At 72.8% G+C, this 44,642-nt stretch carries 36 protein-coding genes and 2 pseudogenes; 29 read left to right on the forward strand and 9 right to left on the reverse strand.

Annotated features, from left to right (window positions below; genetic code table 11):
- Nucleotides 1–373 precede the first annotated feature (373 nt).
- The 12 genes from E6J59_12195 (at nt 374) to tsaE (ending at nt 12,810) form a co-directional block, all read left to right on the forward strand.
- A complete protein-coding gene (locus E6J59_12195; GenBank protein ID TMB19251.1) occupies nt 374–577 on the forward strand; it encodes a hypothetical protein in 204 nt (67 codons plus the stop codon).
- A gap of 228 nt (nt 578–805) precedes the next feature.
- The gene (locus E6J59_12200) at nt 806–1,936 is read left to right on the forward strand and encodes a hypothetical protein (protein TMB19252.1); all 1,131 of its coding nucleotides are present in this window, start codon (nt 806–808) and stop codon (nt 1,934–1,936) included.
- An 11-nt stretch (nt 1,937–1,947) separates the two neighbouring features.
- Nucleotides 1,948–2,583: a response regulator transcription factor gene (locus tag E6J59_12205; protein TMB19253.1), complete on the forward strand. Its 636-nt coding sequence runs from the start codon at nt 1,948–1,950 to the stop codon at nt 2,581–2,583.
- A gap of 16 nt (nt 2,584–2,599) precedes the next feature.
- The gene (gene tilS, locus E6J59_12210; protein ID TMB19254.1) at nt 2,600–3,997 is read left to right on the forward strand and encodes a tRNA lysidine(34) synthetase TilS; all 1,398 of its coding nucleotides are present in this window, start codon (nt 2,600–2,602) and stop codon (nt 3,995–3,997) included.
- A 190-nt stretch (nt 3,998–4,187) separates the two neighbouring features.
- A complete protein-coding gene (locus E6J59_12215) occupies nt 4,188–6,038 on the forward strand; it encodes an ATP-dependent metallopeptidase FtsH/Yme1/Tma family protein (GenBank protein TMB19255.1) in 1,851 nt (616 codons plus the stop codon).
- A gap of 43 nt (nt 6,039–6,081) precedes the next feature.
- Nucleotides 6,082–6,909 (forward strand): dihydropteroate synthase, encoded by an 828-nt coding sequence (gene folP / locus E6J59_12220; GenBank protein TMB19284.1) that lies wholly within the window; start codon nt 6,082–6,084, stop codon nt 6,907–6,909.
- Complete coding sequence (locus E6J59_12225) at nt 6,906–7,658, forward strand: TIGR00159 family protein (protein ID TMB19285.1); 753 nt, start codon at nt 6,906–6,908, stop codon at nt 7,656–7,658. The genes folP and E6J59_12225 overlap by 4 nt, the downstream gene beginning before the upstream one ends.
- Nucleotides 7,658–8,701: a hypothetical protein gene (locus E6J59_12230; protein ID TMB19256.1), complete on the forward strand. Its 1,044-nt coding sequence runs from the start codon at nt 7,658–7,660 to the stop codon at nt 8,699–8,701. Before E6J59_12225 ends, E6J59_12230 begins: the two co-directional genes overlap by 1 nt.
- Complete coding sequence (locus E6J59_12235) at nt 8,701–10,086, forward strand: phosphoglucosamine mutase (protein ID TMB19257.1); 1,386 nt, start codon at nt 8,701–8,703, stop codon at nt 10,084–10,086. Before E6J59_12230 ends, E6J59_12235 begins: the two co-directional genes overlap by 1 nt.
- Nucleotides 10,087–10,794 carry a pyridoxine 5'-phosphate synthase gene (gene pdxJ, locus E6J59_12240; GenBank protein ID TMB19258.1) on the forward strand — a complete coding sequence of 236 codons (708 nt, stop codon included), beginning with the start codon at nt 10,087–10,089 and terminating at the stop codon, nt 10,792–10,794.
- Nucleotides 10,791–12,359 carry an NAD(P)H-hydrate dehydratase gene (locus E6J59_12245; protein ID TMB19259.1) on the forward strand — a complete coding sequence of 523 codons (1,569 nt, stop codon included), beginning with the start codon at nt 10,791–10,793 and terminating at the stop codon, nt 12,357–12,359. The genes pdxJ and E6J59_12245 overlap by 4 nt, the downstream gene beginning before the upstream one ends.
- Nucleotides 12,346–12,810 (forward strand): tRNA (adenosine(37)-N6)-threonylcarbamoyltransferase complex ATPase subunit type 1 TsaE, encoded by a 465-nt coding sequence (gene tsaE, locus E6J59_12250; protein TMB19260.1) that lies wholly within the window; start codon nt 12,346–12,348, stop codon nt 12,808–12,810. Before E6J59_12245 ends, tsaE begins: the two co-directional genes overlap by 14 nt.
- Here tsaE and E6J59_12255 read toward each other — a convergent pair.
- Nucleotides 12,799–13,845, reverse strand: coding sequence for an MBL fold metallo-hydrolase (locus E6J59_12255; GenBank protein ID TMB19261.1), 1,047 nt, complete (start codon nt 13,843–13,845; stop codon nt 12,799–12,801). The genes tsaE and E6J59_12255 overlap by 12 nt on opposite strands.
- Before the next feature lie 308 nt (nt 13,846–14,153).
- Here E6J59_12255 and E6J59_12260 point away from each other — a divergent pair, with 308 nt between their 5' ends.
- From E6J59_12260 to E6J59_12325, 14 genes are all read left to right on the forward strand, one after another.
- The gene (locus tag E6J59_12260; GenBank protein TMB19262.1) at nt 14,154–15,380 is read left to right on the forward strand and encodes an aspartate kinase; all 1,227 of its coding nucleotides are present in this window, start codon (nt 14,154–14,156) and stop codon (nt 15,378–15,380) included.
- The gene (locus tag E6J59_12265; protein ID TMB19263.1) at nt 15,377–16,993 is read left to right on the forward strand and encodes a citramalate synthase; all 1,617 of its coding nucleotides are present in this window, start codon (nt 15,377–15,379) and stop codon (nt 16,991–16,993) included. The genes E6J59_12260 and E6J59_12265 overlap by 4 nt, the downstream gene beginning before the upstream one ends.
- A 28-nt stretch (nt 16,994–17,021) precedes the next feature.
- Nucleotides 17,022–18,146: a cysteine desulfurase gene (locus E6J59_12270; GenBank protein TMB19264.1), complete on the forward strand. Its 1,125-nt coding sequence runs from the start codon at nt 17,022–17,024 to the stop codon at nt 18,144–18,146.
- Nucleotides 18,147–18,177: 31 nt separating this feature from the next.
- Nucleotides 18,178–19,230, forward strand: a complete 1,053-nt coding sequence (gene mnmA / locus E6J59_12275; protein ID TMB19286.1) for a tRNA 2-thiouridine(34) synthase MnmA — start codon at nt 18,178–18,180, stop codon at nt 19,228–19,230.
- Nucleotides 19,231–19,240: 10 nt separating this feature from the next.
- Nucleotides 19,241–20,551: a tRNA (N(6)-L-threonylcarbamoyladenosine(37)-C(2))-methylthiotransferase MtaB gene (gene mtaB / locus E6J59_12280; GenBank protein TMB19265.1), complete on the forward strand. Its 1,311-nt coding sequence runs from the start codon at nt 19,241–19,243 to the stop codon at nt 20,549–20,551.
- Nucleotides 20,548–21,240 (forward strand): ribonuclease III, encoded by a 693-nt coding sequence (gene rnc / locus E6J59_12285; protein ID TMB19266.1) that lies wholly within the window; start codon nt 20,548–20,550, stop codon nt 21,238–21,240. The genes mtaB and rnc overlap by 4 nt, the downstream gene beginning before the upstream one ends.
- A complete protein-coding gene (locus E6J59_12290) occupies nt 21,237–23,435 on the forward strand; it encodes a hypothetical protein (GenBank protein ID TMB19267.1) in 2,199 nt (732 codons plus the stop codon). Before rnc ends, E6J59_12290 begins: the two co-directional genes overlap by 4 nt.
- Nucleotides 23,432–24,316, forward strand: a complete 885-nt coding sequence (locus E6J59_12295; GenBank protein ID TMB19268.1) for a GTPase Era — start codon at nt 23,432–23,434, stop codon at nt 24,314–24,316. The genes E6J59_12290 and E6J59_12295 overlap by 4 nt, the downstream gene beginning before the upstream one ends.
- Nucleotides 24,316–25,761, forward strand: a complete 1,446-nt coding sequence (der, locus tag E6J59_12300) for a ribosome biogenesis GTPase Der (GenBank protein ID TMB19269.1) — start codon at nt 24,316–24,318, stop codon at nt 25,759–25,761. Before E6J59_12295 ends, der begins: the two co-directional genes overlap by 1 nt.
- Before the next feature lie 55 nt (nt 25,762–25,816).
- Nucleotides 25,817–29,071 carry a hypothetical protein gene (locus tag E6J59_12305; GenBank protein ID TMB19270.1) on the forward strand — a complete coding sequence of 1,085 codons (3,255 nt, stop codon included), beginning with the start codon at nt 25,817–25,819 and terminating at the stop codon, nt 29,069–29,071.
- Entirely contained in the window at nt 29,056–30,324 is a 1,269-nt protein-coding gene (locus E6J59_12310; protein TMB19271.1) for a tetratricopeptide repeat protein, read from the forward strand. Before E6J59_12305 ends, E6J59_12310 begins: the two co-directional genes overlap by 16 nt.
- A gap of 126 nt (nt 30,325–30,450) precedes the next feature.
- The gene (gene guaB, locus E6J59_12315) at nt 30,451–31,926 is read left to right on the forward strand and encodes an IMP dehydrogenase (protein ID TMB19272.1); all 1,476 of its coding nucleotides are present in this window, start codon (nt 30,451–30,453) and stop codon (nt 31,924–31,926) included.
- Nucleotides 31,927–32,034: 108 nt separating this feature from the next.
- The gene (gene guaA, locus E6J59_12320; GenBank protein ID TMB19273.1) at nt 32,035–33,489 is read left to right on the forward strand and encodes a glutamine-hydrolyzing GMP synthase; all 1,455 of its coding nucleotides are present in this window, start codon (nt 32,035–32,037) and stop codon (nt 33,487–33,489) included.
- Between the two features lie 137 nt (nt 33,490–33,626).
- Nucleotides 33,627–34,088 carry a periplasmic heavy metal sensor gene (locus E6J59_12325; GenBank protein ID TMB19274.1) on the forward strand — a complete coding sequence of 154 codons (462 nt, stop codon included), beginning with the start codon at nt 33,627–33,629 and terminating at the stop codon, nt 34,086–34,088.
- 52 nt (nt 34,089–34,140) lie between these two features.
- On the opposite strand, the gene E6J59_12330 is transcribed toward E6J59_12325, so the two are convergent.
- From E6J59_12330 to E6J59_12350, 5 genes are all read right to left on the reverse strand, one after another.
- Nucleotides 34,141–35,331 carry an FtsX-like permease family protein gene (locus E6J59_12330; protein ID TMB19275.1) on the reverse strand — a complete coding sequence of 397 codons (1,191 nt, stop codon included), beginning with the start codon at nt 35,329–35,331 and terminating at the stop codon, nt 34,141–34,143.
- 256 nt (nt 35,332–35,587) lie between these two features.
- Nucleotides 35,588–36,292 (reverse strand): ABC transporter ATP-binding protein, encoded by a 705-nt coding sequence (locus E6J59_12335; GenBank protein TMB19276.1) that lies wholly within the window; start codon nt 36,290–36,292, stop codon nt 35,588–35,590.
- 1 nt (nt 36,293) lies between these two features.
- Complete coding sequence (locus tag E6J59_12340) at nt 36,294–37,958, reverse strand: efflux RND transporter periplasmic adaptor subunit (protein ID TMB19277.1); 1,665 nt, start codon at nt 37,956–37,958, stop codon at nt 36,294–36,296.
- Nucleotides 37,959–37,965: 7 nt separating this feature from the next.
- On the reverse strand, nt 37,966–39,843 hold the full coding sequence (locus E6J59_12345; protein TMB19278.1) for a hypothetical protein: 1,878 nt from the start codon (nt 39,841–39,843) through the stop codon (nt 37,966–37,968).
- A 67-nt stretch (nt 39,844–39,910) separates the two neighbouring features.
- A complete protein-coding gene (locus E6J59_12350) occupies nt 39,911–40,414 on the reverse strand; it encodes a hypothetical protein (protein ID TMB19279.1) in 504 nt (167 codons plus the stop codon).
- Nucleotides 40,415–40,869: 455 nt separating this feature from the next.
- Between E6J59_12350 and E6J59_12355 the strand changes: the two genes are divergently transcribed.
- Together E6J59_12355 and E6J59_12360 are read left to right on the forward strand one after the other, a co-directional pair.
- Nucleotides 40,870–41,955, forward strand: a complete 1,086-nt coding sequence (locus tag E6J59_12355) for a hypothetical protein (protein TMB19280.1) — start codon at nt 40,870–40,872, stop codon at nt 41,953–41,955.
- A complete protein-coding gene (locus E6J59_12360) occupies nt 41,466–42,752 on the forward strand; it encodes an adenylate/guanylate cyclase domain-containing protein (protein ID TMB19281.1) in 1,287 nt (428 codons plus the stop codon). Before E6J59_12355 ends, E6J59_12360 begins: the two co-directional genes overlap by 490 nt.
- On the opposite strand, the gene E6J59_12365 is transcribed toward E6J59_12360, so the two are convergent.
- From E6J59_12365 to E6J59_12375, 3 genes and pseudogenes are all read right to left on the reverse strand, one after another.
- Nucleotides 42,731–42,952, reverse strand: coding sequence for a hypothetical protein (locus E6J59_12365; GenBank protein TMB19282.1), 222 nt, complete (start codon nt 42,950–42,952; stop codon nt 42,731–42,733). The two genes, E6J59_12360 and E6J59_12365, sit on opposite strands and share 22 nt — an antisense overlap.
- Nucleotides 42,919–43,196 (reverse strand): annotated as a pseudogene (locus E6J59_12370) (hypothetical protein). Before E6J59_12370 ends, E6J59_12365 begins: the two are co-directional and overlap by 34 nt.
- Nucleotides 43,197–43,212: 16 nt before the next feature.
- Nucleotides 43,213–43,543, reverse strand: a pseudogene (locus tag E6J59_12375) (hypothetical protein).
- 876 nt (nt 43,544–44,419) lie between these two features.
- Between E6J59_12375 and E6J59_12380 the strand changes: the two are divergent.
- Nucleotides 44,420–44,642, forward strand: a 223-nt coding sequence (locus tag E6J59_12380) for a hypothetical protein (protein ID TMB19283.1), incomplete at its 3' end; no start/stop codon positions are given.

Genomic DNA, 44,642 nt, shown 5'->3' on the forward strand with positions numbered 1-44,642 from the left:
CCCTTGGGGGAGTCCTGCGGCCTCTCCGACGGCCTCTCCGGGGGCGTCCCCGTGAAAACCCATGAGCATCCATCTGAGCTCATCTGCGCCGACCGCCCGCGGTCAGCGGCGGGAGCGAGCTCGTGTTCGCGCGGCCACGGGGCGGTCGCCGCGCCATCAAGGCCGGTGTCAGTGTCAGTTGGCACCGTCCGCGCGCCGCCACTCGATTCGGTCTTCGCCGCTGCCACGCCGCCGCCCGCCGTGCCGCACGCGCTCACCCGGGCCAGGTGTGCCAGAAGCGGCGTCGGCCGTGTCCCGGGGCGGCACGGGGTGGCACACGAAAGGCGGTGAATCGAGGCGCCATGGGGCTGGCACGGTCCGTGGTTGAGCGGGCATGGACCTCGGACTCAGACTTGCCGGAAGCCGCACGGTCATCTTCCGATGCGGCTGCTTCTTCGCGCGGGGAGACGACATGGGCGTGCCCGGCTGGCGCCTCTGCGCGCAGCACGTGGATCAGCGGCCGATGGTCGCCGGCGCCTTCGGCGAGGACGAGGGCGAGTGCGTCATAGCATGGCGGCTCAGCCTTCAGCGGGTTTGACTCCCCAACCCTGGCTCCGGAGATTCGCACCGCGGACGGGGACGCCAATGTGGATGCGTCGGCAGTTGCGGAGACTGGCACCCACCGCGCCCGCCATCGGCGCCGAGCGCGTCCGAGACCGGCCGGACCCGGTAGCATCCCTTCAGACTGCCGGGTCAGCGTCTTCCTCGTGAGGGTGTACCCGGCCTTTGCTTGACCTGGCCGGGCCCCCCGACGACACTTCATCCGATGCCCGCGTCCGAGGAGGCTCGCCCCATGACTGAGGACATGCTCGACGTCGAGCGCAAGGTCGCTCGCTGCCGGATCCTGTTGTCGCTGTTCGCCATGGCGGCGGTCTGCATCGATCCGATGGGCCCGATCCTGGTCCGCGACCTCGGCCTGGCGGGCGGGCCCGTACGGGTCGACCCGTATGCGCTCGCCGTGTTCGCCACGCACCTGGGCTACAGCCTCGCGGTCTTCAGCGCGCTCACGATCGGCCTGGTGCCCCAGGGGATCGTCGCCATCACCACCTGGGCCGATGTCCTCTTCGGCACGGCGATCGCGCTCTTCACCCACGGGACGTCGAGCCCCTTCTACGTCTTCTTCGCCTTCGCGGTGATCGCGGCCGGGGTGCGGGGCGGGTTCCGCTTCGGGATGTTGGTCACCGCGGTCAGCGTCTGGCTCTATCTGAGCTTGATCCTCGTCTCCGCCCCGGGCACCACCCAGTTCCACGCCTCCGTCCTGAGCGCGGCCTACCTGGCGATCGTGGGCTACCTGGTCGCGTACCTCGGGCGGCTCCGCATGAACCTCGAGGGGAAGATCGACGCGCTCGAGCGCGCCAAGGAGCGGGACGAGATCGCGCGCGCCCTCCATGACGGCTGCGTGCAGACGCTCGCCGGCACCAACCTGACCCTCGGCAGCTGCCAGGAGCTCGTGCGGCGCGGGCAGGCCGAGGAGGCGCTCGCGACCCTCGCCGAGCTGCAGACGAGCATCACGCGCGAGTACGACGGGCTCCGCACCTACATCCGAGAGCTGGCCCATCACGAGACGGGGCCCACGTCCCGCGAGTTCGATACGCGCTTTTCGGTGAGCGCGCGGTTCGCAGGCACCGGGGCGCTGGTCGAGCACGTGCTCCTGATCCTCCTCGAGGGCGTGCGCAACGTGCGGCGGCATGCCTTCGCACGCTCGGCCTCGATCGAGGCCCGTGTCGTCGACTCGGAGATCCATATCTGCCTCGACGACGACGGCCTCGGCTTCGCCGACGACGCGCCCGCGCCGTGGTCGATCTCGTCGCGCGTCGAGCAGCTCGGCGGGCAGGTCGAGGTGGCACGCAACAGTCAGGTGGGCGCGCACCTTGCCATCGCGCTGCGCGCGGTGTGAAGAGGGAGGCCGTGGAGACCCCGCTGCGCATCGCGATCGCCGACGACCACGCCCTCTTCCGCCAGGGCCTCAGGTCGCAGCTCCGCCTCCAGGCCGGGCTCGTGGTGGTGGGCGAAGTGGACCGCGCCGACGAGCTCGCGGCCATGATCGCCGCCACGCCGTGCGACATCCTGCTCCTCGATCTGCAGATGGAGCGCAGCGCGCTGATCGACATCAAGGCCCTCGCCGAGCGCGTGAGCGTGATCGTGGTCACGGCCAGCGAGCGCGCCGAGGACGCGCTCGCCGCTCTCCGCTCGGGCGCGCGCGCCGTGGTCTTCAAGCGCTTCGCCATCGAGACGCTGATGGACGCCATCGCCGCGGTGGTCGACGGCAACGTGTGGATGCCCCCCGCGCTCCAGAAGTACCTGGCGGCACGCCTGAACGAGCCACCCGAGGAACCGCTCACCCCGCGCGAGGTCGAGATCGTGCGCCACGTCGCCATGGGGCTGCGCAACGCGGAGGTGGCCGCGCGCCTCGCGATCAGCGAGGTGACGGTGAAGACGCACCTGAACAACATCTTCCAGAAGCTCGGCCTGCGCGGCCGCACCGCGCTCGCCCTGTACGCGATCCGCATGGGCATCATCGGCGTGCCGGAGGGCAGCCCGTAGGCGCGAGGAGGGGCGCATGCCCGCTCGGGTGGAGACATCCGTGCTCGCGCGCCGGCTGGCGGCGGCGCTCGCCGCGCCCGGCGGCCCGAGGGCGGGCGAGCACCTCCTGGTCGCGGTCTCGGGCGGGCCCGACTCGACGGCGCTCCTGGCGGCACTGGCCGAGCTGGCGCCCGGGCACGGGCTCCGCCTGACGGCCGCCCACGTGGACCACGGGCTCCGCGGCGTGGAGGGCGCGGCCGAGGCCGACGCGGTCGCGGCGCTGGCGGCACGCCTCGGCGTTCCCTTCGTCGGGCAGAGCGTCGCGGTCCCCGCTGGTCCCGACCTCGAGGCGCGCGCACGGCGGGCGCGCTACCGAGCGCTCGCCCGGGTCGCGGCGGAGGTCGGGGCGGGCCGCATCGTCACCGGCCACACCCAGGACGACCAGGTGGAGACCGTGCTGCTGCGCCTGCTGCGCGGCGCGGGACGGCGGGGCCTCGGCGCCATGCGCCCGGCACGCGGTCGGCTGCTGCGCCCGCTGCTCGCCGCGACGCGCGCCGACGTGCGCCGCTTCCTCGGTGAGCGCGGCCTCGGCTTCGCGGTCGATCGCACCAACGCGGACCTGCGCCACGCGCGCAATCGCGTGCGCCGGCTCCTGGTCCCGCTGCTGCGCGCCGAGTTCAACCCGCGCCTCGGCCCGGCGCTCGCTGCGCTCGCGGAACGCCTGCGCGACGAGGACGACTTCCTCGCCGTGGCGGCGGCCGGGCGCGCACGGGGCCTGATCGCGGGCGAGCATCTCCGTACCGCGGTCGCCGAGGAGCCGCCGGCGCTCGCCCGCCGCATCGTGCAGAGCTGGCTCGAGCGCGGCGCGCGGCGCGGCGTGGGGGCGGTGCACGTGGCGCGGGTGCTCGGGCTCGCCGCCGGGGCCGAGCGGGGCGCGGTCGCCATCCCGGGACCCGCGCGCGTCGTGCGCGAGGGCGACGTGCTGGCGCGCCGGCCCGGGCGCGCGGCCGCGCCGTCCTCCTTCACGCTCGAGATCGCCCCTGGACGAACGGTCGCCCACGGCGCTGGCCGCTGGCGCGTGACGCTGTCGGCGCCGCGGGCCCGCGGCGCGGGCGAGGTGCGGGCCGCGGGCGTGGCGCATGCGCTCTTCGACGCTGAGGCGCTGCCGGGCGGCCTCGTGCTGCGCTCGCCCGCGCGCGGCGACCGCATCCGGCTGCTCGCGGGCGGGACGCGCAAGCTCCAGGACATCCTCGTCGATGCCAAGGTGCCGCGCGAGGCCCGCGCGCTGGTGCCCGTGCTCGCCGCCGGCGCCGAGATACTGTGGGTGGCGGGCCTGGTGCGCGGCGCGGGCGCCCCGGTCGGGCCCGCCACGACGCGGATCGTCGAAGCCGTCTTCGAGCGCGACGCACCGCCAGGCGCGCCGGAGCGGAAATAGTCCGGCGCTTCTCGCACCAGTGGAGTAAAGCCGAGCGAGGCTTTGCCGAGCGAGGCGCGGGGTCTGGGGCCATCGGAGCCGCGTGCTCGCGCCACGCGCGAGCACGCGGCGGACGGGGCCCCAGATACGTTAGATTGCTGCTCCTGGGACCGTGTGTTATTTTCAGCCAGAGTCATCGCCCGGTGCGCATTTGAACAATCCAGTCTCTCGCAATCTCGGCCTGTGGCTGCTGCTCGTGCTTCTGGGGCTGCTCCTCTGGTCGGTGGTGAACAAACAGCAGCCGCGCGAGCCGGAGGTGAGCTTCAGTCGCTTCCTGCAGGCGGTGGACGACGGCAGGGTGTACGACGTCGTCATCAAGGGGCAGGACATCCACGGCCACTACAAGGCCGAGCGGGGCGGGCCCGGCGACGGCTTCAAGACCTACGCCCCCAAGGACACCGATCTGGTGAAGACGCTCCACGACAAGGGCGTCGAGATCGACGTCAAGCCGGAGGACAACGAGCCCTGGTACCTGGTTGCGATGGTGAACTGGGCGCCCATGCTCCTGCTGGTGGGCGTGTGGGTCTTCTTCATGCGCCAGATGCAGGTGGGGGGCGGCAAGGCGATGTCCTTCGGGAAGAGCCGCGCCAAGCTGCTCTCCGAGAACACGCACAAGGTCACGTTCAACGACGTGGCGGGGATCGACGAGGCCAAGGAGGAGCTCGAAGAGATCATCGCCTTCCTGAAGGACCCGAAGAAGTTCACCAAGCTGGGCGGCCGCATCCCGAAGGGCGTGCTGCTGGTGGGCGCGCCCGGTACCGGCAAGACGCTCCTCGCCCGCGCCATCGCCGGCGAGGCGGGCGTGCCGTTCTTCTCCATCTCGGGCTCCGACTTCGTCGAGATGTTCGTCGGCGTCGGCGCCTCCCGCGTGCGCGACCTCTTCGTGCAGGGGAAGAAGAACGCCCCCTGCATCATCTTCATCGACGAGATCGACGCCGTCGGCCGCCACCGCGGGGCGGGCCTCGGCGGCGGCCACGACGAGCGCGAGCAGACGCTGAACCAGCTGCTCGTCGAGATGGACGGCTTCGAGACCAACGAGGGCGTCATTTTGATCGCCGCCACCAACCGGCCCGACGTCCTCGACCCGGCGCTCCTGCGTCCCGGCCGCTTCGACCGGCGCGTGGTCGTGCCGCGCCCCGACGTGAAGGGCCGGGAAGGTATCCTGAAAGTTCACACCCGCCGGGTGCCGATCGGCGAGGACGTCAACATCGAGCTGCTCGCGCGCCAGACGCCGGGCTTCGCCGGCGCGGACCTCGAAAATCTGGTCAACGAGGCGGCGCTCCTCGCCGCGCGCAAGAACAAGGACCGGGTCGCCATGAACGACTTCGAGATCGCCAAGGACAAAGTCATGATGGGTGCCGAGCGGCGCTCCATGATCATCAGCCTCGAGGAGCGGCGCATCACCGCCTACCACGAGTCCGGCCACGCCCTGGTCGCGAAGCTCGTGCCGGGCGCCGATCCGGTGCACAAGGTGACCATCATCCCGCGCGGCATGGCACTCGGCCTGACGCAGCAGGTCCCGCTCGACGACCGGCACACCTACTCGAAGGACCATCTCCTCGGCGAGCTCGCCGTCTTCTTCGGCGGGCGGGCGGCGGAGGAGCTGGCCCTCGGCAGCATGACCACCGGGGCGGGCAACGACATCGAGCGCGCCACCGAGCTGGCGCGCAAGATGGTGTGCGAGTGGGGCATGAGCGACAAGCTCGGCCCGATGACCTTCGGCAAGAAGGAGGAGGAGATCTTCCTCGGCCGCGACTTCACGCAGAAGGTCGACTACTCGGAGCAGACCGCCATCCATATCGACGCCGAGGTGCGCCGCATCCTGCTCGAGGCCTACGAGCGCGCCAAGCTCTTCCTGCGCCGTAACCTCGAGGTGCTCCACAAGATGGCCGAGACGCTCCTCGAGCGCGAGTCGATCGACGGCGCGGAGATCGACGAGATCCTGCGCCAGTTCGGAAGCGTGAACGGTGGCCTCCGGGACGCGGCGGCCGCCACGGCCTGAGAGCCCGCCCGTCCGCCCGGCCGCCGAGCGCGGCCCGCCCGCGCTGCGCACGCGCTCGGGGGCCCTGGTCCTCGACCGCACGGCGCTCGTCGGCATCCTGAACGCCACCCCGGACTCCTTCTCCGACCCGGGCCTGCACCTGGATCCCGAGCGGGCGGCGGCGGCGGCGGCGGAGATGGTGGCCCAGGGGGCGGCCATGCTGGACGTGGGGGCGGAATCGACCCGGCCGGGGGCCGCGCCCGTGCCGGCGGACGAGGAGCGGCGCCGGCTCCTCCCCGTGCTGCGCGCCGTGCGCACCGCGGTGCGGGTCCCGATCTCGGTCGACACCTCGAAGGCCGCGATCGCCCGCCTGGCCCTCGACCAGGGGGCGGACGTCGTGAACGACGTCTCCGCCGGGCGCTTCGACCCGGCGCTGCTGCCCCTGTGCGCCGAGCGAGGGGTCCCGGTGGTCCTCATGCACATGCAGGGCGTCCCCGCCACCATGCAGGACGCTCCGTGTTACGCGGACGTCGTGGCGGAGGTGGCCGACTTCCTGGCCGAGCGCATCCGCGCCGCCCGGGCTGCCGGGGTGGCGGCCGACGCGATCGTGGTCGACCCCGGCATCGGCTTCGGGAAGACGATGGCGCACAACTGCGCGTTGCTCGCGCGGCTCGACCTTGTCGCGTCCCTCGGCTATCCCGTACTGGTGGGCGTGTCGCGCAAGGGCTTCATCGGCCAGCTCCTCGGCGGGCGGCCGACCGAGGAGCGGCTCCTCGGCACCGCGGCCGCGGTCGCGCTCGCGGTGGCGAAGGGCGCGCGGCTGGTGCGCGTGCACGACGTGGGGGCGATGCGCGACGTGGTGCGCGTCGCCGAGGCGGTGGCGGGCGGCTGATGGAGATCCTCACCGGCTTTCGCTGGCAGGACGCCGTCGACATCCTGCTCCTCGCCGTCGTCATCTACTCGGGCATCAACCTGATCCGGGGCACGCGCGCGGTGCCCATGCTGATCGGGCTCGGGGTGCTCTACGGCGTCTACTTCGCCTCCGGGCGGCTCGAGATCTACACCATCAACGTGCTCCTCCAGAACCTGCTCGGCTGGTCGCTCATCCTCGTCTTCATCGTCTTCCAGAACGACATCCGGCGCGCCCTGACCCAGGTGGGCACGGGCCCGCTCTTCTCCTCCGGCGACCGCATCGCGCAGAGCCAGGCGGTCGAGGAGCTGGTGAAGGGCGTCACCTCCATGGCCTCGCGGCGGGTCGGGGCGCTCATCGTGCTGCAGAACGAGGTCGGGCTGAACGAGTACATCGACGTCGGCACGCGCCTCGATGCGCAGGTCTCGAAGGAGCTGGTGTCGAGCATCTTCATGCCCGGCTCGCCGATCCACGATGGCGCCCTCATCATCCAGCAGGGGCGCATCACCGCGGCGGGCTGCTTCCTGCCGCTCACCACCAACCCCACCGTGTCGAAGACGCTCGGCACCCGCCACCGCGCCGCCATCGGGCTCACCGAGGAGACCGACGCGCTCGCGATCGTCGTCTCCGAGGAGGACGGCATGGTGTCGCTCGTGCGCGAGGGCAAGATCACGCGCGACGTCGACGCGGCCACGCTGCGCACGACGCTCCAGCGTCTCCTGGTGGGCTGATGCGGCTGCGCGTCCTCCGCTCCCAGCCCCCGGCCACAGCGGTCGACGCGACGCCCGGACCGGCTGGCCCGACTCCGCCGTGGCGGCGCTGGCTCCGTCTCCCCGGCTGGCGCGACGTGCGCGCCGCGCTCAGCCGCAACCGCGGACTCAAGCTCGTGTCGCTGCTGCTCGCCTTCTTCCTCTGGTTCTCGATCAACGTGAGCGAGCGGGACGCCGAGGGGTCGCTCGAGATCCCGCTGCGCGTCCACCAGCCGGCGGGCTACGTGGTGACCAACGCGCCCACGAAACCGATCGCCGTGACCGTGCGCGGGCCGCGCACCATCCTCGACGGGGTGGAGGAGCGCCGCATCCACTTCGCGCTCGACCTGGCCACCGCCGCGCCCGGCGACGTCCGCCAGGAACTCAACGCCGACATGATCCGGCCACCGCTGCCCCGGCGGCTCAAGATCGTCCGCATCGAGCCGGGCCGCGTCAAGGTCCGCCTCGAGCGCCTCGTGCGCCGGACGGTCCCCGTCCGTGCCGAGCTGGCGGGCCTGCCGCCGCTCGGCTATACGGCCGAGGCGAGCGTCACCCCGGGCGAGGTCGACGCGAGCGGCCCGGCGAACAAGGTGGAAGAGCTGAAGGAGATCAAGACGGAGCCCGTCGAGCTGCGCGGCGCTCCGGAGCCCCGCTCGCGCACCGTCCTCCTCTCCTGGGCCGGCGACTTCGTGAGCTTCACGCCCGACCGGGTCACGGTCGCGGTCACCTTCCGGCCGACCATGATGTCGCGCAAGTTCGATCACGTCGAGGTCGGGGTGCGTGGTGTCGGCGAGGGGCTGCGCGCGAAGCTCGTCCCGGCGCGCATCGACTTCACCGTGCAGGGGCCGCAGAGCGTGCTCAGCAACTACGCGCTCGACGCCGGCAGCGTGTACGTCGACGCGGCCGGGCTCGAGCCCGGAAGCTACCGCGTGGCGCCGAAGATCGAGCTGCCGCAGTCGATCGAGGTGACGCGGCGCGAGCCCGAGGTGCAGACGCTCGAGCTCACGGCGAAGGGAGCGCGTTGATGGCCGGCGACGGACGGCGGCTCTTCGGGACCGACGGCGTCCGCGGCACGGCGAACGTCGAGCCGATGACCTCGGAGACCGCGCTCCGCCTGGGCCGCGCGCTCGCCCACGTGAGCAAGCGCTCGCACCGCCGCCACAAGATCCTGATCGGCAAGGACACCCGCCTCTCCGGCTACATGCTCGAGACCGCCATGTCCTCGGGCATCTGCTCGATGGGCGTCGACGTGCTGCTGGTGGGCCCCATGCCGACACCGGGAATCGCCTTCCTGACCCGGACGCTGCGCGCCGACGCGGGGGTCGTCATCTCCGCTTCGCACAACCCGTTCCAGGACAACGGGATCAAGTTCTTCAGCCAGGCCGGCTTCAAGCTGCCCGATGAGCTGGAGGAGGAGATCGAGCACCTGGTGCTGGGCGACGCGATCGACGCGCTCCGCCCGACCGCGACCGAGATCGGCAAGGCCTTCCGCATCGACGACGCCGTCGGCCGCTACAACGTGTTCGTGAAGAGCACCTTCCCGCGCCACCTGACGCTCGACGGCTTGCGCATCGCCATCGACTGCGGGCACGGGGCGGCCTACAAGGTCGGCCCCGAGGTGCTGGAGGAACTGGGCGCGGATGTGGTGAGCCTCGGCGTCGATCCCGACGGCTCGAACATCAACCAGGGCTGCGGCGCGCTCCACCCCGAGGCGCTCCAGGCGGCCGTCCGCCGCTCCGGCGCGCACGTCGGCGTCGCGCTCGACGGCGACGCGGACCGCGCCATCTTCGTCGACGAGCAGGGCGAGGTGGTGGACGGGGACGCCGTCATGGCGATCCTCGCCGAGGACCTCCGCGGCCGGGGCGAGCTCAGGCGGTCGACGCTGGTCGCCACCGTGATGAGCAACCTCGGGCTCCACCTCGCCATGCGCGAGCGCGGCATCGAGGTCGTCACCACGCCCGTCGGCGACCGCTACGTGGTCGAGGAGATGGTGCGCGGCGGCTACAACCTGGGCGGCGAGCAATCGGGCCACATCGTCTTCCTCCATCACAACACGACCGGCGACGGGCTCATCACGGCGCTCGCGCTCCTGGCGCTCCTGGTCGAGAAGGGGCGGCCGTTCTCCGAGCTGCGCCGCATCATGCGCCGGCTGCCGCAGGTGCTGCTCAACGTGCGCGTGGCGGCGCGGCGCGACGTCGCCAGCGTGCCGCCGCTGGCCGCTGCGATCGCCAGGGCCGAGCGCGTCCTGGGGCAGCGCGGCCGCGTGCTGGTGCGCTACTCGGGGACGGAGCCCGTGCTGCGTATCATGGTCGAGGGCGAGCGCGACGGGGAGATCCGGGACCTCGCCGAGTCGATCGCGGCGGCCGCGCGCGGCGCGCTCGGCGAGCCGGCCGCCGCCGCGGACACGTAGTTGCGGCTCGGGGTCAACGTCGATCACGTCGCGACCCTTCGCCAGGCGCGCGGCGTCGACTACCCCGACCCGGTCGAGGCGGCGCTCGCCGCCGAGGCCGCGGGCGCCGACGGCATCACGGTCCACCTGCGCGAGGACCGCCGCCACGTTCAGGAGCGCGACGTGGAGGAGCTGCGCCGCCGGCTCCGCGTCAAGCTGAACCTGGAGATGGCCGTGACCGACGCCATGGTCGACTTCGCGCTCCGCGTGCGGCCCGCCGACGCCTGCTTCGTCCCGGAGCGGCGCGAGGAGCTCACGACCGAGGGCGGCCTCGACGTGGTGGCGCACGCGGCGCGCGTCGGGGCGGCGGCCCGGCGCCTCGCCGCGGCCGGCATCCGCGTGAGCTTCTTCGTCGATCCCGAGGCGGTGGCGATCGCCGCCAGCCGCCAGGCGGGCGCGCACGCGGTCGAGCTGCACACCGGGGACTACGCCAACGCCGCCGACGACGCGCGGCGGGCGGGCGAGCTCGCCCGCCTGCGGGCCGCGGCCGCCGAAGCGGCGCGCCGCGGCCTCGAGGTGCACGCCGGGCACGGGCTCACGCTCGCGAACGTCGCAGCGATCGCCGCCATTCCCGCGGTCGTCGAGCTGAACATCGGCCATTCGATCGTGGCGCGCGCGGTGCTCGTCGGCATGGCGGCCGCGGTGCGCGAAATGAAGGCCCTCCTGTGATCGCGGTCACGGCCGAGGAGATGCGCGCCCTCGACCGCTGGACGATCGAGCACGGCACGCCCGGGCACGTGCTCATGGAGCGGGCGGGGGCGGGGGCGGCGCGCGTGCTCGGCGAGCGGCTCCGCCGCCCGCGCGGCCCGGTGGTCGTGGTGTGCGGCCGGGGCAACAACGGCGGCGACGGCTTCGTCCTCGCGCGTCACCTGCGCCGCCGGCACATCCCGGTCGAGGTCTGGCTCGCGGCGCGTCCCGAGGAGGTGCGGGGCGACGCTGCGCGCATGCTGGCCGGGTGGCGGCGGGCGCGCGGCCGCATCCACCCGCTCGCCACGGCGGCCGACGTGGATGCGCTCGCGCGCCGGCTCGCGGCCGCTGCCGCCGTCGTCGACGCCCTCTTCGGCACCGGGCTCAACGCGCCGGTCGCGGGCGTGGCGGGGGCGGCGATCGAGGCGATCAACGCGTGCGGCGCGCCGGTGCTGGCGGTCGACATCGCCTCCGGGCTCTCGGCGGACACCGGCCGGCCGCTCGGCGCGGCCGTGCGCGCCACGGTGACCGCCACCTTCGGCCACCCGAAGGTCGGCCAGCTCCTGTATCCTGGCGTCGAGCACACCGGGCTCCTCGCCGTGGTCGACATCGGCATCCCGGCCGAGGCGCTGGCCGCGGTCGCGCCGCGCGTCACCCTGCTCGAGAACCACGAGGTGGGCGCGCTCCTCCCGCCGCGCCGGCGCGACGCGCACAAGGGCGACTTCGGCCACGTGCTCGTGGTCGCCGGCTCGCGCGGCAAGACCGGCGCGGCGCTCCTCGCGGCCGGCGGGGCGGCCCGCGCCGGCGCGGGGCTCACGACGCTCGCCGTCCCGGCCACGCTCCAGCCCGTGCTGGAGGCGCAGGTGCGCGAGGCAATGACCGCGGCGCTGCCCGACACGAGCGACGGCGCCGCCCTCGACGCGCTCCTCGCCGGGCGCGCCGCCGTGGTGTGCGGGCCGGGGCTCGGCCAGGCGGCGGAGACGCGCGCGCTGGTCGCGCACGTGATCCGGCGCTCGTCCGCGCCGCTCGTGCTCGACGCCGATGGCCTCAACGCCGTCGCCGGCACCGGGCTCCTGCGCGCGCGGGCGGGGCCGACCGTCGTCACGCCGCACCCGGGCGAGATGGCGCGCCTCCTCGGCGCCGACACGGCCCGCGTGCAGGCCGACCGCCTCGGCGCCGCGCGCGCCTTCGCGTGCGCCGAGCGGGTGGTCGTCGTGCTGAAGGGGGCGCGCACGATCGTGGCCGCGCCCGACGGCGCCGGCGCCATCTGCCCGGCGGGCAACCCCGGCATGGCGAGCGGCGGGACGGGGGACGTGCTGGCCGGCGTCATCGGCGGGCTCATGGCCCAGGGCCTCGCGCCCTACGCGGCCGCGTCGCTCGGCGTGTTCGCGCACGGCGCGAGCGGCGACGCGGTGGCCGCCCGGCAGGGCGAGGTCGGGCTCCTCGCGGGCGACCTCCTCGCCGAGCTGCCGGCGACGCTCGCGCGCCTGCAGACGGCCGCGCGGCCCGAGGCGCCGGGCGGGCGAGGCTACCGTGCGGGCGCATGAGACGACGACGCGCTCGCCGGAGGAGACCGAGGCGCTCGGCGAGGTGCTCGGCCGCGCCGCCCGGGGCGGCGAGCTGATCGGGCTCGTCGGCGAGCTGGGCGCGGGCAAGACCTGCCTGGTGCGCGGCCTCGCGCGCGGCCTCGACATCGACCCCGAGCGCGTGCACAGCCCGTCGTTCACCATCGTGACCGAGTACGCGGGCGGGCGGCTCCCGCTCGCGCACGTCGACCTCTACCGCCTGGAGGCGCCGCTCGCCGACCCGCTCTTCCTGCGCGACGTCCTCTACGGCGACGGCGTGGCCGCGGTCGAGTGGTTCGAGCGCCTGCCCTCGGCCGCCGACGAGGAGGTCCTGCTCGTCACGCTGCGCTTCGCGTCGGGCGGGGGCAGGGCGATCCGGCTCGAGGCGCGCGGCGGGCGGCACGAGCGGCTGCTCCCGCCGTCACCGAGCTAGTGTCCCCGCCGCCTCGAGAGGGTAGCAGGCCTCGCGCCAGGCGCGCATCCCGCCGTCGAGCGCCACGGCGCGGGTGTAGCCCATGGTGCGCAGCGTCGCCGCCGCGAGCGTCGAGATCTTGCCGAACTCGCAGTAGGTGAGGATGCGCGCCGTCGGGTCGGGCAGCTCCTTGTCGACCCGCAGCTCGAGCTGCCCGCGGGCGAGGTGGTGAGCGCCCGGGACGTGCCCGGCGTCGTAGGCGTCGCGCTCGCGCACGTCGACGATCACGAGGTCCCGGTCGCCGGCTGCGAGCCGCTCCCGCACCTCCTCCATCGACATGAAGGAGATGCGGCTCGCGGCCTCGTCGAGGAGCTGGGTCACCGTCTTCCCGCCGGTGCGGTTCGTGCGCAGCGCCTCGGTCAGGTGCTCGGGCATCTCCAGGTTGAGCGCACGCATCTGCTCGACGAACGCCGCCCGCTCGCGCTTCTGGAGGCGCGGGTTCTCCGCGCGCTCCTGGGCGAGGGTGGTGACGGGCGTGCTCTTGTAGTTGTGGCCCGGGAAGACCTGGAGCGCCCCATCGAGCCGGAGAAGCTTCCCGAAGAGGCTGTCATGGAGCGCCTCGGGATCGCCGCCCGGCAGGTCGGTGCGGCCGGTCGCCAGGCGGAGCAGCGTGTCGCCGGTCAGCACGCGGTCGGGAAGGACGAGGCAGATCGAGTCGTCGGTGTGCCCGGGCGTGTGCAGCACCCGCAGGCGGAGCCTGCCGGCGATCAGCGTCTCGCCGTCGTCGACACGCACGTCGACGTAGGGCGCGCTGCTCGCGCGGTGCATGACCGCGGGCACGCGGAGGCGCGCCGAGAGCTCGCGCGCGGCGGAGAAGTGGTCGGCGTGGGTGTGGGTGTCGATCAGGTAGTGGAGGCGGAGCCCCGCCCGGGCCGCGAGCGCCAGGTAGCGGTCGATCTGGCCGAGCTCGGCATCGATGAGGACGGCGCTGCACGTTTCGGCGCACCCGATCAGGTACGCCATGCAGCCGCCGGCGCGGACCTCCTCGAAGAGCACGGCGCGCGGGATTCTGCGGCCCCGGGGCGCCGGTGTCAACGTCGGCGCGGCGGTGCCGTCGGGCCGGCCGGGCTCCGACGATCGTCGAATCCCCTCGCCCCGGGGGCTCGCCCGGCCCGCCTTGAGGCGGCGCGCGACGATGCGCTATTCTTTGCAGGCGTGCTCTACGGCGAGGGAGTGGCGGCCGTCGAGTGGCTCGACCTGCTCCTCCCGGCCGCCGGAGACGGGGTCCTGCCGATCGCGCTCCGGGTGATGCCGGGCGGGGGCAGGGCCATCCGGCGCGTCCTCACGGCAATCGTGTAAACCCCATGCTGGTCGTCCAGAAGTTCGGCGGCACGTCGGTCGCCGATGTCGAGCGCATCCGCAACGTGGCCGGGCGCATCGCGCGCACGCGCGCGGCGGGACACGAGGTGGTGGTCGTGGTCTCGGCCATGGCGGGCGAGACGAACCGCCTCCTCGCCCTCGCGAAGGCGATCGCCCGCGCCCCGGACGAGCGCGAGTCGGACGCGCTGGTCGCGACCGGCGAGCAGGTGACCGCGGCGCTGACCGCCCTGGCGCTCGCTGACGCCGGCGTCGCCGCGCGCTCCTTCCTCGGCCACCAGGTGCGCATCGAGACCGACAGCGCCCACGGCCGCGCGCGCATCGTGCGCGTCGACGTCGAGCGCCTGCGCGCCACCCTCGCCGCCGGCGCCGTAGCCGTGGTCGCCGGCTTCCAGGGCGTGGACGGGGAGGGGAGCATCACGACCCTCGGCCGCGGCGGCTCGGACACGAGCGCCGTCGCCCTCGCCGCCGCGCTCGGCGCGGCGGTGTGCGAGATCTACACCGACGTGGAGGGCGTCTACACGAGCGACCCGCGCATCGTCCCCCGCGCGCGCAAGCTCGAGCGCATCGTCTACGACGAGATGCTCGAGCTGGCGAGCCTGGGGGCCAAGGTGCTCCAGATCCGCTCGGTCGAGTTCGCCAAGCGCTACCGCGTGCCGGTCCACGTCCGCTCCGCCTTCAGCGAGGCGGAGGGGACCTGGGTCGCCGAGGAGGAACCCGGCATGGAAGAGGTGTCGGTCGCCGGCGTCGCCTACGACCGCGACGAGGCCAAGTTGACGGTGCTGCGCGTGCCGGACCGGCCCGGGCTGGCGGCGCGCGTCTTCGGTCCGATCGCCCGGGCGAACATCGTGGTCGACATGATCATCCAGAACGCGAGCGCCGACGGCACGACCGACCTGACCTTCACCGTGCCGCGCGGCGACTACGAGAAGGCGAAGGGGCTCCTCGAGGCGACCGCGGGCGAGGTCGGCGCCAAGGGCGTGGCCGGCCAGCTCGACGTCGCCAAGGTGTCGATCGTCGGCGTGGCCATGCGCACGCACGCCGGCATCGCGGCGCGCATGTTCGAGGTCCTCGCCAAGGAGGGGATCAACATCCAGATGATCTCCACCTCGGAGATCAAGATCTCCGTCGTCATCGACGCCAAGTACACCGAGCTCGCGGTGCGCGCGCTGCACGACGCCTTTATCGGCGCCGCGCCCGAGAAGCGTCCATGAGGCGCGTCCAGCTCTACGACACGACGCTGCGCGACGGGACGCAGGCCGAGGACATCTCCTTCACGCTCGAGGACAAGATCCGCATCGCCGAGCGGCTCGACGACCTCGGCCTCCACTACATCGAGGGCGGCTGGCCGGGCTCGAACCCGCGCGACGAGGAGTTCTTCCGCGCCGTCAAGCGCGCGGGCCTCCGGCACGCGAAGGTGGCGGCCTTCGGCTCGACCCGCCGGGCGGGCGTGAAGGCCGCCGACGACCGCAACCTGCTCCTCTGCCTGCGCGCCGAGACCCCGGTCATCACCATCGTCGGCAAGACCTGGGACCTCCACGTGCGCGAGGACCTGCGCATCCCCCTCGAGGAGAACCTCGAGGTCATCCACGATTCCGTCGCCTATCTGCGCAAGCGGGCCGACGAGGTGATCTTCGACGCCGAGCATTTTTTCGACGGCCTCGCGGCCGAGCGGGACTACGCGCTCGCGTGCCTGCGCGCCGCCGCGGAGGCGGGCGCGACGCTCATCTGCCTGTGCGACACGCGTGGCGGCTCGCTGCCGGCGGCGATCGGGGCCGGCGTGGACGCGGCCCGGGCCGCCGTCCCGACCCCGCTCGGCATCCACTGCCACAACGACTGCGAGCTGGCGGTCGCGAACTCGGTCGAGGGCATTGCCCACGGCTGCGTGCAGGTGCAGGGCACGATCAACGGCTTCGGCGAGCGCTGCGGGAACGCGAACCTGGTGTCGGTGATCCCGGTGCTGCAGCTGAAGCACGGGCATCACTGCGTGACGGCCGCACAGCTCAAGAAGCTCTCCGAGGTCTCGCATCTGGTCTACGAGCTCGCCAACCTGGAGCCCAACAAGCGCCAGGCCTTCGTCGGCCAGAGCGCCTTCGCGCACAAGGGCGGGCTCCACGTGGCCGCCGTGCAGAAGAACCCGACCACGTACGAGCACATCGACCCGGACCTGGTCGGCAACAGCCAGCGCGTGCTGGTCTCCGATCTGGCCGGGCGCTCGAACCTCCTCTACAAGGCCGCCCAGTTCGGCCTCGACCTCGAGTCGAACCAGCCGGCGGTCGCGACGCTGCTGCGCGAGCTGAAGGACCTCGAGGCGAGGGGCTTCGCCTTCGAGGGTGCCGAGGCGTCGTTCGAACTCCTCATGCGCAAGGCGATCGAGGGCGACCGGCTCCGCTTCTATCGCCTGATCGGCTTTCGCGTGATCGACGAGAAGCGGACCGAGGGCGAGCCGTCCATCGCCGAGGCGACCATCATGCTCGAAGGCCCGGACGGGCAGATCGAGCACACGGCTGCGCAGGGCAACGGCCCCGTAAACGCCCTCGACCGCGCACTCCGCAAGGCGCTCGGCAAGTTCTACCCCGAGGTCGAGCACGTGCGCCTGCACGACTACAAGGTGCGCGTGCTCGGCAACGACGCGGGCACCGAAGCCGCGGTGCGCGTCCTCATCGAGTCGGGCGACGAGCACGAGCGCTGGGGGACGGTGGGCGTGTCGCACAACGTGATCGAGGCGAGCTGGCAGGCCCTGGTCGACAGCATGGACTACAAGCTCTACAAGGAGCGCCGGGGAGCCCACCGCCGCCGCCGGGCATCGGACGCGCACCGCGGCTGACCCGGGCGCGGGCTGCTCCCCGCAGGCCATGCGCATCTACCTCGACCACAACGCGACGGCGCCGCTCCGGCCCGAGGTGCGGCAGGCCATGCTGCCCTTCCTGGGGCCGCCCGCGAACCCCTCGAGCGCGCACCGCGAGGGGGCGCACGCCCGGAGCGCGCTCGAGACGGCGCGGGCGCAGGTAGCCGCGCTCGTCGGCGCCGCGCCGGCGGAGATCGTGCTCACGAGCGGCGCGACCGAGGCGAACAACCTGGCGCTGCGCGGCACGGCCGCCGGACGGGGCATCGTGACAACGGCCGGTGAGCATGCCTCGGTACTGGAGACGGCGCGGGCCGTGGCTGCGCCGCTCACCGTCGTGCCGGTCGACGGCGAGGGGCGGGTGGACGCCGCGCGGGTCGTCGCCGCGTGCGATGCCCGGAGCGGGCTCGTGAGCGTCGGGCTCGCCAACGGCGAGGTCGGCTCGGTGGCGCCGGTCGGCGCGATCGCGGCCGCGCTCCGCGGGCGCCGCCTCCTGGTGCACAGCGACGCGGCGCAGGCGGCGGGCCGCATCCCGGTCGACGTCGCCGCCCTCGGCGTCGACCTCCTCTCGCTCTCGGCGCACAAGATGGGCGGGCCGGCGGGCGTCGGCGCGCTCTGGGTGCGGCGCGGTGTGGAGCTCGCCGCGCAGGCGACCGGCGGGCCCCAGGAGCGCGGCCGGCGTGCCGGGACGGAGAGCGTGGCGGCGATCGTCGGCTTCGGCGTGGCGGCGGAGCTGGCGCGCGCCGAGCTGGCCGCGCACGCGGCGGCCGCGGTGGGGCTCGTCGAGCGGCTGTGGACGGGGCTCTGCGCGCGCGTGCCGGGCGTGGTGCGGAACGGTCCGGCCGAGGGGCCGCGGCTCCCGAACACGCTCAACGTCTCCTTCCCAGGCTGCGCCGGCGAGAGCCTCCTCGTCCTCCTCGACCTGGCCGGCGTGGCGGTCTCGCTCGGCTCGGCGTGCGCCGCAGGGGCCGCCGAGCCCTCGCACGTGCTCCTCGCCATGGGACGCGACCGCGACGCGGCGCGGAGCGGGATGCGGCTCAGCGTCGGGCCGTCCACCACCACGGCCGACATCGACCGCGTCCTCGAGCTCTTGCCGGTCCTCGTGGCGCAGGCGCGCGGAGAAGCGGCGGCCTAGCGTGCGCCCACGGGAGCGGGTCGTTGTCGCCATGAGCGGCGGCGTGGATAGTGCGGTCGCGGCCGCGCGCTGCGTGGCCGCGGGCCACGACGTGATCGGCATCTCGCTCCGCCTCGCGCCGGGCGGGAGCGGGAGCTGCTGCTCGCTCGACGACTTCCACGACGCCCGCGCCGTCGCCGACCGCCTCGGCTTGCCGCACTACGTCTTCGACCTCGCCGACGATTTCGAGCGGCACGTGATCCGTCCCTTCGTCGCCGAGTACGTGGCCGGCCGCACCCCGAACCCCTGCGCGCGCTGCAACCGCCAGCTCAAGTTCGGCGTCCTCTGGGAGCGCGCGCGGGCGCTCGGCGCCCGCTGGCTCGCGACCGGTCACTACGCGCGCATCGGGACCGACCCGGCGACGGGCCGCCCCTGCCTCCGGACGGCCGCCGACGCGGCCAAGGACCAGACCTACTTCCTCTTCGCGCTCGGCCAGGCCGACCTGGCGCACACGCTCTTCCCGGTGGGCGAGCTGACCAAGGCGGAGGTCCGCGGCGAGGCCACCCGGCTCGGGCTCGCGGTCGCCGACAAGCCCGAGAGCATGGAGGTCTGCTTCGTGCCGGACGGCGACGCGGCCGGATTCGTCGAGCGGCACGCGCCGGCGGGGACGCTGCGTGCGGGCCGCATCGTGGACGAGGCGGGGCGCGAGCTCGGGCGGCACGCGGGCGTGCACCGCTTCACCGTGGGCCAGCGCCGCGGCCTCGGGCTCGGCTGCGGCCATGGCACCCGCCGATATGTCCGGGCACTCGACGCGAGCACGGCGACGGTCACGGTGAGCGAGGCGGCGGGGCTCCGCGCCCGCGGGCTCGTGGCGCGCGACGTGTCGTGGACGGGCGGGCCGGCCCCGGCCCCGGACACGCCGCTCGCCGTCCGCATCCGCCACCGCCACCCGCCCGTCCCGGCGCGGCTCGCCCGCGCGGACGGCGCGGCCGCGACGGTGCTCTTCGAGGGCGACGGGCCGGCCGTCACGCCCGGGCAGGCGGCAGTCTTCTACCGCGGCGACACCGTCCTCGGCGGCGGCTGGATCGCGGGGGACGTCGCCTAGCGAGCGGCCGATGACCCGGGTCTCGATGGCCACCCTCGGCTGCAAGGTGAACGCCTACGACTCGGCGACCATCGCCGACCGCCTGCGGGCCGCGGGCTGTGAGATCGTCCCCGCGGGCGCGCCCGCCGACGTGGTGGTCGTCAACTCCTGCACGGTGACCGACGCCGCCGACGCCGAGAGCCGCCGGCTCGCGCGCCGCGCCCGGCGCGAGCACCCCGCCGCACGCGTCATCCTGACCGGCTGCTACGCGCAGACGAAGGCCGCCGAGGCCGCGGCCGAGCCGGCGGTCGACCACGTGATCGGCTTGAACCGCCTCGAGGCGCTGGTGGCCGCCGTCACCGCGCCGCTTCCGGCCGTGGCACGCGTTGTCGTCGGTAACGCGCGCCGGGAGCGGACGGTCACGACCTTCGGCGCGCGCACCTTCGCGGGGCAGACGCGCGCCTTCCTGAAGGTGCAGGAGGGCTGCGACCTCTTCTGCACGTTCTGCATCATCCCGCTCGCGCGCGGTGCCAGCCGGAGCCTCGCGCCGCGCGACGTGCTCGCCGAGGTGGCGGCCCTCGCCCGCGCGGGCTTCGAGGAGGTCGTGCTCACCGGTGTCCACCTGGGCGGCTACGGGCAGGACCTGACCCCGCCGGTCGACCTCGCCTGGCTGGTCGCCGCCCTCGCCGAGCAAGGGCTCGTGCCGCGCCTCCGCCTCTCCTCGATCGACCCCCACGAGGTGACCGAGCCGCTCGTCCGCCTGCTGGCGCGCGCGCCGGCGCTCTGCCCGCACCTCCACGTCCCGCTCCAGTCGGGCGACGACACGGTCCTCCGCCGCATGCGCCGGCGCTACGACACGGCGCTCGCGCGCGAGCGGCTCGCGATGATGCGCGAGCTCCTGCCCGAGGCCGCCATCGGCACGGACCTGATCGCCGGCTTCCCGGGCGAGGACGAGGCCGCCTTCGAGCGCACGCTCGCCTTCGTCGAGGAGAGCCCGTTCACTTACCTGCACGTCTTCCCCTACTCGGTACGGAGCGGGACGACCGCCGCCAAGCTCGAGGGACGGAATCCGCCCGCCACCATCGTGGCGCGCGCGCGCCGCCTGCGCGCGCTCGGCGAGCGCAAGCGCGCGGCGTTCGCCCGCCGCTTCGACGGCGCGGAGGCGGAGGTGCTGGTCGAGACGACGCGCGACCCCGCGAGCGGCCACCTGCGCGGCTACACGCGCAACTACCTGCGGGCCCGCCTGGCCGGGCCCGACGCGTGGCGCGGGCAGCGCCTGCGTGCGCGCCTCGCCGTGGGGCGCGCGGGCGAGGTGACCGCGGCCGAGGCTCGGGAGGCATGAGCGCCGCGCGCGCGGCCCTCGAGGCTGCCCTCGGCCACCGCTTCGAGCGCCCCGAGCAGCTGGCGGTCGCGCTCACGCACCGCTCCTTCGGCGAGGGCGAGAACAACGAGAAGCTCGAGTTCCTGGGCGACGCCGTGCTGGCGCTCGCCATGTCGGATCTCCTGATGGCGCGCTTCCCCGAGGCGCGCGAGGGCGACCTCTCGAAGATGCGCGCCTCCCTGGTGAACGCCGAGGTGCTGGCGCGCAAGGCGCGCGAGCTCGACCTCGGGCGCTGGCTCCGGCTCGGCAAGGGGGAGGAGAAGAACGGCGGCCGCGAGAAGCCCTCGATCCTGGCCGCAGTCTACGAGGCGCTCCTGGGCGCCATCTACCTCGACGCCGGCTACGAGCGGGCGCGCAGCGTCGTCGAGGCGCACTTCGCGGCCGATGTCCTCGAGCACCCGACCGTCGGGCTCCGCGACTACAAGACGGAGCTCCAGGAGCTGACCCAGCGGCTCTTCCGGGAGACCCCGGCCTACACGCTGGTCGAGGAGAGCGGGCCCGATCACGAGAAGCGTTTCGTGTCCGAGATCGCGATCGGGGGGCGATTGTTCGGGCGCGGGGTCGGCCGCAGCAAGAAGACGGCCGAGCAGGCCGCCGCCATGCAGGCGCTGGCCGCGCTCGCGCGCGGGCACACGGAGAACTTCGGATGAAGATCGGACTTGCCACCGCGGCGCTCCTCGCGCTCCCCGCCGCGGCCGCAGCCGAGCCCCTCCGCCGGCTCCCGGGGACCGTGCCGCGCGCGCTCGCCGCCATGACGCCCGCGGGCCGCGCGCCGGCCGACCTGCGGCTCGAGCACGTGACCGTGTTCCTGGGTCTCCGCCACCGCCGCACGCTCGACGCACTCATCGCCGCGCAGCAGGACCGCCGCTCGCCGCTCTTCCACCGCTGGCTCGCCGCCTCCGAGATCGCCGACCGCTTCGGCCCGCGGCGCGGCGAGTACGAGCGTGTGCGGCGCTGGTTCGTCGCGCACGGCTTCGAGGTGGTGCGCGACTCGCAGTTCCGCACCGCGCTCGTGGTGGCCGGGACGGCCGCGCAGGTGGAGGGGGCGCTCGCGGCGCCGATCGGCCGCTTCACGCGCGGCGGGCAGACGTATCACGCCCCGCTCGCCGACCCCTCCCTGCCCGAGAGCATCGCGGCCTCGGTGCGCGGCATCGTGGGGCTCGACGACCTGCCCAAGTTCCGGCCGCTGGCCACGCTCCCCGGCGGCGAGACGGCGCTCGCGCCGGGCGACTTCGCCGCCGCCTACGGCGTGGCGCCGCTCCACGCCGCCGGCCTGACCGGCGCCGGGCACTCGATCGCGGTCATCGCGCGCAGCAACTTCCGGGACAGCGACGTGGCGCTTTTCTCTAGCAACTTCCTCCATTTCCAGCTCGCGCCGGTGCGCGTGCTCGCCCGTCCCGGGGCGGACCCGGGCATCCTCCCCGACGAGGGCGAGCGCATCGAGGTGCTGCTCGACACCGAGTGGGCTGGCTCGCTCGCGCCGGGCGCGGCGCTGAACATCATCATCGGGTCGACCCAGGGCGACATCCCCGAGGCGCTCATCGCCGCGATCGAGAACCGCGGCGGCGGGGCGCCGAGCGGCGACGTCATCTCGCTCAGCTTCGGGCTCTGCGAGCAGGCGGCGCCCGGGATCACCCTCGAGCTGTTCGACGCCTTCTACGCCCTCGCCAACGCGCAGGGGCAGACCGTGCTCGTGGCCTCGGGCGACGACGGCGGCCGCGACTGCGCCCCGCAGAGCCTGGCGCTCGCGGTGAACGGCCTCGCCTCCTCGCCGCACGTGGTCGCCGTCGGCGGCACGAGCTTCGCGCTCGCGTCCGACGGCAGCGTGCCCCCGCCCGCGAGCCTGGTCGAGCGCGTCTGGGCGGACAGCGGCGGGGCGGGCGGGGGAGGGCAGAGCCTCGTCTTCGGCATGCCGCGCTACCAGGTCGGCGCCGGCCTGGCGGGGCTCTCCAGCGGGCGCGCGCTCCCCGACCTGGCCCTCGCCGCGAGCCCGGTCGCCCCCGGCTACGTGATCGTCGAGGGCGGCCTCGGGCGGATCGTCGGCGGGACGAGCGCCGGCACGCCCGCCCTGGCGAGCGCGCTCGCGCTCGTGAACCAGCGGCTCGAGCAGACGCACGGGGTGATGGGCGGGCTCGGGCAGCTGCTGCCCGACCTCTACCGCCTGGGCAGCGAGCAGGCGCGGGGCGTCGGCGCGCCGGTCTTCCGCGACGTCGTCGCGGGCAGCAACGGCGCCTTCGGCGCCGGACCCGGCTTCGACCTGGCGAGCGGCTGGGGGGCGCCTCTGCTGGATGCGCTGGCGGGGGGGCTCGCGGGGCCTGGGCCCTGCGAGCCGGACCTCGTCTGCCTGGTGCCGAGCGGCCGCGGCGGGCGCTCGTGCGCGGGCGAGTGGCTGGTCGAGCAGGAGTTCTTCACCGTGCGGCGGAATCAGCTCCCCGCGCCGCGCCAGACCTGCCGCGACGGCGACCCGCAGTGCGATGCCGATGGCGCGGCCGACGGGCAGTGCATGCTGCGCGTGGCGCTCTGCCTGAACGTCTTCGACACCCGCAATCCGCAGCTGCACGCGCGCGGCCCGCAAAGGGGCCTGCCGCTCTGCCGGCCCGGCACGGTGCGCCGCGCGCGTCTCCTCTCGCCGCGCACGAGCCGCCGCGATCCGACCGCAGCCGCCAACCACCGGGCGCTCGCCGCCGCGCTCGGCGCGCTCCCTCTGCCGACGCGGCTCGACGCCGCGTGCACGGCGACCGTCCCCGTCGTCGTCCCCGTGAACGGGCGCGTCGCGCTGCGCGCGCTGGTGGCCGACACGCGCGGCCCGGTGACGCCGCGGGTGACGCTCCGCTGCACGCCGTGAGGATGGCGCACCGCGCGGGATACGCCGCCATCGTCGGGCGCCCGAACGTCGGCAAGTCGACGCTCCTGAACGCGCTGGTCGGCGCCAAGGTGGCGATCGTCACGCCGAAGCCGCAGACCACGCGCAACCGCATCCTCGGCATCCGCACGCTCCCCGAGGCGCAGGTCATCTTCCTCGACACGCCGGGCATCCATGAGGCCCGTTCCCTGCTCAACCGCCGCATGGTCCACGTCGCCCGGCAGGCGCTCGACGAGGCCGACGTGGTGGTGCTCGTGGTCGACGCGGCGGCCGGGGTGACGCCCGCCGACCGCGCGCTGGCCGAGAGCCTGGCGGGCCTCGCGCGGCCGACCGTCGTCGTGCTGAGCAAGCGCGACCGGGTGCGGCCGCCGGTGCTGCTGCCCGCCATGGCGGCCATGGGGACGCTCCTCCCGGGGCGCGAGATCATCCCGGCGAGCGCGCGCACGGGCGAGAACGTGAGCGTGGTCCTCGACGCGGTGGTGACGGCGCTCCCCGCCGGGCCACCGCTCTACCCCGAGGACGAGTACACCGCCGCGACCGAGCGCTTCCTGGCCGAGGAACTGATCCGCGAGCAGCTCTTCCTCCAGACCGAGGAGGAGATCCCGTACGGCACCGCCGTGCAGGTCGAGGAGTTCCGCGCCAGGCCGAACCTGCTCCTCGTGCGCGCCACCATCCTCGTCGACCGCCCGAACCACAAGGGGATCGTCATCGGGGCGGGCGGCGCCCAGCTGGGCGAGATCGGGCGCCGCGCGCGGCTCGAGCTGGAGGCGGTCTTTGGCAGCAAGGTGTTCCTCGAGCTCTTCGTGCGCGCCGAGCCGGGCTGGGCCAAGGATCCGCGCCGCCTCGAGGAGCTCGGCCTCTGATGGCGACCGCGCCCGAGGCGCGCCCCGCCGCGCGCGGGCTCCCCGTGGTCGCGATCGTCGGGCGGCCGAACGTCGGCAAATCGACACTCTTCAACCGCCTGGTCGGCGCGCGCCGGGCGATCGTCGACGACGCCCCGGGGGTCACGCGCGACCGCGTCGTCGCGCCCGCGGCGCACGCCGGGCGGGCGTTCCTGTGCGTCGACACGGGCGGGTTCACGGCCGAGCCGCCGCGCGACCGGGCAGCGCTCGCGGCGCGCGTGCGCGAGCAGACGCTCGCCGCCGTCGCGGAGGCGGACTGCGTGGTGTGCGTGCTCGACGGCGCCGCCGGGCTCGCACCCGAGGACCGCGAGACCGTCCGCCTGCTGCGCCGGAGCGGGAAGCCCGTCGTCTACGCCGTTAACAAGCTCGACACGCCCCGCCGCGAGCCCCTCGTCCACGACTTCCAGCCGCTCGGCGTCGAGCCGCTCGTCCCTGTCTCCGCGGCGCACGGGCGGGGTGTGGCGGACCTCCTCGACGCGGTCACCGCCGGGCTGCCGGAGGCGGTGCCCGCCGCAGAGGACGCGCGCGGTACGCGCCTCGCCCTCATCGGCCGCCCGAACGTCGGCAAGTCGTCGCTCCTGAACCGGCTCCTCGGCGCCGAGCGGACGATCGTCGCGCCCGAGCCGGGCACCACACGCGACGCGATCGATACGCCGCTCATCGTGGCCGGGCGGCCCTACGTGCTCATCGACACGGCCGGCATCCGCCGCCGCGGCAAGGTGCGCGAGCCCCTCGAGCGCCACGGCGCGGTGCGCGCCCTCGGCACGCTCGCGCGCGCCGACCTCGTGCTCGCCGTGCTCGACGCGGCCGAGGGCATGACCGACCAGGACGCGCGCCTGGTCGGGCGCGCGTGGGAGGCGGGACGGGGCGTCGTGCTGCTCGCCAACAAGTGGGACCTGGTGCCGTCCGCGCGGCGCGACCGGGCGTCGTTCCGCGACGCGCTGGTGGCGGCCCATCCGGCGTTCGCCGGGCTGCCGCTGCTCTGCGTGTCGGCGGAGACGGGCGAGGGGCTGGGTGATCTCTTCCCGCTCGTGGCGCGCCTCGAGCGCGCCTACGAGGCGGTCCTGCCGACGCCGGCGCTGAACCGCGCGCTCGAGGCCGCGGTCGCGGCGACCTCGCCGCCCAGCCCCGGGGGCCGCGCGCTCCGCTTCTTCTACGCCACGCAGACCGCCCGGCGACCGCCGGCCGTCACCGTGTTCGCGAGCGCGCCCGCGCTGGTGCCGGCGGCGTACATCCGCTACCTGACGGGCCGGCTCGCAGAGGCCTTCCGGCTCGTGGGCGTGCCGCTTCGCCTGCAGCTCCGCACGCGGCGGGCGGTCAGCGCACCCCGTGCGCGCGGCATGGTGGCACGTCCTCGAAGCCGCCGGACGCCGCGGCGTGGAGGCGCGCCACCTCGTCCGCGCTGAGCTCGCGAGATGACGCGTCGTCCGATTCGCGAGAAGGTTGCGCTCGCGCTCCGATATGCAGCGGTGCATCCAACCGATGCCGAGCCAGAGCCGCACCGATGCGGCCGCAACGCCAGTCACCACCTTGACGACGGGGAGCGCCCCTGCGATAGACAAGAGCGGCGGCCGCGACCCATCCGCGCCGGGGAGGTGCCCGATGATCCTCCGTTTCGCCCTCCGCTCGGTCCTCCCGGGTCTCCTCCTCTACACCCTTTGCGCCCCGCCACCGGCGCGCGCGAACCCCGCGCCCGGCCCGCTCCGGTTCATCGCGCCGACGCCGGTCGCCGGCTCGGTCGTGACGAGCACGACGGTCAGCGTCCGGCTCGACGCCGAGTGCACCGTCGACCCGAGCACGCTCGCCGTTAGCCTCAACGGCGCGTCGATCCCGGCGAGCCAGTTCCAGCCCTTCTCCGCCTGCCAGAACGGCCGCATGTCCTCGCAGACGGCGAGCGTGGGCCTCACGCTCCCGAACGGCACCATCACGAGCGGGCCGACCTCGCTCACCGCCCGCACGACGGCGAGCTTCAGCGGCAGCGGCACGGGCGACGGCTTCCGCTGGAACTTCGACGGCGGCGCTCAGCCGGCGACGGGCGCTTCGGTGAGCGCGACCTTCAACGCCGCCGGCACCTTCACCGTTCGCCTCCGGGCCACGAAGACCGAGCAGCTGCAGGCCTCCGCCATGGACAACGGCAACGTGGTGACGGGCCAGCTCGCCTTCGCGGCCGGCGACCCGACGCCCGATCAGCGGCAGGTCGTGGTCGCGATGCCGCCCGACCTGGACTTCGTCAACTACGAGTCGAGCCACGTCCATCCGCTCGCCGTCTCCGGCAGCCAGCTCTACGCAGTCAACACCCCCGACGGACGCCTGGCGATCTTCACGATCGCCGCGGACGGCTCGCTCGCCCTCGCGGGGAACGTCCCGGTCGGCCTCGACCCCGTGAGCCTCGCCGTGCGGCCGGGGACGAACGAGGTGTGGGTCGTGAACCATCTCTCGGACAGCGTGAGCGTGGTCGACGTGGCGGCGCGGAAGGTTCTCGCGACGCTCGTCGTGGGCGACGAGCCAACCGACGTCGCCTTCGCGAGCGGCCGCGCCTTCGTCACCCTGGCGGGCAACCAGGACCGGGTCAACGTGTACGATGCGGCGACGCGGGCGCAGCTCGCCTCGATCGCCCTCTTCGGCGACGACCCCCGGGCGCTCGCCGTGAACGCGGCCGGCACGGAAGTCTACGCGGTCGTGCTCGAGTCGGGGAACAAGACGACGACCCTCTTCCACGATCTCGTGAACGCGGGCGGGGGCCTCCCGCCGCCCAGCCCGCCGCGGGACCCTGCGCTCGGGACGGCCCCGGAAGTCGGTCTCATCGTCAAGTTCAACACTGCGAACGGGCGGTGGCAGGACGAGACGGGCAAGGACTGGAGCGGGTTCGTCAACTTCACGCTGCCGGACAACGACGTCTTCGTGATCTCGGCGAGCGCGCCGACACCGTCCGTCGTGCGGACGGTGAGCGGCGTCGGGACGATCATCTACGACGTCGCCGTGAACCCGCAATCCGGGAACCTCTACGTACCCAACACGGACGCCCGCAACCTCGTCCGCTTCGCGCCGAACCTGCGCGGCCACCTCGTCCAGACCCGCGTCTCGATCGTGAACCCGGCGACCGGTGCGACGACCCACGTGGACCTGAACCCGCACATCAACTACGCCGTCACCCCCGGACCGGCCTCGGAGATCGCGCAGAGCCTCTCGCAGCCCGGCCAGGGGGTCTTCAGCGCCGACGGCAGCCGGTACTACCTGACCGCCTTCGGGTCGGCCAAGGTCGCCGTGCTGAATGCCGCGGGCACGGTGACGGCGCGCATCGCCGTCGGCGGCGGGCCCAGCGGGGTGGCCCTGAAGGAGTCGGCGGCGCGCCTCTACGTCATGAACCGGTTCGACAACACGATCTCGATCGTGGACACGAGCACGAACGCGGCGGTCGGCGCGATCGGCGTCGCCGGGCCGGCCCAGTTCGACCCGAGCCCGGACGTCATCAAGGCGGGCCGCAAGTTCCTCTACGACGCGCAGCTCACCTCCGGCCACGGCGACGTCGGCTGCGCAACGTGCCACGTCTTCGGCAATTTCGACAACATCGCGTGGGACCTCGGCAACCCTCAGGGCGCCTTCCTGCCCTACTCCGAGGCGCCGTGGGTGCGCTTCGATCCCCTCGGCCCCTCGCAGTCGGGCTTCGACCCGATGAAGGGCCCCATGACGACGCAGACCCTGCGCGGGCTCAAGACCCTCGAGCCTTTCCACTGGCGGGGGGATCGGCAGAACTTCCAGGCCTTCAACGTCGCCTTCGACGAGCTCATGGGGCGCGGCGGGCCGATCCTCGCCTCCGAGATGCAGGCCTACACCGACTTCATCATGACGGTGCACTTCCCGCCGAACCCCTTCCGCAACCTCGACGACACGATGCCGAACGCGATCACCGTGCCGAGCCAGTCGGGCGGCGGCGCCACCGCCACCGGTAATCCGAACAACGGGGCAGACGCCTTCTCCAATCTCCTCCTCGACTCCAACGTCTTCTCGTGCGCGCGTTGCCACGCGCTCCCCGAGGGGACGTCGCGCGCCCTCTTCAACGGGAACGCCGAGGGCGAGAGCCAGGACTTCAAGATCCCGCACCTCCGCAACATGTACGAGAAGATCGGCTTCGACGTGATCCGGCCGAACCTGCAGAGCGGCAATGCAGCGAACATCGGTCTCCCGACGCAGAAGAAGGGCTTCGGCTTCATCCACGACGGCAGCGTCAGCCTGACGGAGTTCCTGGCCGCCCCCGTCTTCACGAGCACGACCCAGCAGGAGCGCGATCTCTTCGCGTTCATGCTCGCCTTCCCGACCGAGTCCGTACCCGCCGTGGGGCGGCAGGTGACCGCCGACGCGGGCAACAAGAACAGCACGGGCGTGACCTCGACGATCAACACGCTGATCGCGCAGGTCGGTGCGAGCCGGTGCGACCTGGTCGTGAAGGGCGTGATCGGGGGGACCGCGAAGGGCTGGGTGTACGACCCATCGGTCGGCAAGTTCGTCCCCGATTCGCTGCTCGATCCGATGCTCACCGAGAGCGAGCTCCGGGCCTCCATCGGATCGGGCGATGCTCTCACCTACACGGGGGTGCCACCGGGCGCGGGGGTCCGGCTGGGCATCGACCGCGACCGCGACGGCTGGCTCGACCGCACCGAGGTCGCCGTTCACACCGATCCCGCCGATCCGCGGAGCAATCCGTGGCGCTGGCAGTGAGGCCCCGGCCTCTCCTCCTCGTGGCGGGCGTTGCCGTCCTGGGCGGCGGCGCGCTTACCTGGGTCGTCGGCCGGCGCCTTCCCGTCCAGGAGACGCGGCGGTTCCTCACGGCGCCGGTCGAGGTGGGTGAGGTGCCTCCCGCTCCGCAGGGCGCGCCCGAGCCGGCGGGCCCGGCGGATGTCGCGCGGCGTTACGCCGCCGCGGAGCAGTCCTTCCACGCCGGACAGTACCGCGCCGCGGCCGAGAGCTTCGCCTGGGTGGTCGCTCACGATCCCGCGGGCCCCGAGGCCGGAGCGGCACAGTGGAACCTCACGCGCAGCCGGCTGCGGAGCGGAGACGCCACGGCGGCGCTCGACGCCTTCCAGAAGCTCCTCCGCCACTACGCTGGTTATCTCGGCGAGCAGGCGCCCGCGCTGCGCGAGGGCCTCGAGCTGATGGAGCGGGGCGATCTTCCCGGGGCGCGCGCCGCCTTCGAGCGCATGGTGCGCGAGCAGCCGGACAGCGAGTTCGTGCCGGTGGCGCACGCGCTCGTCGCCCGCATCCACTGGAGCTGGGGCGAGCCGATGGAGGCGGTGCGGGCCTTCGGCCGGATGTTCGCGTCCGTGAAGGACCCGGTCCCCGCGTATGCGACGCTCGCGCACGAGCTCGATAGTTATGCGCAGGGCGCCCCGGACGCGCCGGAGAACTTCGCGCGTCTGGCGCGGAATGGCAGCGAGGGCTTCCGCCACATCTACCAGTACCTCGCCGCGCGGAGCCTCCTCGAGCACGACCGTTTCTCGGCCACCCGCGAGGCCCTCGAGCGCCTGCGTCGCGACCACCCCGACGGCGACTTCACGCACATCGTCGACCTCGAGCACGCGTGGAACCTGCTGCGCAACCGCCGCCCCGCCGAGGCGCTCGCGATCTTCGAGCGGCTCGAGGGGACGCCGGCCCCGGAGACGGACCGCGCGTTCGACGAGTTCTTCGACATCCGCGCCGAGCTGCCGCTCGGCGTCGCCCGCTGCCAGCTCGCGCTCGGGCACCCGGCCGAGGCCGTGGCGGCGTTCGAGCGCGCGCTGGCCCAGAACCCCCGCGGGATGTACGCCGTCGAGGACCAGGTCGGGCTCGCCTCGGCCTACGAGGGTCTCGGTCAGCTCGACCGGGCCGCGGCCGCGCTGCGCGACGTGATCGAGAAGCACCCCGATGAACCGAACCTCTGGGCACTCCGCCAGCAGCTCGCGCGCATCGAGGATCGGCTGGCTGCAGCACGCTAGTCGGCGTCCGCGTCGCAAGCGCACCTTGCTCCACCCCCGGGCGCCTGCTAAGAAACACCATGGCACATCCGAAGGGGTTCATCCGCGACGCCGGGTGGGCCCCTTCGCGCGTTTGGGGGAGGGCGCATGGTGCCGTCTGAGCTGCGCGAGGGCCTCACCTTCGACGACGTGCTGCTCGTCCCCACCGCCTCGGCCATTCAGCCGCGCGACACCGACGTCTCGAGCCCGCTCACGCGCTCGATCCGGCTCAACATCCCGCTCCTCAGCGCGGCCATGGATACGGTCACGGAGGCGCGGACGGCGATCGCGATGGCGCAGGAGGGCGGTCTCGGCGTCATCCACCGCAATCTGGCCGTCGCAGCCCAGGCCCTCGAGGTCGAGAAGGTGAAGAAGTCCGAGAGCGGCATGATCGTCGACCCGGTGACGGTGCACCCCGAGCAGCCGATCGCCGAGGCGCTCTCGATCATGCAGCGCTACCGCATCTCCGGCCTGCCGGTCACCCGCGGCGGCCAGCTGGTCGGCATCCTGACCAATCGGGACCTGCGCTTCGAGAAGCGTCTCGACCGCACCGTGGGCGAGGTGATGACGAAGGAGCGGCTCGTCACCGCCCAGCCGGGCGTCACGCTCGAGGAGGCGAAGGAGATCCTGCACCGCTACCGGATCGAGAAGCTGCCGGTGGTCGACGAGCGGAATCAGCTCCGCGGCCTCATCACGGTCAAGGACATCGAGAAGGCGATCCGCTACCCCAACGCCGCCAAGGACGACCTCGGGCGGCTCCGCGTCGGGGCCGCGATCGGCACCGGCCCCGACCGCGAGGCGCGCGCGGAGGCGCTCGTGCGCGCCGGCGTGGACGTGCTGGTGGTCGACACGGCCCACGGGCACTCGGACGCGGTCCTGGAGACCGTGCGCGCCGTGAAGAGCGCCTTTCCGAAGGTCGACCTGATCGCCGGCAACGTCGCCACGGCCGAGGGCAGCGCCGCGCTGGTCAAGGCCGGCGTGGACGCGGTCAAGGTCGGCATGGGCCCGGCCTCGATCTGCACCACGCGCGTCGTCTCGGGCGTGGGGGTGCCGCAGCTCACCGCGATCGCCGACGCGGTGGGGCCCGCGGGGCGCGCGGGTGTGCCCGTCATCGCCGACGGCGGCATCAAGTTCTCGGGCGACGTGACCAAGGCGCTCGCCGCCGGCGCGGACACCGTGATGATCGGCGGCCTCTTCGCCGGCACCGAGGAGAGCCCGGGCGAGACCATCCTCTACCAGGGGCGCACCTACAAGCTCTACCGCGGCATGGGATCGCTCGAGGCCATGCGCGAGCGCGAGGGCAGCCGCAACCGTTACTTCCAGGACGAGGAGGCCGACGAGCTCGGCACGAAGCTCGTGCCCGAGGGCATCGAGGGCCGCGTGCCGTACAAGGGCGCGCTCTCCTTCATCGTGCAGCAGCTGGTGGGCGGGCTGCGCGCCGGGATGGGGTACCTCGGCGCGGGCAGCCTGGCCGAGCTGCGCCGGAACGCTCGCTTCGTGCGCGTCTCGCCGGCCGGGCTCAAGGAGAGCCACGTGCACGACGTCTACATCACGAAAGAGGCCCCCAACTATCGCCTCGAGTAGCCGAATTCGGACGGAGGCCGAGCGCGAGAGCGCTCACGCTTGGCCGACGGGGTCTGGGGGCATCGGAAGCGCGGAGCGAGTGAGCACTGGACGGGCCCCCAGGTCAAAATGATCCTGATCCTCGACTTCGGCTCGCAGTACACGCAGCTCATCGCCCGGCGCGTGCGCGAGCTGCGCGTCTACTGCGAGATCCACCCCTTCGACCTGCCGCTCGACGCGCTCCGCCGCCTGGCGCCCGAGGGCATCATCCTCTCGGGCGGCCCGGCCAGCGTGTACGACGAGGACGCGCCCCGGCCGGCGCCCGCCGTCCTCGAGACGCTCATGACGGGCACGCCCCCCGTCCTCGGCATCTGCTACGGGATGGGCGTCCTCAATCGAGCCTTCGGCGGCGAGGTGCAACGCGCCACGCGCAAGGAGTTCGGCCCCGCCGACCTGCGCATCACACGCTTCGACCCGCTGCTCGCGCTGGGCGGCCGCTCGACGCGCGTGTGGATGAGCCACGGCGACCAGATGACGTCGCTCCCCGACGCGTTCGAGACCCTCGCCGCGAGCGACAACTCCCCGCACGCCGCCTTCCGCCACCGCGAGCGCCCCATCTACGGCCTCCAGTTCCACCCCGAGGTCACCCACAGCGTCGACGGGAAGCAGGTGCTGCGCAACTTCCGTGGCCGGCGCGTCATCTGCGGGCTCTCGGGCGGCGTCGACTCGGCCGTGACCGCCGCCCTCATCCACCGCGCCATCGACGAGCGGCTCACGTGCATCTTCGTCGACAACGGCCTCCTGCGCGCCGGCGAGGCCGAGGAGGTGCTGCGGGTCTTCCGCGACACCATGGAGCTCGACGTGCGCCACGTCGACGCCGGGGAGCGCTTTCTCCGCAACCTGCGCGACGTCGAGGATCCCGAGCGCAAGCGGCGCACCATCGGCGTCACCTTCATCGAGGTGTTCGAGGAGGAGGCGAAGCGCATCCCCGGCGCCGGCTTCCTTGCCCAGGGAACGCTCTACCCCGACGTCATCGAGTCCGTCTCGGTGCGCGGCCCTTCCGCGACCATCAAGAGCCACCACAACGTGGGCGGCCTCCCCGAGCGGATGCGCCTCGAGCTGCTCGAGCCGCTGCGCGAGCTGTTTAAGGACGAGGTGCGCGATCTCGGGCGCGTGCTGGGGGTGCCGGAGGAGATCGTCGGCCGCCAGCCCTTCCCGGGGCCCGGGCTCGCCGTCCGCATCATCGGCCCCGTCGATGCCGCGCGGCTCGCGATCCTGCGCGGCGCGGATGCGATCGTACAGGAGGAGATCCGCGCGGCCGGCCTCCACGACGACCTCTGGCAGGCGTTCGCCGTCCTCCTGCCGGTCAAGACGGTGGGCGTCATGGGCGACGAGCGCACCTACGAGAACGTGATCGCCGTCCGCGCCGTCACCTCGACCGACGGCATGACGGCCGACTGGGCGCGGCTCCCCGCCGACCTCCTCGCCCGGCTCTCGAGCCGCATCATCAACGAGGTGGAGGGCGTGAACCGGGTCGTGTACGACATCTCCTCGAAGCCGCCGGCGACCATCGAGTGGGAGTAGGGCGGTCGCCGCCAGCCGGCACCGGCGGTCGGGCCGCCCGGCTGCGTCCTTCATCGTCCCGTCGCCTCACCCGGACAGGGAGGTAGGGCCCCGCCGATGGCTCGGCCGGCGTCAACCTTCGGCTCGCGTCGGTCGTCGTGCAGGTGAGCATGGGAGCCGGAAGGAACGGACAGCGAATGACGCAGCGGATCAGTACCCTGGTTCTGACCGTCACCCTCATCGTATCAGCGGCGACCGCCCACGCAGACTGGCCGGGTGGTGGTCTCGGAAAGCACCACGGCAAGTTCTGGAAGAAGGAGAAGGTTCGCGAGAAGCTCCAGATGAGCGACGACGAGGTGCGGTACCTCGAGCAGATATTTGCCCGCCATCAGGGCGCGCTCACCGACCTCGACGCAGAGGTCAACAAGGCGAAGACCCGACTCGATACGCTGCTCGGGGATGATCGGGCGGACGACGCGCGGGTCTTGGCCGAGGTCGATGCGCTCGAGCAGGCCCGTGCCAACCTCGGCAAGGCACGGGTGACGATGCTGCTGGAGATGCGAAGGGTCCTGACGCCCGCCCAGCGAAACACGCTCGCCGAGCTGGAGGACGACGACTGACCGCGCGGGGCCGCGGGAGCGGAGCGCCGCCGCGGTTGGGGCAGGGGGTGCGTCATTCGAAGCGCAGCGCCTGCACGGGGTGCAGCTCGGCCGCCTGGCGAGCGGGGAAGAGCCCGAAGAGGAGCCCCACCGAGGCGGCGGTTCCGAAGGCGATGAGCACGCTCACGAGGGAGAAGGCCGTAGCCCACCCCGCGTAGAGGGTGATGCCCTTGGCCATCCCGAAGCCGATCACGGTGCCGATCGTGCCCCCGGCGAGGCAGACGAGCACCGTCTCGATGAGGAACTGCCTCAGCACGTCACGCTTCGACGCGCCGATGGCGCGACGCACGCCGATCTCGCGCGTTCGCTCCGACACGTTCGCGAGCATGATGTTCATGATGCCGATGCCGCCGACGAGAAGCGAGATGCCCGCGATCGACCCCATGACGATGTTGAAGATGCGCTGGGTCCGCTGCGCCTGAGCGAGAAGCTCCTCGGGCACCATCACTTCGTAGTCCTCCACGTCGCGGTGCTGCGGGCCGACGATCCCCCGGATCGCGCGAGCGGTCACGGAGAGCTGGGAGGCGTCGGCGACGCGGACCGCGATCTCCTCGATGGCCGCCGGGTCGCCGGTGCGCGGGAAGCGCCGGAGCGCGGTCGTGATCGGGAGGTAGACGTCGCGGTTGATGTTCCGTAGCTTGATGACGGCCCCCCGGCCCTCGCGGATGAGCTTCGGCTCCATTACGCCGACCACCTGGCACGAGCTCTGACCGATGGTGAGCGCAGCCCCGAGCGCGTCGGCATAGCCGAACAGGTCCTGCTTCAGCTCGGAACCGAGCACGCAGACCCTCTTGCTGTCCCGGAGGTCGAAGGGCGAGAGGAAGCGCCCCTGGCCGACCCGGAAGTTCGTCACATCCTGATACTCCGGGGTCGTGCCGACGACCTGGGCGACGCCCTGGCGAGCCCCGAAGCGCGCCTCCTGGTCCAGGAACTTGACGGGCGCGACGCCTAGCAGGCCGGGCAGCCGGTCCCGGACGAGGAGCGCGTCGTCGTAGGTGAGGCCGCGCGAGAAGCGGCGCTCCGCCTCCGCTCGCATCTCGCCCGTCAGCTCGAGCCGTTTCACGCGGATGTTGTTCGTCCCGAGGAGCTTGATCTGCTCGGTCGCCTCCCGCCGCGCGCCCTCGCCGATCGACATCATGGAGATGACCGCCGCCACCCCGAATACGATCCCGAGCGTGCTGAGCAGGGTGCGAAGCTTGCGCACGAGGAGGCCCCTGATGGCAATGTCGATGCTGTCGGACCAGTGCAGGGTCGGTCTCCCTCTAGGAGTCCGTCCGAGTAATCATGGTGAGCGAGGCGAACGAGCCGGGGAGCGAGAGCGGCAAGCGCAGCGACGACCGACGAGGTGCGGCGCGCGGGACGCGCGCCGGGAGTTGGTCGCCGCAGGAGGGAGGAGCGAGCACGCCGCTCGCAGCCCCCGGATCGTTCGCCGCAGCCGCCATGATTACTCGGACGGCCTCCTAGGCCCCCGGCGCCGCCGCCGCGGGCGGCTGCTTCGAGTCGCTCACGATGTGGCCGTCGCGCATGTGGATCGTCCGCTGCGCGTAGGCCGCCACATCGGGATCGTGCGTCACCAGCACGATCGTCGTCCCCCGGCGGTTCAGGTCGACGAAGAGCTTCATGATGTCCTCGCCCGTCTTGCTGTCGAGGTTCCCGGTCGGCTCGTCGCCGAAGAGGAGCAGCGGCTCGACGACGAGGGCGCGCGCGATGGCGACGCGCTGCATCTCTCCGCCCGAGAGCTCCGTCGGCCGATGTCGCCCCCTCCTCTCGAGGCCGACCTCGCGGAGGATGGCGAGGCTCCGCTCGCGCCGGAGGGGGCGCGCGACCCCGGCGTACACGAGCGGCAGCTCGACGTTCTCGAGGACGTCGTGCTGCGAGATCAGGTTGAAGGCCTGGAAGACGAAGCCGATCTTCCGGTTGCGGATGCGCGAGAGCTCGGTGTCCTCGATCTGCTCGACGGCCACGCCATCGAGGCGGTAGCGGCCCCCGCTCGGCCGGTCGAGGCAGCCGAGGAGGTGGAGGAGCGTCGACTTGCCTGACCCCGACGGTCCCATGATGGCGAGGAACTCGCCCCGCTCCACTGCGAGGTCCACGCCGCGCAGCGCTGGGACCTCGGTCGCGCCCGTCCAGTAGCTCCTGCGGAGCTCCGTGGCGTCGATCAGCATCTCAGGCGCGGTCGGCTGGCGGAGGATTCACGAGCACACGCTCGCCCTCGCGCAGCCCCTCCTCCACCACCACCAGGTGCTCGTTGCTCGGGCCGAGCACGACCTTGCGCTCCTCGATCCGCCTCCCGTACGGCACCAGGACCGCCTGGCTCCCGCCGCGCGCGAGGACAGCGGAGAGCGGGACCGAGAGCGCGTGGTCGCGGCGCTCGACGATGATGCCGACGCTCGCGGAGAGGCCCGGCCGGATCCGCTCGTCCTTGTCATCGACCTTGACGGTCACGTCGAAGACCTTGACGCCGGAGGGTGTTCCCGCCGGGGTCAGCTTCATCCTCGCGAGCGACCCGATCTTCAGCACCGTGCCGCGGAAGGTCACTCCCGGGAGCGAGTCGAGCTTGAGCTCGGCCGGTCCGCCCACCTGGACCTTGCTGATGTCGACCTCGTTCACCTCCGTGTCTGCGACGATGGTCGAGGGGTCCGGCAGGTAAAGGATCGGCTGGCCCTCGTAGGGGATCATGCCGAGCTGTATCTTATCGTTCCCCTTGTTCTCACTCGCCTTGGCGTAGACCACGACCCCGTCCTTCGGGGCCGTGATCTCCTTCACCTTGAGCCTCGTCTCGGCGGTCCGGATGAGCTGCTCGGCGCGCGCGATGTTGGCCTTCTCGCGCTCGACGCCGGCCTCGTAGGACTCGAGCTGCGAAGCCATCCCGCGCTTGGCCTTCTCGAGGGCGAACTGCGCCTGCTCGAGCCGGACAGTCGCCCGCTCGAGCTCGGCCCGGGTGGCCCCGGCCTTCACCCGCTGGAGGTTGAACTGCGCCGCCTGGAACGTCGTCTTGGCCTCGAGGGCCTTCAGCTCGGCGTCCTCGAGCGTCTCCCGCGTGATGTACCCCTTCTCGACCAGCCCCGGGAGCAGCTTCCGCTTTGCCTCCGCGTTATCGAAGGCGAGCTGTGCCCGCCGCACCTCCATCTGCGCCTGCGTGAGCTCGCTCGGGAGCGGCCGCTTCTTGAGCTCGTCCAGGTCGAGCTGGGCGAAGCGGACCTCCGTCTCGAAGCGGGCGATTTCGGACTGCAGCCGGTGCCGCTGCGCCTCCAGGTCCGTCTCGGCCTTGTGCAGATCGGCTTCCGACACGTCGCGGGCGGCCTTCGCCTCCTCGAGCTGCATTTCGTACTTGCCCGGGTCGAAGCGGGCGAGCACGTCGCCCTTCTTGGCGTACGTTCCCTCGGGGATGAGGTAGATTATCGTGAGGTCCTTCGCGGCGCTGATCGTGGCCGAGTCGAGCGCCCGCAGCTCCCCGGGCTCCGTGATCTTGGCCACGAACTCCCCGGGCCAGACCTCGAAGAGGTCCTCGGCCTTCAGCTGCACACCCGAGCCGAGCGAGAAGTAGACCGCGATCACCCCGAGGGCAGCCGCGATCGCCGCCCAGTGGCGGGGGCGGAGCACCACCCCCGCGTCCGCGAGCCGCTCGCGCACCGGCCGGAGCCGGCGCTCGATGTCCTCGCTCAGCGGCCGGAGCCGCCGCTCGATGTCCTCGACCACCGGCCGGAGTGGCTGCTCGATCCTTTCGCGCAGCGGCCGGAGCCGCTGCCCAATCGCTTCGAAGAGCAACCCGAGCCGCCGCCCGATCCCCTCGTCGATCACCGACCGCGCGCGGCCCCCGATGCGCGTCATCCGAACTCTAAATTTGGCCTGCAATGCTCGCCTCCAGCTCGGCCAAGCCGATATCGTAGTCGACGATCGATCTGAGCAAGTCGATCTCCCCGTCGCGGATGTCCTCCTGGGCGTCGGTAACGTCCTTGTTGGTGGCCTGGCCGAGGGCAAACCGCGCCCGGGCGATCTCCAGCTTGCCCTCCGCCTGCTCCACGCTCACGGCGAGCGGCTTCATGCGCTCCAGGCTCGTCCGGAGCCTGATCTCGGCGGTCCGGACCTGCAGCTCGACGAGCCGCTTCGTCTGCGCGAGCTGGGTCTCGAAACGCGTGTGCTCGATCCTCGCCCGCGAGAGAAGGGATCGCGCGGCGACATTTCCGAGCGGATATGAGAAGAGCAATCCCGCCGCCCATTCGTCGCCGCGGAAATCCAACGCGCGACCGACCGTCGTCCCGGTCTGTGTCCTGCCGTACGCGGCCGTGAGATCGACGTTCGGCAGGAGGCCATTTTGCGCCACCCGGACGTTCAGCCAGCTCTTCTTGAGAGCCTCGTCGGCGGCCATGATCTCCGGTCGGCGCTCGTTGGCCAGGGCGATCCACGTCTCCAGATCCGATGGAATGGGCTGGAAGTCGATCGCCTCGTGCCGGACTTGCGTCTCCGTGCCGATGGGCACGCCGAGGACGTCGCTCAGGGCGTTCTGTGCCAGCTGGCGGTTCCCCTCGGCCCTCGCGAGCGTCTCCGCATCCTGCGCGCGGATGATCTCGGCGCTGTAGACGTCGCGCTTGGTCACCAGGCGGGCCTTGAAGAGGGCATTGGACGCTTCGATCAGGGCCTCGTCCCTCGCGAGCGCGTCCTGCGCGACGTCGATGATCAGGTCCGCGAGGATGGCGTTGTAGTAGGCGGCCTTGGTCAGGGCCATGACCGTCAGGATGTCGGCCTGAAGCTGCGCCGCGGCGATCCGCCAATCGTACTCGGCGTCCTTGATCGGCCGGGTGGCCACGTAGATGCGTCCCCCGCGCAGGAGCGGCTGCAGGATCCTGACGGTGTAGTTCGACACGAACTCGCGAGGGGGTCGCTCTCCGGCGGTATCCGTCCTTCTGAAGAAGCCCTCCACACCGATGTTGCCTCCCGTGGGGATGTTCTCGCTGATGAAGGCGGCGGGCGTGCGGATGCTGGTGTCCGAGATGCGCCGACCGTCCAGGATGATGCGGTCATCGTTCAGCCTCTCTATCCCCACCTCCTTCCTACGCGACGCGGTCAAGCTGGCGCCGACGAGCGGATGGAAGATCGCCTTGGCCCTCGCGATCTCGGTCTCCAGCGCGTCCTCGTTCAGCCTGGTGATCTGGAGGGGCAGGTTCTTCTCGAGCCCAAGCTCGACCGCTTCCTCGAGCGCCAGCGAGAGCTTCTCGGGGGGCGCCGGGGCTCCCGGCAGCCGTTTGCGACGGATATCGTCGAGGACGCGCTTGATCCTGCCCAGGTCCTCCTCGGAGATGACCGTGTGGTTGCGGCCTCTGCCCTCAGGATTCTTCGTCAGGTACGCGTACATCCTCTCACCGAGCGGCGCCGCGCCCGCGGCGGGCTGCCCGAGCTTCGGCAACACGGTGTCGCGCCAGCGCCGTGTGACCTCCTTCTCCGCGGCGGTGATCGCCGCGAACGCGCTCTGCCCTTCGAGCGGGATTTTCCCGTCGAGGCCGGCGGGCGCTGGGGCCGTGACGGGTTGCTCGAAGGGCGCGCGCTTCACCTGGGGGCCGGAGGTCCGTACCGGAGCGGCAGGCGCCGCCCGGCGGGAATCGTCAGTCGCTACACGCGGAGGTTCCGAGGCCATCGAGTCGGGCGTCGGCGGGAGAGGAAGCTGCGAGAGGAGGAGAACGCCAAGCGGTGGTACCAGGCGTGACCTCGAGCGCATCATCCGTTCCTACGTTCAGCGCACCCTGCGTCTTGCCGGAGGTCTCCCAGGGCAATTCCCATGCAGCCCGCTACTGGCCGCCGCCGCCCGGTTGTTTCTTGACGATCTCCGTCTGCGGCGTCACCGTCACCGTCGCGCCGAGCAGGGTGAAGGTGTTCCGCGCGCCATCTACCTGGCTCACGCGGCCCTCGAGCTTCGTCGCACGCGACCCCTGCTGCTTCGGCGGCTTGATGCGGACCTCGCTCGCCTTGAGGACACCGTCCGCGCCGAGCGTTCCATCCACGGAGATCCACTGCCCTTGCTTGAAGTCGGCGAACACGATGGGCTCGCGGCTCTCGCCGGCGAGCGCGGTCTCGGCCGACGTTGAAATCTTGATTCCCATTACGGCGAGTGTCCTGGCCGTCGCATCGACGCTCTCGATGACACCGCCCAGACCGTCCTCCTCCCCCTGCCGGGTGTCGATCTCGATCAGGTCCGCCGCCACGGCCCTCGGTCCGACGAGCCGGCCCTTGACCTCGACGCGCGTCCCGGCCTGCAGCTCGCCCGGGAACGCCGCCAGGGTCGGGGCCGCCATCCCGCACACCCATGCCGCCGACACGGCGACGAACAGAGCCCTTCGTCCGACTATCGTGCTGCCGCTCCTCGTCATGCGTGAACCGACGATGGTGTGGGGCGGAAGGTTGACACCTCACGCGACCTCCCGGACGAGCCACGGGGCCACCGTTCGCAGAGGAGGCTCGCGGCGAGGTCGGGCGCTGCCGATGCGCTCGACTTCGTACCGCCTCGTGGTGACTAACGCTCACCAACTTACGTGACTATGCCCCCAGGAGCCGGCTCCGGGGCGCTCCGAGGGCCCCGCCCTCGCCCGACCACCATCGATGTTCTCTTGACCGCACGACCCTCGCCGGCATACGAGCGGCCAGCGAGGAGGGGGGTCCCATGGTACGCAACGACGCTTCGCGGCAGAGGGGGAGGTCATCGAGCGGTACGGGCCGAAGGGTCTGACGCGAGCCGCGTAGAGCCGCCCCGATGGGCCTTTCCGCAGCAGCGGCGAACCTCGAGTGGGGCGAGTGCATCGTGCCGGTCGCCCCCGTGCCGCCCGCCCTGCGGGCGGAGGTACGCAAGGCCGTCGGCGCGGTGCCCGGCTGGCTCGCGCGCCTGGCGCCGAGCCCGTGGCTCGTGCGGGGGCTGTGCGAGATCATCAAGCGGCCGATCGCCCACGCCCCGCTCGAGGTCTGCGACCTGGTCACGCTGGTGGTGAGCCAGGAGAACTCCTGCCGCTACTGCTACGGCGTCCAGCGCGCGGTGCTCAAGATATTCGGCCAGCGCGACGAGTACATCGATGCGCTCGTGCGCGATGGGCAGGTCGGCGAGCTGACGCCGGCGGCGCGGGCGGCGCTCGACCTGGCCCGGCGGCTGACGCGCGCGAACCCCCGGCCCGGCGGCGCCGACTTCGAGGCGCTGGTCCGTGCCGGGTTCAGCCGCGCGGCCGCCGCGGAGGTCGTCTTCGCGGCGGCGGGCAACGCCATCACGAACCGCGTCGGGACGCTCCTGGCTCTGCCCCCGGAGCCGCTCGTGTCGTTCGTCGCGAGCCCGGTCTTCCGCCTCGTGCGGCCGCTCCTCGCGTGGCGCATGCGCCCGCGGCCGCGGGCGCCGGAGCCGGCGCCGCACCCGGACGACGGGCCGTGCGCGGCGGTGGTCGCCGCGCTCGACGGCTCCCCCGCCGCCGGGGTGCTCCGCCGGACGATCGACGGCGCCTGGGCCTCGGCGGTCCTGCCCCGGCGGACGAAGACGCTCATGCTGGCGGTGATCGCGAGGGCGCTCGGCTGCGCGCACGGCGAGGGCGAGGCGCGCCGCCTCCTGGCGGCCGAGGGGCTCCCGCCGGCCGAGCTCGACGGCATCCTGGCCAACCTGGGCTCGCCCCGGCTCGATGCGCGCGAGGCCCGCCTGCTGCCCTTCGCGCGCGAGACGGTGCGCTACCAGCCGGCCGCCATCCAGCGGCGCACGCGCGAGGTCGCCCAGGGGCTCAGCCCGGAAGAGGTCCTCGAGGCGGTCGGCATCGCGGCGCTCGCCAACGCCGTCTGCCGGATGAGCGTGGTGATCGACGCGTGCTGATCCTCGCGGCGGCGCTGGCCGCCGTCGTGGTGGCGCTCGTCCTCTGGCTCGGCCACACGCGGCGGACGGCCGCGGCCCTGGAGGAGCGCCTGGCGGCCGCGGCGGGGAGCCTCGAGTCGCTGCAGCAGGCGTTCGCGCGCTTCGCGCCCGCCCAGGTGGTGGAGGACATCATCGCGCAGGGGGTGTCGACGCGCTCGGAGAAGAAGGAGGTGACGGTCCTGTTCGCCGACCTGAAGGACTTCACGGCCCTCGCCGAGCATCTCGATCCGGACCTCCTCGTGCGCATCCTGAACGGCTACTTCGAGCGCTTGAGCCGGGCGATCACCAATCACCGCGGCCACGTCGCAAAGTTCATCGGGGACGGCATCCTGGCACTCTTCGGGGCGCTCGAGGAAAACCCCTGGCAGACCAACGACGCCGCGCACGCCGCGCTCGCGATGCGGGCGGCGCTGGCCGACTACAACGCGGCGCTCGCCGCCGACGGCCTGCCGGCCCTCGCCATGGGCGTCGGCATCCATCGCGGCACGGTGGTCGCGGGGGTGATCGGCAGCGCCGAGCTGATCGAGTACGGCGTCATCGGCAGCGCCGTGAACCTGGCCGCGCGCGTCCAGGAGCTGACCCGGGCGCACGCCGTCGACGTCCTCGTCACCGCGGCGGTACGCGACGCGCTCGACCCGCGCTTCACCCTCCACGCCCTGCCGCCCCTCGAGGTGAAGGGGCTGCCCGCCCCGGTCGGCACCTTCGCCGTCGATCGCTTCGACGCCGAGACGCGCGCTCAGACGCCCTCGACCCCGTAGAGCTCCGCCACTTTGTCGGGCAGGACGAGGTCGCGCTCCGCCTCGCTCAGGTGGGCCGCGTGCCGGGCAAGCACCTCCCGGGACCACGGCCACGTCGAGTCGCTGTGCGGGAAGTCGTTGGCCCACATCAGCCGGCGCGGGTTCTCCAGTCGATTCCAGATGCAGGTCAGCCCCAGACCCGCGGCTTCCGTCCCCGCCACGGGTGCGCCTGCTCGAGCTGCGCCGCGAGGCGGAAGAGGGTGCCTCGTCCGCATAGCGCCCGACGAGCTGCATGCCGAGCGGCAGGCCGTCGGCGGTGTGGACGAGCGGCAGCGAGATCGCCGGCTGTCCGGTCAGGTTGAAGGGCGGCGTGAAGGGCAGGGCGCGCGCCTGCTTGCGGTTCAGCTCGCGCGGATCCTGCCCGGGCCCCAGGTCGCCGATCCGGGGGAGCGCGGTGCCGCGCATTGGCGTCAGAAAGACGTCACTTCGCGACCCGCTCGAGCGCGTCCTCGATCTCCGGGTCGATCGCGTGGCCGTCGGGGGTCTCGGCGGAGAAGGCGATGCGCAGGCGCCCGGGCGGCGTGCGGATCTCTTCCATGTACGGGGCACGCCTTCGGCGGCGGCGCATGGGGGCTGGCCGGTTCGGGATACCCCGTCGCGTCGAGCATGGCGGCGCTGTCCCGGACGGTGCGGCTCACGAGGTGCTCGACGACGAAGCCGATCGCCCGTTCGGCATCCTCCCCGCCGCCGGGGTTCCGGTCGCGCGTGATCTTCAGGCCCACCAGCCCGCAGCACGCGGCCGGGATACGGATCGAGAGTGATGACCCCGGATGCGGGAGCGGTCCGGGGTGCGGCGGGTGACGCGGCGCTGGAAGAGAAGCTGGACTTGGTCGGGCGGCCGACTTCGTCGGATGACCTCCTCGAAGAAGACGCGGCCTGTGAGCGGGCGGTCGAGGATCTGGGTGAGGGAAAACTCCGTCCTGCAGGATGGAGAGGTCGCCGCAGCGCGATCTCCTTCTCGGGCAGGTCCTCGATTCAGCCGGGCGACGTCCAGCGTCTCCACGCACCGCGCCACGATCTCGAGACGCTCCCGGTAGGCGGTCATCTCCTCCGGGGTGGGGCGATCCCCTGGCAGCCCGTTCCGCAGCACCTCTTCGGGATACTCGTCGGGGGAGGCGAGGTACGCCCGCCGGGTCCGCCGGCAGCCTCTCTCGCGGGCGAGGTCCAGCACCCTGTGGACGAAAAGGCTCCGGGCCCAGGGACTCGAGGCGGGCGACGTCCTTCGGGCCGTCCAGCTTCTCTCCTGAGACGAGCTTTGCGAGCCGCTCTGGACCGCGTCCTCGACGTCGTCCTGCAGCTTCGGAAAGCGCTTGCGGGCGAGGGCGAGCCACTGCCGCCGGAACGCCTCCAGCACCTCGCCGAGCGGCGGGTCCGGCGAGGCGGACCTCGCGGAGCGCAGGATCGCGAGGATCGCTTCTGGCCGCGCGTCCAGCACGCGCGAGGATGGTCCGGGAGCGAGTGGAGCGTCAAGACGAGCGCCGCCTCAGGTGCCACCTCGTGACACGGCGTCTGCGCGGTGTGTCTCTCGCAAACACTACCAACCGGGATTGACGGCTTTCAGGCCCGGCCGTACGGTCCCCACCGGGCGCGTCCTGATCGCGCCCCGCAACCCGCGTGAACGCGTCCAAATGAAGGCTCCCGCTGGGCCGCGCGGCCTGGTCGTCCTAGCAGCGCTCTCGCTGGCCTTCCCACTCGACGCCTCGGGGGCGACGTGGCCGCGCGAGGACGTCACCACGGCGATCGGCCTCAGCACCACCACCGTCGTCCTCCCCACCTCGACGCTCACCATCCCGACCACCACCACGGCCCGGACGCTCAGTACCACCACCGTGGTTCTGCCGACGACCACGC

The sequence above is a fragment of the Deltaproteobacteria bacterium genome (assembly GCA_005879795.1).
Lineage (GTDB): Bacteria > Desulfobacterota > Binatia > DP-6 > DP-6 > DP-6.

What these genes read in the sequence shown, in the direction of transcription:
- mtaB (TMB19265.1), top strand. Translation starts at nt 19,241, where the DNA reads ATGACCCGGGTCTCGATGGCCACCCTCGGCTGCAAGGTGAACGCCTAC.
- E6J59_12195 (TMB19251.1), top strand. Translation starts at nt 374, where the DNA reads ATGGACCTCGGACTCAGACTTGCCGGAAGCCGCACGGTCATCTTCCGA.
- E6J59_12350 (TMB19279.1), bottom strand. Translation starts at nt 40,414, where the DNA reads ATGGCGGCCCCGACCCTGGCGGCGTTCCCGGGCGAGCTGCAGGCCGGG.
- E6J59_12345 (TMB19278.1), bottom strand. Translation starts at nt 39,843, where the DNA reads ATGATGCGCTCGAGGTCACGCCTGGTACCACCGCTTGGCGTTCTCCTC.
- mnmA (TMB19286.1), top strand. Translation starts at nt 18,178, where the DNA reads ATGAGCGGCGGCGTGGATAGTGCGGTCGCGGCCGCGCGCTGCGTGGCC.
- rnc (TMB19266.1), top strand. Translation starts at nt 20,548, where the DNA reads ATGAGCGCCGCGCGCGCGGCCCTCGAGGCTGCCCTCGGCCACCGCTTC.
- E6J59_12305 (TMB19270.1), top strand. Translation starts at nt 25,817, where the DNA reads ATGCAGCGGTGCATCCAACCGATGCCGAGCCAGAGCCGCACCGATGCG.
- der (TMB19269.1), top strand. Translation starts at nt 24,316, where the DNA reads ATGGCGACCGCGCCCGAGGCGCGCCCCGCCGCGCGCGGGCTCCCCGTG.
- E6J59_12265 (TMB19263.1), top strand. Translation starts at nt 15,377, where the DNA reads ATGAGGCGCGTCCAGCTCTACGACACGACGCTGCGCGACGGGACGCAG.
- E6J59_12235 (TMB19257.1), top strand. Translation starts at nt 8,701, where the DNA reads ATGGCCGGCGACGGACGGCGGCTCTTCGGGACCGACGGCGTCCGCGGC.
- guaA (TMB19273.1), top strand. Translation starts at nt 32,035, where the DNA reads ATGATCCTGATCCTCGACTTCGGCTCGCAGTACACGCAGCTCATCGCC.
- E6J59_12335 (TMB19276.1), bottom strand. Translation starts at nt 36,292, where the DNA reads ATGCTGATCGACGCCACGGAGCTCCGCAGGAGCTACTGGACGGGCGCG.
- E6J59_12290 (TMB19267.1), top strand. Translation starts at nt 21,237, where the DNA reads ATGAAGATCGGACTTGCCACCGCGGCGCTCCTCGCGCTCCCCGCCGCG.
- tilS (TMB19254.1), top strand. Translation starts at nt 2,600, where the DNA reads ATGCCCGCTCGGGTGGAGACATCCGTGCTCGCGCGCCGGCTGGCGGCG.
- E6J59_12355 (TMB19280.1), top strand. Translation starts at nt 40,870, where the DNA reads ATGGGCCTTTCCGCAGCAGCGGCGAACCTCGAGTGGGGCGAGTGCATC.
- E6J59_12200 (TMB19252.1), top strand. Translation starts at nt 806, where the DNA reads ATGCCCGCGTCCGAGGAGGCTCGCCCCATGACTGAGGACATGCTCGAC.
- E6J59_12260 (TMB19262.1), top strand. Translation starts at nt 14,154, where the DNA reads ATGCTGGTCGTCCAGAAGTTCGGCGGCACGTCGGTCGCCGATGTCGAG.
- guaB (TMB19272.1), top strand. Translation starts at nt 30,451, where the DNA reads ATGGTGCCGTCTGAGCTGCGCGAGGGCCTCACCTTCGACGACGTGCTG.
- E6J59_12340 (TMB19277.1), bottom strand. Translation starts at nt 37,958, where the DNA reads ATGACGCGCATCGGGGGCCGCGCGCGGTCGGTGATCGACGAGGGGATC.
- E6J59_12270 (TMB19264.1), top strand. Translation starts at nt 17,022, where the DNA reads ATGCGCATCTACCTCGACCACAACGCGACGGCGCCGCTCCGGCCCGAG.
- E6J59_12230 (TMB19256.1), top strand. Translation starts at nt 7,658, where the DNA reads ATGCGGCTGCGCGTCCTCCGCTCCCAGCCCCCGGCCACAGCGGTCGAC.